The following is a 57,671-nucleotide window of genomic DNA, read 5'->3' on the forward strand; positions in this document are numbered from 1 at the left end:
CAATTTCATAGTACAAAGTTCATAAAAGTTGCTACATGATTACCAGTCAAGAAAAAATAGTTATTAACAAAAAGGGATAACTGCTTTGTTCCCATCCACTAAAGATCAATGGGTTTGCGCGGTAAGTTTATGAATTAATATTCAGCCATGTTCTCAAAATAAGCTTTTATTTCTTTTACTGTGGCTCTAGCAGTTTTCCCTACACCGTATATCGTAGCTGATGCAAAACCTGTCCAATTACCATACCCCACCAGCCAAAGTCGGGGTTCTTTTAGGGCGCGGGTATGTTCTGTTTTAATGCGGTTGTTTTCAATAATGTTAAGTGGTTTCAAATGGTCAAGATTCGGTCTGAATCCGGTGCACCAAAGTATAGCATCAAAAGCTTCTTTCTCTCCGTTAGACCAGATTATTCCTTGCTCATAAAATGATGCAAAAGGTCTTAAATCTTTATAAATATTTCTTTCGAGACCATCTTTAACAATTTCCACCTGAACAATATCACTTAATGAAGCTTCCCCATTCTGATTTAGAGTTTCGCTCTTGAAATACCTTGAGTTCGCTTGATGGAACAAATAGCGTCCATCCATTTCTTCCGGAAGAAAACGAGGAGCATCCAATGTGATCCATTTGGTACGGGCTACTTTGGAAAGCTCTGCCAGTATCTGAGCCCCGGAATTGCCTCCGCCCACTACGAGTACTTTCTTACCTTCAAATATTTTTGTATTTCTGTAATCCACGGAATGCAGTTGCATACCCGTAAAAAGACCTTGATTTGGATAGTTAGGTACATATGGAACTCTAGTAGCTCCTGTCGCACTTACCACTGTTCTGGCATAAAGATTACCCCTGTTAGTTTCTATTTTGAAAATATCATTTTCTTTTACTACCCTATGAACAAGAGTATTTCTCTTAAGCGGAAAATTATAACGTTCTTCATAGGCTATAAGGTATTTAATAAACTCATCTCTGGTAGGGTATTCATAATTACTTTTCGGCATTTGCCAACCGGATAATGAGCTATACTCTGACGGCGAGAATAATTTTAAGCTCTCCCAAGTGTTCAACCAGGTGCCTCCCGCTCGTTTTTGATCATCTATAATCAAATAATCCAAGTCACTTCTTCTTAAGAAATAAGCTATGGAGAGTCCGGCTTGCCCGCCGCCTATAATTATGGTATCAAAAATATGCACACTGAAATATTTTTTCAAATTTATTGAATTTAATTTTCTTCTTTTTAAGTGGATTTTAAGGATGGTCGCTATAGTATCCTATTCTTGTTCCCTTCTTAATGTCTATAGCGGAAACCGGATCACAAAGAATTCTAACCCTTCAACGGACCAATCATGTATACTATTTTAAAAAAAGTATCTCAAAATTTGTTTAGTTAGGATTCCTTACTATATTTGTATAACCTTGACCCCTACCTGTTAAGGTAGATGAATAAACTTTTTAACTAACTTAGTTAGGATTCCTATCTTGAAATAATCCTGACTTTAAAAACAAAACAAATGAAATCAATTCTATTATTTACAGCACTTTTGTTCTTTGGTATTAGCGGAATCAATGCCCAGGAAAGTTATAAAAATGAAGACTTTGCCATCACTAATGTTCAGGTTTTACACAAGGCAGATTATGGGGTAACTGTTTGGGAAATTCATGTACAGGGTAAAGCAGGAGCCACAACACCTAATAAGGCAGGTCAGCTTGATGGTGCACCTGTTTTAGGCTACGTCTTCCCTACGAACTTAAACCCAACCGATGTAGGTTTTAGTCAAACCGAAGGCATTCTAGCCCTTGCGCTGACCTCTCACCCAGATTTTGACGACACACCATTATGGGATGAAAACAATGATAAAGCTTACGATAATGATGGTATAATTTGGCATCCCCATTGGGTAGTTCTTCACAAGGATGACCGTGTTAAAGGAGGTCTTGCCGTGAAAGAATTTAAAAAAGCTGATGATACCGTTGTCCTTCCCCCTACCAATCCTGGAATGCCAATGTATATGGATTCTCCGGGATATCCGGTAACGGCCAAAAAAGATGTGATCAGAGTAGTGGTTCCCGATTATAGAATTAATAACCGTAAAGACTTTAATTATGACGGAGTTACTGCTTTTATGAAAGTTAACACCAGTATAGATGATCTTCCGATGTTAGGAGTATACGAAGTTTATAGCATAGCCAGCGGGGATCTATCCTTACCTTATAAAGTAAGTGAATAAGAAAGGGTGATCACCATGGTGGTATATGGCATCAATAGTTGGTTAAGTTTCACATGGAGTGAAAACATACTTCACTCCATGTGAAAAAATAAAAAACAATTAAAAAGCTAAAAACAATATGGAAATTGCAGTATGGGACACCTATGTAAAGAGAAAAGACAATCAAATTATGCACTTCGACATTCTTGTCCCAAGTGCGCTGAAAGATGAAAACACCATTATTGATTTTGGAAAACATTATCTGAAATCCAAGGCATTCCAAACTGGCCGGATCACCTCTAAAGAATGCCAGTATTGCCATCTTGAACAAGCGACAAAAGAAGTGGAAGCATCCATTAAAGGGAATGGATATGCCATAATTGAAATGGAAAATTGTGATTAATTAATTAGGATAACTAACTTTACCTGTCGAACTCAAATTCAACAGGTTTTTTTATGGATAAGAGTATATTTAATCCAAAACAACAACAAAAAGATATTTCAAGCAAGATCGTTGCAGGGCTGGAACGTGTCTCTGAGGTGTTTAAAGTCTTGTTATGGGAAAAAGCGAAATTAGTCGGTTTGAGCCCAATTCAAATCCAGATTCTGATTTTTATTGCGTTTCACAAGCAAAATTTGTGTAATGTAAGTCACCTCGCCAAAGAGTTTAACGTAACCAAGCCAACGGTAAGTGATGCTGTCAAAATATTGGATAAGAAAGGGTTTATTATTAAAGATTACTCCAATACGGACAATCGAAGTTATTCCATTTCCTTATCGGATTCAGGAAATGATTTAATAGCACAAACCTATGACTTTTCGGATCCACTAAAAACACAGGTGGATAGCTTCTCGGATGGTGAACTGCAAAGCTTATTTGCAACCTTAAGCCAATTAATTTATAAATTAAACCGCCGCGGAATCCTAGACGTTCAGCGCACTTGCTACGGATGTAAATTTCACCAAAAAAAACCGGATTCTGATTATTGCAACCTTCTTCAAACAGAATTAATGAATCGTGAAATACGCCTGGATTGTCCGGAATTCGAGAAGAAAGAGAGCGTCTAATCTAATCTACTATATATTTACCCTTATTATTATTTTCTGATTGCCACTTTTAGAAAAACAACAAAGATCTAGGAATAACCCTTTTCTCTCTCCTCTTTTTCATGTGCCTGCAAAAAAGAAATCAAACTATTTGAATAAGAAAAACGAATCATTGCATAATAAACTATCCTACTCCCCTATAGACCAAAGACGAATATCATATTGAAGGGTTCGGCCTTTGTTTATAGGGAAGTCTTTCCTTTTAGTGGTTGTCGAGTCGCCTTACTTTGGCATATCAGGTGCGTTTTTTCCTTGGCCTTTCAATGGCATTTCTAAAAAAAGTGTTCACAACGTCTACTTTTACGGTATGGTTTGAACCCTACACAAAGCTATACTCCTACTATCTTTACTTCTGGAAATCTGATTCATGTATGGGTAATGATTACGACACTCATACCTCCAAGTGCACTACGGAATTGCAATAAACCTCATCGATGGTTTCCTTCTTTAAATCATCAATGGCCTTCATCTTTAAATAACCTACCCTGCGTGGCTTTTGTCCTTTCTTGGGGGATACCACCATTTCGCTCTCTGCCATTACCAATACTTTGCTTTTCTTTTGACTGCCCCGTCCCCGTTTCAGAGGTTCCTCTTTATGTTGTTGCGGCACCTCTGTGGTGAAAAAACCATCATCCAGCTCTATAGCGCCTGCCAGTATGTACTGGTCATCACGCTTACCCATGGCCAAACGCAGCTTGTGAACCATATGCCATATTGGAGCATAGCGCTTATGACCTAACTGCCGCTGTATCTCTTTGGCCGAAAAACTTTTTTTGGTAGAAGTAAGCAGATGCATAGTGATGAACCAGTAGCGGTAGGGAAGCTTGGATTTATGCATCACAGTACCGCTCTTTAGCGTGGTGCGGGTGCCGCAATCCTTGCATTCATATTGCTCTTTGTCCTTTTTCCAGTAATGTGAGCTGCTGCCACATTTAGCGCAGCAAACCCCAACTTGATCCCGGTATTGTTTGAACTTCACTTTGCAGCTCTCTTCATCGGGGTATTGGTTTATGAAGTCTATCAGGATCATTTTAAATGTGTTTCTTCAAAAAAAATCATTATAGGAAAATATATAGGTAATTAGAGTATATGACAAAAATTGTAAAATATTGATATTAAACTTATTACATTCTGTTAATAGCACTCTCGACAAATAATCTAGCCAATACTTGGAAACACTCACGGCTCTGCGTCCATGTTTTTTAATCTGGATCGGCCTTATTTGTCTGTCGATATAATCTCCAATTAGACAACACCACACGAAGGCAATCATCACCAAGAGTACCAGCTTCTCTAGTCGGTCCAATTTGACCACATGGGTATCTTCAAAATTGAATCCACTAGATTTTATTCTTCGGAATAATTTATGTAAAGCTTTGCATAACTTGTTCAAGCAGATCAAACAGAACTTTCCGCTAAAGTATTTTTTAGGGGATAATGAAAATACTATTGAGATACAGATATGGGCAGCTGTGCTGGATAACCTGTTGATAACCCTAGTAAAAACGTACGGTTTCCGATAGGACTAAAGCCAATCAAGCAGCGGTGCTGGATAACCTGTAGATAAACCTAGTAAAAAACAAGGTAAAGCGCAAATGGGCTTTTTCCAACTTGGTCTCCTTTATAAGGAAACAACTGATGAACTATGTAGATATATATGGATTTATGGAAGACTCGGAAGGCACTTGGAGGAAAATCCTAAACGAAAATAAAATGAATTATCAAAATTCACTGTCCCAGAAATGCTGGGGGCTTACTTCTGATAATAGAATAAACCATTACTGATTATCAGTGATGTAAATACATAAATTAATCGAATTCCGATTTTTACCGAACTCCAATGATTTACACTCCCATAAGAAATGAATTGCTTTTATCTATTAAGATTTTCTGCAATTCATTTCTTATTTTTTTCTTTGAAAAAAGGGAAAACACCCTTGTAAATCATCACTTCGACAATTACATTTGTTAGATAACAACCAAAACAATATATCTTGAAACAAAAATACTCTAAATTCATTAGAAGGATTACTATTCTTCCTTTGTTTGCCTTAATTGTGTTTCTCACCAACTGCCAAAAGGATGATGCCATTACAGGGGATGATAAGATACCAAAGACTGAACAATCTCAAGACGCTTTTGAATTTAAACAAATATCTTTTACAGACCTTTACAAAGATCAGAAATTCAAAAAAGCTTATTTGGGGTTTACATCACAAAAAGGGTTGAACTTATCTAAATCCTTAGCAGATCCTATTAACCAATTTACCATAGATTCCACTTCCATTAAGCAAATTGATTATAGGGAAAACACTACTTATACAATGTTTATAAGAAGAGAAAAAGAAAATGATGGTTATTTTGAAAACCTCGTTCTAAAGGTCGACAGTCTCCAAAATACAGAAGCCTATATTATAAAATACAATCTCAATTCACCTTTAGAGTATTACCCAGAACATAAGAGTTATAATGTGGATGCAGACGTTGAAGTCACTAGAATTGACTACAACAAAGTAAAGGGAGGTGTTTTGTCTAGAAGCACCTGTGTCGGAGTTTATGAGCTCATGTGTAATGGAACCCTTGGGAATGGGTGTACAGGTGGCTGGCATACTCCGGGACCTAATTGCCAATGCATTGTAATAAAGGAAGTGGGTTTAGATTGTAGCACTGAAGGGGGGACATCTGGGGGAGATGATTTACCTTCTGGCGGCGGCGGAGGAGGAGGAAGCGGTGATCCAAACGACGGTGTTATTACAGCGCCAAATACTGAACCTTATACCTGGGAATTGAAAAACTTTACCAGTGGAGTACTAAATAGTGAAGAGCGAGCGTATTACAACTCTAACACCAACATTAAAAACAATATTAACAGGTTTTTAATAGCTAAGAATTTTGACTCTATGGCTGAATTTGACGCTAAAGCATCTTTAGGACTGGGAAAAAAGCTCTCATTAAATTATATAGCATTTAACTGGGGATTTAATAACAGTAATGGCATATTTAAATCCACCCAGCTTTTCCTTGCACAATACAATAATAGCACTGAAGCAATTGCTTTTGTCAAAAGTATGGTAGAGTTAGACTTCTATTTAGATAGCTCAACAAGTATAATAAACACACGTCAATATCCTGAAGAAATTAAACCTTGTTGTCCGGGTGATTGTTGTCCTGACCAGTCAATATATGCCAACGATCATATAATTCTGATGCAATATGGAGTAGAGATCGTTCATGATGCTATTGATGGAACTTTCAATATATTTGTAAGCGCTACTGAATTAATAGGAAGCGATAAATGGGTTGGAAGTAGGATACGAATAATAATGGGAGAAGTAGGTGGTCTTGAAATCCCTACTGATGTTACAGACCAACAACTTGCTGAAATATTTCAAGTAAGAAAAAGAAGTGGCTCTTTAGTTGTTGAGTATAGACCAGGTGTAATTAAAAGCCTAATAGATTTAGGCTTGGATACGTTAGACGTTTTAGCTATTTTATCGCCAAGTAAAGGAGGTGGAGCATTCTTGGCTGTCCGTGGTGGAGGAAAAATTGCTGTCTCTGTCTTATCCGATTATTTAAAACTCCTTTCAAAAGGGAGTTGGCAAACTGTTTCCGAATCAATGAGTGATGCAGCCAAAAGCTATCAGGAATTTATAACGGGCAGAAAATGGAATGAAAGTTTTGTGCTGAATACTATTAAATTTGACGGGTTAAAAGACGGGGTACTCTCAGATGCTAAGTCTGGACATCTCAATTTTGTAGATTTTGTCACAGGTGAATTTAAATCATGGTGGGCTACTAGTGAATCCGGAGGAAAAGAGATGATTCGACAAGCACAAAGACAATTGACAGCAGCAAATGGAGTTCCTATAGAATGGCATTTTGAACATCAGAGTGTTCGTGATGCTGCTGAAAAATTATTTGAGGGAAGAGACTTTAATATTATACTAAAACATACACCGCGATAAATGAAACATTATAAAAGACAAAAAATCATTGTGGCATGGCATTATAGAAAACTCACCTTGAAAGAATGTACAGAATCTTTTATAATCTTCATCGAGCGTCTAAAGTTATTTGATTTAAGGCTTTATAATTGGTATGAAGGGGCTAATAGTAAAACAGAGGCAATAAAAAATAAAGCTGTTTTTGAATATGGGTATATGAAAAATAGGTTTTGTAAAAATTGTAATGACGATGATTATCCAGAGTTTACATTTGATATTGGGTTTTGGAATGGGGCATTAAAAGATGAAGAGGCTATGAGTATAAGTGCATCACTCGGAGGTGAGGCTAAATTTGGCAACAATAACTGTATCTTATCACTGCCATCTCAAGGGGAAATCTTTGAATATTATCAGGTTCAAACAAATTACAATCGCTTAGTTGAATTATTTATTGATCATTGGAAGCCTGAAAAAATTATGGGAGATGATGGAAAATGGATTTATTTATAACGATACCATAAAACCCAGGTATAATACATACTTGAGTTTATGTTTTAGGTGGTTATAAAGATGTTAAATTCATGAAATACTCTGTTCCTAAAGTAGGTGTAAATCATTGTCGCAAAAGACAATCCTATTGAAAGGCATTTTGGACAAAGACAGTTCGTGATGCTGCTGAAAAACTATTCGATAAAGCACCGATAAATATTATTTAATACATTTACCTCGATAAATGGGAGGGTGTATTTTGAACTCTGTCTGAGAATTTCCCTCGTTTAGTAACTATTCACTCGTTTTCTGGAAAACAGTTGGTTATGAACAATTTTATTGGCTTTATAAACACATTTTTGGGCCTAAATTCTTCAATATTTAAAAATCAGTGATAATTGCCCGTTTGGTTGATAACCCTCCAATAACTTGGGGTCAAAAATATTGTTCATACGGTGTTTGAGCCCGATCTTGTGTAAAATTTCTATTTTGATCGATAATCAATTAATCGCAAAGTTACTAAAAGAAGTCGAGCTGCTCAGGGAAGAGAACAAACAGTTTAAGCTTCGGGTGTTGGAATTGGAGACAAAATTAGAAAAATATGAAAACCCAAAAAACAGTGGTAATAGCAGTGTCCCGCCTTCCCAAGATCCTTTTAGAAAAACCAAAAGCCTTCGCGGGAAATCCAAGCGCAAGCCTGGCGGACAAAAAGGGCACACGGGAAAAAAGTTGGAAATGAGCAGTGCTCCAGATAAGATCGTTTTTCACGATATCACCAATTGCGATTGCTGTGGCCATGCTTTGCCAAAAGAGCCCCAGGGTTTTGATGCGCGCCAGCTATTTGACCTTCCCCCCATAAAGATGTTCGTGACCGAACACCGAAGAAACAAAAAGACCTGTGTTCATTGTGGCAGGGAGAATAAGGCCAAGTTCCCAGAAGGGCTTGTGCAACCAGCACAATACGGGAACAATTTAAAAGCACTTTGTACCTATTTGCAAAATTACCAGATGCTTCCCTATGCACGAAGCAGTGAATTCATAGAAGACCTTACGGGGCATTCCATTGCCACGGGCAGTTTGTCCAACTTTCAACGACAGTGCTTTGAACTGCTCTTGCCCTACGGGGAAGAAGCAAAGCGACAATTGCTTAAAGGCGCTGTCCTGCATGCCGATGAAACGGGGGTTCGTTTGAACGGTAAAAATCAATGGGTGCATGTATTGAGCAATTCAACGGTCAGTTTTTTTGCCCACCATCCAAAGCGAGGCAAACAAGCCATGGAGGATATTGGGGTGTTGAAACAATACAAGGGCACATTAATGCACGATAGGTTTGCCAGTTATTTTAGTTACAAATATGGACACAGCCTTTGCAATGCCCATATATTACGAGATCTGGTTTATGTCGAAGAAGCCTTCGAAGCCTCTTGGGCAAAAGAAATCAGAAAGTTATTGGTTCGTGCCAAAACAAAAAAAGGAAGGGATGAAAACCTTAAAAAATCATACTATACGAAGGTATTCAATAAATACACTTCCTTGATAAGGCCGGTTATTAAAAATTATGACAAGAAGTTCAAAAAAACCGATGAACAGCGGCTCGCCTATGCCTTGGAAAAACATAAGTATCTCTTTCTTAAATTTATAAAACAGCCAGAGTTGCCTTTTGACAATAATCAGGCAGAAAGGGACTTGAGAATGATAAAGGTCAAGCAAAAAGTGTCCGGATGTTTTAGGTCGGAGACCCACGCCCATTATTTCGCCTCTATACGCGGATACATATCTACCCTAAAGAAAAACAAACAAAACGTATTGGAAAACATGAAAAATGTGTTTCTCGAAAAACCCTATATGCCTGTAACGGGTGAATAGTTACCTCGTTTATTAAAATTTTTCCTATAGCCTCTTTTTCATGTGCCTGCAAAAAAGAAATCAAACTATTTGAATAAGAAAAACGATGCATCAACAACAAGCTATTCGTTCCTCCGATAGACCAAAGTTCAATATCATATTGAAAGGTTCGGCCTTTGAACATGTGTAAGCCCTTCTACTCAGTAGTTGTTGTTGAGTTGCTTTACTTTGCCAAACAATAAGCTATTTTCTTTGGTTTTTGATCGGCATTTCTAAAAAAGTATTCATAACGCCTACTTCTACGGTATGGTTTGAACCCTATACAATGGTATACTCCTACTATCTTTACTTCTGGAAATCTGATTCCTGTATGGGTAATGATTACGACACTCATACCTCCAAGTGCACTACGGAATTGCAATAAACCTCATCGAAGGGTAATTCACTATTGATTAATTTAAAACTTTTTAGTCATGAAAAAAATAGGCACTACGCTGCTATTGATGGCAGTCATTATCTCAGTACAATCCTGTAATCCGCCGGAGGATATAACTGAACACCATGAACTTTACACTAACCGTTTAGATGCGGGAGATGAAGTAAGTATACCTCCGGATAATGAAAAAGACGCAGATGAATAAGATTTTCTTCTGATATTTAAAATTGTGAATAACCTCCGGCATTCCAATGTTGGAGGCTTTCAATTATTTAGTAGTTTACATTAAATTTTCAAGTATTGACGTTAAGCTAATATATTGCCAATACCTTGTTCTTTTTGTAATTGTTATTTCTAATTATGCCTGTACCAGTGAAATATTCGAAAAACATGACTACAACAAGGACCAGGTATCCCTATGGCTGAAACGAAATAAAATCAGTACAGGATCCAGGGCAGAAAAGAAAATTATCATAGACAGCGCTTATCATTATACCAAAGCCGTCTCGAATGATTCCTTAAAGTATGATTACCTATCTAAAGTAGCCTCAGCATACTTAAAGATAAAGGATTCGGGCAGCTTTAGAATTATCAACGCGAAAATCATAGAATACGCCTTAAAAGAAGGTGAAACAGAATTATTAGCTGAATCTCATTGGAACTATGCCATTTTCCACCTTCGAAACCAAAGGTTTGACAGTTCCTATATTCATTATAAAAAAGCGCATGAGCTCTATGAAATAGCAGGACACTCCTACTATAGCGGGAAGATGCTATACCATATGGCCATTATTCAAAGTAGAATAAAAAACTACACCTTAAGTGAAGTTTTGCTCATCGCTTCCATCAATTATTTCGAACCACTAGGCAAGTACAAACAGCTTGCGCTTTGCTATAATCTTTTAGGTATCATACAAAGCAAATTAAAAGAACCTGACAATGCGCTAAGCTACTACAAAACAGCCATGAGATATATCGATAGGCTGGATAATGAGGAACTTCTAAAATCTCAGTTGAATAATAATATAGGGGTCCTGTTTCGCGAAAAAACAGAGTACACCACTGCCCTGGCACATTTTAATCAAGCATTGCAAGTGCCTGAACTTTCTGATACATACTCAGCCCATTTGGCGCGAATAATTGACAATATTGCGTATACCAAATTATTAATGGGTGATCCCAAAGTAAAGGCAGATGACTTTAATGAGTCTTTACAAATACGTAAATCCAACCAAGATCACATAGGTATAGTGACCAGCACCTTGCACTTAGCTGAGTTTTATGCTATAAAGGAAGATACTGCACAGGCCATATTTCTTGCAGAAATAGCACTACAAATAAGCAGAAGAATTAAAAGTCATAGTGAAACCTTGAAATGTCTCACATTGCTTTCTGAACTTGACATAGCATCAAGCAATCACTATTTGAAGGCTCATAAGACACTTAGCGATAAAATTTACTTAGCGCAAAGTAAGGTGCACAATAAATTTGCGCGAATCCAATATGAAACCCAAGAGTATCGGGAGCAAGCGAGGTCTCTACAAAATAAAAATTACCATATTATTGCATTTGCAGTCCTAATCATAGTAGTCTTAACTAAAATAATTCTCTACTCCTACCAATCTTCTACGCTTAAAATTCTTAAGCTTAAAAACATACAGAAGAATATCGAAGAGAAAATACTGAAATTGGAGAACGATAACTTTAGTGGTCAACAAAAAGAGCGGTTACGCATTTCAAACATAATACATACAGAGGTTATGGGATCTTTAAGTGTACTGCGTCTAAAGTGGTTCAGGCTACATTTAAATGGATCTAATGAGCAAATCCGAGAACAATTGTCCGATATCGACCTTCTTCATAAAGTCGAAAAAACCCTTAGGGATTTATCTAAGGGATTATATTCCAATGCAAATTCTTTTGAAACTGATTTTGTTAATGATATAACAGGTAAATTCAAAAGCCGCTGCGACGATGCCAAAATTGCGTTTCAACTCCATACAGACCAGTATATCCAATGGGAAACTATAACATTACCCATTAAGATTAAACTATATTATATAATTTCAGAGAGTTTAAACAACTGTATTAAGTACGCCAACGCTCGACATTTTAAGGTTGTATTCTATGGTTTTGAGCCAGGCTTGCATTTTGTTATAAGAGATGATGGCAGCGGTTTTATAAAGTCAGAAACTAAAGCTTCATTAGGGCTTAAACTAATGCAAAGAAACATTGAAGAAATTCACGGAAAAATAGTATTCTATCCTCAACCCGGAATAGGAACAAGGATCCACGGTCGCATCCCAACGCTAACTTAATAATGATTTCATGATGGAAAAAAAAGTAATGAATGTAGTGGTAATTGATGATCACCGGATGTTTACCAAACAGTTAAAAGACATAATACAAGAGGTAGGTGAAAAAGAATCCATGCGTATTAATACGGTAGAGGTTCATTCATCCGCTCAGGCTATGGATCTATTAGAACAAACCAGTTTGGCGTTTACCATAGATTTTGTATTTCTGGATATAAAATTACCCGACATGGTTGAAAAAAATATTATTACCGGTGAAGACATTGGTTTATTGATCAAAAAAAAAATTCCCAAAAGTAAAATCGTTGTTGTTACAACCTATAGTGAACCCTATAGGATAGGCACCTTGATAAAACAACTTGACCCGGCTGCCTTTTTAATAAAAAGTGATCTGGATCCAAAGGATATCTATTTTGTTATCAGGAAAATCTTAACTGGCGTAAAGTATTACAGCCCAACAGCATTTAAGGTACTGGAATCCTATATGAGAAATGACTATAATCTCGATGAGATAGATCGCCGCATATTATACGAACTCGCCAGTGGTGCAAACCTCAGCGAAATAGCAGAAATTGTGCCACTATCTAGGTCCGCTTTGGCAAAGAGAAAATCACAATTAAGAATACGCCTTAATGTGAAGTCCGCAGAAAACCGAAAATTGATAGAAACTGCAAGAGAATTGGGGCTTATCTAAAACCCAAAGTATTTGGAAGGTTGTAAACGTAATGATCAAACTCTAGATTTGCACGTTGGGACGCCTAAATACAATTCAGTATTTATTGAGGCTTCAAAAACCTTAGGTGAACTAGGCTCACAAGACAGCAAACAAGCGCATTACTGTCAAACACCTTATTCACTCAACCATGTAAACAACTCATTGTGGGTATTTTAATTTTAGGTAGGATAAAAATATCTCTTTGGCGACTATAAATCAATAAATCCCAAATTAGCACTTAATAAAACTCTATTTTTTTCATATTTTTAGCACACCATACCAAAAACTTTATAATTCATGAATTCACGACGCGATTTCCTACAAAAACTTACTACCTCGGCTGTAGCCTTACCATTTTTACCACTATACGCTTCATCGGAACAATTCAATTTTTACGACCAATTATATGACGGACCTGTGTTACGTGTAGCCATTATGGGATTGGGAAGCTATGGCACACGCGTGGCAGAAGCCATGCAAACTTGCAAACGCGCCAAGCTCGTAGGAGTTATCAGTGGTACACCTGCTAAAATTAAAGATTGGCAATCTAAATATGATATTCCAAAGAAGAATTGTTACAATTATGAAAATTACGACAGCGTTAAAGACAACGCGGACATTGATGCCATATATGTCATCACACCCAATGCGCTACACCATCAGGCGGTACTTCGGATAGCCGCTGCCGGAAAACATGCCATATGTGAAAAGCCAATGGCTTTGAATGCACAACAGGGACAAGAAATGGTGGATGCATGTAATAAGGCAAATGTAAAATTATTGGTGGGCTATCGCATGCATTTTGAACCCAATACACTGGAAATTATCCGAATGCGAAATGAAGGAGATTTTGGAAAAATTTTATTTTTCGAGGGACTCAGTGGATTCAAAATCGGAGATCCTAATCAGTGGCGACTGAATAAAGAATTGGCAGGTGGCGGATCCTTAATGGACATTGGTGTTTACTCCATTAATGGTGCCCGTTATATGGTAGGTGAAGACCCCATCTGGGTTACCGCCCAGGAAACCAAAACGGATCCTATAAAGTTCAAAGAAGGTGTAGACGAAACTATTTTATTTCAGATGGGCTTTCCCACAGGAGCGGTTGCTTCCTGTTTGTCCACATACAGTATGAATCATCTAGACCGATTTTTCTTAAATGGAGACAAGGGATTTGCCGAACTACAACCCTCTACGGGCTATGGGCCAATAAAAGGACGCACACATAAGGGTGAATTAACAAAGCCACATGTCACCCACCAGACTCTGCAAATGGATAAAATGGCAGGGATTATCTTAGCAGGTGAACAAGCAGTGGTACCGGTTGACGGAGTGGAAGCAGTTAAAGACCTTAAAATCATAGATGCTATTTATGAAGTATGTAAGGTTGGAGGAAAGAAAGAGTTGGATTTATAAGTACCCACTTCATACATTGAAGTTGATGCCCATCTAAATTTTTAGACATAAATACACTACCTAACTCTAGCTTAATTGTTTCGATATTACCTGATTTTCAGGCCTTATAGTTACACGATTGGTAAGCGATCAATATGCTCCATTATATCCACCAGTATTAGACTTTACAGTTTTTTCTGTTATTCCGAATTTCAAAATTATGTCCAACGGCTCGGTATATAAAGGGAGGACAGAAAAAGACGCTAAGCTTTCGGTTGCTATGTTACCTTAACTTCAAATTCGTTCATTTCCACACTGAACCGGACGTTAGCATTTAGTGCTCGAAATACTTTTAAAATGGATTCAATAGTCACATTTTTTGTATTGCGTTCCAATTTGGATATTTGTGACTTTTGAACTCCGATTAACTCGCCAAGTTGCTCTTGTGTCAAATTCCTTTCTTTTCGGACAGACTTAATCATGTCGCCAAGCACTTCCATTCGCAAATCAAACTCATATTTGTCTCGTTCTGGCGTTCCAACTTTTCCGATGTCCTTGTCCTTCATTTGGTCGAGTGTCATCATTTTCATATTTTTATTTTTCGTTGCCATAATTTTAAAGTTATTGGTCAAAATATTCATCTCTAATTTTCAATGCTTTATCAATTTGTGATTTTGGAACTTTGCTCACTTTTTTAACCATCCCATGAGTTGACAAAACAAGTGTTTCGGTTTTGTCCGTTTTATCCCAAAAAGCAAAAAGTCTGTATTGAATTCCTTGATAAAGTGTTCTAAATTCCCAAATATCATCAGTCAATTTTTTGAATAGTTTTGGGTCATTTTCCAGTTTTGATTTATCCAAATTGTAATAGATCTTCCTTTTGGCTTTCGCATCTATTTTACTCATAAATTCAATAGCCTGCTCAAGAAAAACTATCTCAAATTTTGGTTTCATTCAGTTTATTTTGTCGATATACTTTAGCAAAGATAATAAAAAAGTTGAATTATATGGAAACTTTTACTAATTTATCTCACATTAATAGTATCGTTCCACAGCTATGCGTGTGAACAGGATCTTACCCAGAATTGTCTTTTTGGAAACGAAACATTTAAAGACCTTAAAATCATAGATGCTATTTATGAAGTATGTAAAACCGGGGCAAAGAAAACATTAGAACTATAATAGTGGAACTAAAGAGTCGTAACAAGTTAAAGGGTGCTTAATAACCAATCGAATTCTAAAAAAATAGATCCACTGACTGCAACTTAATAAGAATGCATTTTTCTAAACTCAAAGCAGAAGTCAATTACGTAAAAACTACCTTTATTCGGATTGAAATCCGAGATGTTTTTATTTACAATCCTTTTATTTGTTAAGATGGATGATAGGAATGTATATATAGTAAAGGCCTTGAATGAGCTATGGATAAAGCAGGTTACTAACAATACAGAATTTGCTAACAAAAATAATATTGACGAAAAGACGGTACGCAACATTAAAGGTCTTAAGACTGAAAGTGCCAGTCTGCAAACGATCATAAATATCTGCGAAACCCAAGGTATGAACCTTTCAGATTTCTTTAAACATGCGGAAAGTCTTTTTCCGCAGCTAAAGTTCAAGTAGTAATTATAACAAATCCTGTAAAGTTTTTTTAGGACGGGATAATCTGTATTTACTGGACCATATTTCAATCGAAAAGTATGGATCATGCCTAAATGCTGTGTTTTAAGCAAATATTGTGGTTAATCTGTAATGAAAGGATTCCACATTTATTACCTCTCTAAACTGTGCAGCGAAGGTGTTAATTTTGGCATAGAATGATTCTGTTATGGCTAACCTCATTTATTGTTGTACCGTTTTAAGGTACCGATTAAATTCATTTTAATCCACAAAATTGCTATATTTTATATGCTAACACAAAGTCAGATAGATATCATTATTAACACTATGAAACCATTTAATCCCATTAAAATTGGGGTGTTTGGTTCTGTGGCAAGAAATGAATCTATAGAAAGTAGTGATATTGATATATTATATTCTTTTAATTCTAAATAATCTTTATTTGACTTGGCAGGGCTCCAAATAAAACTACAGGAATTGCTTAAAAAAAATGTAGATTTGGTGGAATTTACTGCAATCCACCCGGGACTAAAGGACAGAATTTTAACTGATGCTAAGATATTTTATAGAGCAAAAGGAAAGAGACTTATTTAGATTAAGGGACATAGAGGAATGTATTGACAAGATTCTTGAATTAGTAGAAAGACTTCAAAAATTTGAAGAATTTGAGTTAAAGTGGATGGAGCAAGATGCTATGATTCGAAATTTTGAAATAATTGGGGAAGTTGCATGTATCCGAAAGGGTTTTTGACTCCCTGAAATTTTATAGATATCTCCGAAAAATCGTTTCCCGATAAGGCGCTTAGAAATAACCGGCCAATTGTCTAGGATGTTATACCTCCAAGGCATGTGGCGGTAATCTACTAATCTTATTTAAGTAGTGTTAAAAATGCGAAATTGTATTTTGAACTCGCAACAATACTGATCAAAATTATTATTTTTGAAATATAAACATTCATGATATGGGAAATAAAAAGACTTCACGTAAAATGCTTACCGAACAGTTGATGGCTAAGATATTCGCAGAAATGCAAAAAGAAGGATTACAGTCCGAAGATCAGGTTCGATCTTTTATGAATGGAATGGCTGGAAAGTCTATAGACAATATATCCTCTGGAGACCTTTCAAATGAACAAAAAGCGCAGGACCTCATTTATGAAGCCTATGACTCAACGGTAAAAAAAGGAAAACAACTAGCAGAAAAAGCGTTAGAATTAGACGCGGACAATGCAGATATTTACAATTATTTGGCTGAAAAAGAACCCAATTTTGAAAAAGCACTACAGTTATATAAACAGGGAGTAAAGGCAGGAGAGAAAAAATTAGGGAAACAAGCATTCAAAGAAGACAAAGGTCATTTCTGGGGTCTTTTAGAAACACGCCCTTATATGCGTGCTAAAGCAGGATTAGCAGAATGCTTGGCACTCTCAGGACAACATCAAGAAGCTGCTTCTATATATTGGGAGATGTTGGATTTAAACCCTAACGATAATCAGGGTATCCGATATAAATTATCTTCACTACTTTTAAAAATGGATGATTTTAAAGGGTATGAGAAGTTATACAAATTAACTCCTGACGAAAGTGCTGCCCACTGGAATTACAACAGGGTACTGTATTATTTAAAAAATGCTAATATGGCAGATGCAAAATCTCAGTTAAAGCAAGCAATAAAATCCAACGAACACGTTATTGGGTATTTAACAGGCAAAAAACGATTACCTAAAAATCATCCTGAATACATTGGCCTTGGAGATTCTAGCGAGGCAACTGCCTATGTAATGGCAAATAAGGACTTGTGGGAAGAAACTAAGGGAAGTTTAGAGTTTTTAAAAGCCTATTAAAATTTAAATAAAAACATTCTTACAGAGATGCAAATCACTGTTCCATAATTACAAAAAAAGAAAGCAAAGGAATAGTGAATAACAAAACTCCGGGTCTATATTGAATAGTTGGTATTCAACATAGACCCGAAATTCATTAATAGCAGTTTCAATTGATTAACTCAAGCTTACTCTGTTTTAATTGTTATCAACTTAGAGTACCCTGCCAATCAATATTCATTTAATGATAGCTTCCTTTGTGGATAGCCTAAAGGATGGAGAAACCGGACAGAATTTGTAAACTACACTCCCCTATTTCCCTCTAAGTGCACTTTGACTACAAAACTTACATCAAGTAACCGGCTGCGCATTAAACATCCTATAGTCAACTGAAATCAACAAATTGCCTACCACCATTACAAAGCATTTATAGGGTATGAAGCGCAATCAATCAGATAATCCAGTTTAGTTAATCCAGTTTAGATATTTCATTTAGTGCTTTCAGTCAATAAATTGATGCACAATGGTTTGATATTTAGCTTTATTTTTAAAGTTGAATTAATCTGTAGAATTATTGAAACGTATAAACTCTAAGATTCACATATAATTCAGCTACTTTGAGCAGAAAAGTATTCAACTTGTTGCACTCTGGAGAAACAGGCACCCCCCATCATTAAAACCACCAGGGTGTCATGGAATAACTCATCTCGAAAGATGGGACGATATTCCAAAAATAACGACATTGTTTAATTCCTTTGCGTAGCAGGTTATATAATAAAAATTATGAAATTAAAATTCATTTTAGCACAATGCTTAGTGTGCATCACGATGTTGTCGTGTGCTGATCGCAAGACCACTAAATCTTCCAAGTATGATAGTACAGATCAAGACAAAATATCGTCCGAAAAAACATATAGCAATCCCCTTTCTGTGGAATTTGGAGATCCTTTTATTCTAAATGATGACAATGGCAACTACTATATGTATGGTACGGGTGGTGGTGCAAAAGATGGTTTTGCCACCTATATGTCGACTGATCTTATAAATTGGGAATTTATGGGACAGGTATACACAGGAAACACAAATGATTCTTGGAGCATAAGTGCTTTTTGGGCTCCTGAGGTTTACAAATTCGGCAGCAAATATTATATGTTTTTCAGCGCTCAGTGGAAACATAATCCCAACAATGAACTTGAGAATTTTAAAATAGGTGTTGCAGTAGCAGATAGTCCTACCGGACCCTTTGAGGACCTTAAAGACGAACCTCTTTTTGACCCGGGTTATCCCATTATAGATGCCAATGTATTTCAGGATGATAGTGGGGAGTTTTATTTATACTATTCCAGGGTATGTTATAAACACCCTGTAGAATCAGAAATCTCAAAATGGGCGAGGGAAAAAGGTTGGTTTGATGAAATTGAAGAAAGTTGGGTGTATGGCATAAAACTAAAGTCGGATTTTTCAGGGGTAATAGGCGATCCCGTATTATTGCTCCGTCCTCCATTAACATTGGAGGATAAAAATGCAGAATGGGAAAGCCGATCGGTGACCTCAAAGGAGGTAAACCGAAGGTGGACTGAAGGATCCTTCACTTTTATACACCAGAACACATACTATATGATGTACTCCGCTAATTATTTTGGAGGTGAAAATTATGCAGTAGGCTATGCCACAGCCTCTTCCCCATTGGGACCCTACACCAAAGCAGACAACAACCCTGTTTTGGAGAAAAACACCGGTAGTGGCGGCGAAGTAACGGGTACCGGACATAACAGCTTGGTATTTTCCTCTCAAGACAACAAAATATACTGCGTGTATCACGGCAGAACCAAGGCTACTGGAGATCAACGTGTAGTTTTCATTGATGAAATGAAAATTCTGGGCAATGGAAAATTAGTAGTCCACGGACCTTCAACAACGCCAAAACCAATGCCGCTAGCCAACTCGCCGGAATAGTTTTTACAAATTCTAGAACTCATCAAAAATGAAACAATTAAGCTTTCAAGTACTACTATTGATTTTTACAATTCAGCTTTTTGGTCAAGAGCTCAGTATGGATCAGATTTACTTGGCCGATCCTACTATCTTTGAGGATCAAGGCACTTATTATCTGTATGGAACAAAGGGTGACCCCCGCATTGAGGGTGAAGGCTTTTTGGTATATCGTTCGACCGATCTAAAAAACTGGGAAGGCCCCATTGGTGCAACTGATGGGTTTGCTTTAAAAAAAGGAGATGCTTTTGGAACTAAAGGATTCTGGGCACCACAGGTTTTTAAATACCATTCAAAATACTATATGGCTTATACGGCTAATGAGCATATTGCCATTGCAACCAGTGATAACCCCTTAGGCCCTTTCACCAATAACGGAAATGTATTAGAGTCGGATGTTAAACAAATAGATCCCTATGTGCTGTTTGATGGTGATAAGATTTATTTGTATCATGTCAGACTTCAAGACGGCAATCGAATTTTCGTGGCAGAGCTGTCTGATAACTTACGGGCTATTAAAACAGAAACACTTACCGAATGCATTAATGCCGAAACCGGCTGGGAAGACACTCAAAAAGTAGCATGGCCAGTAGCAGAGGGTCCTACGGTATTTAAAAAGAATGGAAAGTATGTTATGCTCTATTCTGCTAATGATTTTAGAAATCCGGATTACGCAGTGGGCTATGCCATCAGTGAGTCGCCCAAAGGCCCATGGAAGAAGATAAAAGACAGTCCTTTTATTTCAAGAACTGTTACTGGTGAAAACGGAAGTGGTCATGGAGATCTACTCTATAATCATAACGGTAAGGCATACTATGTATTTCATACTCATTTTTCAAATACAAAGGTCGCACCACGAAAAACCGCCATTATTTCTATACAAATTAAGAATTATAAAATACAAGCTGTTAAAAACAGTTTTCAGTGGCTTAAGTTGTGAATTCAATAGTGTGGCTCTCTATAGTATTGGAATTTTACATATAAATTGAGAATGCGAGGCTCATCTCTCCCGTATTTTGGAAATCTGCTGATGCATTAAGAAATTTATAACATCTTATTGGTATTCATTTTTACTACCTTTGCATAGATGAAAAAAAGACTATACATAAGACCGATTGTCACTATGCTTTCCATTGCAGGACTGGCGTTGTTGCTTTTAGTTTCCCCATGTAAGGTCCGAAATTTTATGCAGTCCAAATTGGGTGTATCTCAGACCCAAGCATTGAATAAAAGTCAATCGACAATTTCGCAGTTCGGTTGCTTTTCAGTTGAAATTTCCCAATCTGATGAAACAGTCATTAAACCATCTATCACAGTAACAAAGCTGCTATTTAATGCGGTTTGTCCTGATGATTTCACAGGTCATTTCTACCAATATCCCGTAATTTCACCTCCATCGAAATACCTTTTAATTTCTGATGTTCCTTTATACATTTTATACCGGAATCTAAAGATTTATTCGTAATTGATTTTCTGATAGAATAATTAGAGTCAGTTGCAGCATTGCTCCAAAGTATTATATGTTAGTCCATGGTGGTTTTAACCGTAAAGATCCATCTAGAGACTAGTGTCTATCTTTCGGTTTAGCCAAATGATCATCCAATAGATCGACTGCCGTAATTCTATTTTATCAGTAATTCCTAGCATCATTAGATTCAAGTGGCGAAAGCCTGTATTTACGGGCACCGCTCTTGTCAATATAAATTCCAATTTTAAATTAAAAAAATGAAACATTTTATTCTATTTATATCTACGCTCCTATTATCTTTCGGAGTTGTCCAAGCACAGGATTTTGATCCACAAAAGAACAATTATCTTTTGCTTACCAAAAACATCAACCAACTCAAGCCTGTACTATTAACCGCAGAAGAATTGGCTAAGGAAGATGGTAATTCCTATGGTGAATTTTATGTGGTAATATGCGGCAAAACGGTAAAAGATATTCCTGATAATAATAGCTTTAAAAAACTTCTCAAAAAAGCCAAAGAGCAGCATGTGAAAGTTTTTGTTTGTGGCATTTCGTTGGATAAATTCCAAGTAGACCCTAGTGAGCTTCCTGACCAATTAATTAGGACTGAGAATGGAATTCTTTTTGGATTTCAATTCAGCAAAAAAGGATTCATTTCATTAACCATTTAATATTCATTTATGCAACATATAAGTGTAAAAAATGACGCTGGCCTTTTGGCTCTGGCAACAAGGCTTGTTATAGGCTGGACATATTTTTCAGCCTTTTGGAGAAGAACTATATTAGCGGACAAACTGGATCCTGAATTAGCAGGTTATATCGGAGAAAAATTTAACCACTTTTTACCCAATGCCTTGGGTATAAAACCTATCATTCTATACTTGGTAGAAAATCCTGATATTCTCTGGATCAGCATGGTACTCTTTACAATCATTGAAGGGATAGTAGGTCTACTGATCATCTTTGGATTGTTTACCCGACTTATGAGCATTGGTGTATTTGGTCTGGCCATGGGAATCTTACTTGGTTCCGGTTGGATTGGGACTACCTGTTTAGACGAATGGCAAATCGGAGTATTGGGTATCGCAACTGGCTTTGTATTATTCCTTACCGGTAGTGGGCGATATTCTTTAGATCGTTATATGATGAAAAACAACTATGCCATCACCAAAAAGAAATCTTTTGCGTGGCTTGGCTCGGGTGTACTTCCCATTAAAGAAAATATTTTCCCAAAAGTCGTTTTAATCGGTTCGCTATGCATACTAGGGATGACCCTGATGACCAATCAGGTGTTTCATGGCGGCCTGTGGGGTACACTCCACAATAAGTCAGTAAAACCTAAACTGGAGATTACCGAAGGTGTAATCGCTAACAACACCCTTTCCTTTGATGTCTTCAGAACAGAAGGTGCTGATGTATATGGCTCTTGGGTTATTGGTATAGAACTTTATGACCAGCAAAACAATGCCATTCTAACGTACTCACAAGAAGACCTGGCCTTTTTACCCAAAGAAAGTATTTCCAATTATTATATCGCCAAAATTAAATCTGCTAAACACAGTTTGATTGTTCCTTTGGGAGCAAAGGCTAAAATAAACCTACAACATGATAACTTGAAAAACTTGAAAAAAGGGACTTACACTATAAAGATCACTGACATCAGTGGTGTTTATTGGGAACATCATATTGAAATATAACGTCCTCTGCTGTTAATTTTATCAAATAAACAGTTGACAGCTTTTGTAGTAACTTAGTAGTTGCCATATATCGGCAACTACTTGTACTACCCTTAAAGAAAGGATCCTTTATGCTGCACCGCTAAATTGGTGTTTGAGAAGGTTTAATCCGATACAAGTAAATCTTAAGAATGAACTATTTACTTATCAGGTTCTCAATTTGCTCGATAAATTTAGGTGCTGCATAATTTGCAAAGCCTGTATGGTGGTACCTAATTCTTCCATCCTTATCAAGCACAACGGTCGTAGGCAGTGCCCCAGAATACACCTGTGTCGGGATATTGCCTCTGGAGGTATACATGGGTACAGAAAACCCCTCCTCCACAAGATAAGCTTTCCCGGTGGCTAAGTCACTATCCTCATTAAGGGTCAAAAAGAAAACATCCGGGTTATCTTTGAATTTTGTGTAAAGTGTTTCAATGGAGGGAAATTCAGCGCGGCAAGGAGGACACCATGAAGCCCAAAAGTTAATAAAGACAACCTTTCCCCTTAAGGATGATGTATGTTTCAAATTTCCTTTTTCGTCAACAAATTCAAAATCTATTTGAGCCTTACTCCCCTTATCCACTTCGTTTACATCCATGCTCGCATTAAATAATCCCGTTACCATTAGTTGTTGAAGTACGTAGGATTTTGCATCAGGAATTATCAGTACAAGGATTAGAAGCAGCATAATGATATTGAATCCGTTTTTTTTCAAAAACCCGATAAATCCGTTTACCTGAGTTTTCTTTTCAACTACCTCTTGATCGTTCAACATAATTTTTCTTTTTTTTAAACTCATTATTTTGCGACCAGTTCATTCAAACCTTTGATGATTTGTGGGTGTGTATAATCACGACCGCCCTCCAAGCGGGCTACCATTTCTCCATTTTTATCAAGTATAACAGTTGTTGGTATGGCACCCCCTAGAAAGGAAGATGGTATAATACTAGCTGGAACAAACACGGGTAAATCATAGTCGTTTTCTTCCATGAAGGCCGTGGATTTCTCTATTTTATTATCCACATCAACCAACAAAAATTCTATATTGTCACTGTCTTTGAAAGAGTGTTTCAGTTCGTTAATTGAGGGCATTTCATGTATACAAGGTGGGCACCACGTAGCCCAAAAATTAATAAAAACTACTTTACCTTTCAACGAGCTTAAAGTAACGATGTTTCCGCCTTTGTCTTTAAATGAAAGGTCTGAATCTTCAGGCGCTGGAATTTCAACTTTCGTCGCCTCTTGGGCACGGGTATCTTGTTTGCTCTTTTTACCTTCGATATTCCCGCAGGAAGCCAACAAAATGGCTATAAAAATGAAAAATCCGAGACTGACTGCCACATTTCTGGCTTGCATTTTCATATACATTAATTTTTAGTGATTCTTAATTCTGTTTATTTTTATTGTGGTATCGGTCAATGGCTGACTGAAGAAAGTTGTAATAACTTTCAGGGTTATAGTCTGCTCCTTTGGGTTTTAGCAATAGCTCTTCGCTGTATGGGTCTAACATCACATAGTATGGCTGCGAATTGGAATTGTATTTACTGGCTTGAAAATCACTCCATTTATTGCCTATTGTACGTATACTTTTTCCGCTGTAAGATGATGTGAATTGTTCTGCTTGCGGTAGTTCTGTTTTGTCGTCCACATAAAGCTGAATGATAACAAGCTCTTCACTTAACAACCTATACACCTGTTTATCTGACCATACAGATGCTTCCATTTTACGACAATTAACACAAGCGTGACCTGTAAAATCTAGCATTACAGGTTGATCCGCTTTTCTTGCATATTCCATCCCTTCTTCATAATCAAAAAAAGTATTCAAGTTTAATGGAGCATGGAATATATCGGCATATTTTTGAGCTTTACCTTCTGTAGTATGACCTGCCTGCGTTGTCCCAAATGAGGAGGTATACAAGTCAAAATCTTGAGTTGTCTGTGGAGGTAAAAATGCTGAAATAGATTTCAACGGAGCTCCCCATAAGCCGGGAACCATATAAAGCGTAAAGGAAAACACCAGCATTGAAAATACCATTCTTGGTAGGCTCATTTTGTCTATTGGGACATCATTGGAAAAACGAATTTTCCCTAATAAATAAAGTCCTAAAAATCCAAAAATAACTATCCAAAGGACTAAAAACACTTCTCTATCAAACCAATTCCAGTGGTAAGCGAGATCTACGTTACTCAAAAATTTCAGCGCTAAAGCCAATTCTAAGAATCCGAGTGTAACCTTTACACTGTTCAGCCAGCCTCCTGAGGAGGGCAGGCTTTTCAAAAGACTAGGAAACATAGCAAAGATGGTGAATGGTATAGCCAAAGCTAATGCAAAGCCCAGCATCCCGATAGCAGGACCTAAAAGTTCACCCATTGTAGCTGCCTGCACCAATAATGTTCCAATAATTGGACCCGTACACGAAAATGATACAACGGCTAATGTTGCTGCCATAAAGAAAAGCCCTAATAGACCTCCGCGATCTGAATTTCGATCTAATTTGTTGGCAAGCGAGGATGGCAACTGAAGTTCAAATGCTCCCAAAAATGAAAAAGCAAAAATCACCAAAAGAACGAAAAATAAAAAATTAAAGATTCCGTTGGTGGAAAGGCTATTCAATGCATCTGCTCCGAAAACAACAGTAATCAGAATACCTAATAAAACATAAATGACAATGATGGACAAACCGTACAACATTGCATGTGCCGTTGCTTTACCCTTTGCTTTTCCACTCTTTGTAAAGTAACTCACCGTTAGTGGCAACATTGGGAAAATACAAGGCATAATCAGAGCCGCAAAACCTCCGATAAAACCCGCAATGAATATCGTCCATAAAGAACTTTTATTGTTTTGTGCTTCATGATCTGTGACTGCGTTAGTCACTTTTTTGGTCGTCTGCCCTTCACCAAGTATCACGTTATCTACAGGTTGTTGTTTTATCTCTGTAAATTCTACATCATCGAATGAAATGAGGCTATCTTGGGCACTTGCTGGAAAATACGTCAATGCGCTCAGCAATAGCATCACAACTAATTTCATTTTAAATTTCATCATTAGTTCATTTTATTGGGATATTAAAAGCTACTTCTTCTGGTGGCAGACATTGTGTGTCATCACATGCCATGTAACTCAGTGTTCCTTTAACAGCAGTTGAATTTTCCAATAATTTTACCTTTTGTTGGAAAACCACCGTTTCTGAATAGTAACCGATCTCCATATCAAATGTGGGGTCATGTTTGACCACCGGATGTGGTGCATTGGTATTTCCGTTTAATTGATATGATTCCGATAAATTGAACGAAAAGGTCGTGGGCACCGGACCGTTTTCAGGAACTTTTTGTGCATAGATATTCCAACCGTGGTCAATAGTAGCCTTTAAAAATAACACAGCTTCCTTGTCGTTGATTTTCTTTGAAGCATAAGACCATTTTACTGGATTTAATATTTGTCCGTATGACGCAGCACTTATACAAAGAAGCACTACCAATATTAGATTTTTTTTCATTTCAATATCTTTTGCGAATTAATTATAATTTTTCATTTAACAGTTTCTCCATCAACTCGATAATCTCCGGGGAGTTATAATCCGCTATACCGACATGCCGGGCTACGATATTGTTTTGTTTATCGACAATAATTGTCGTTGGAATGGAACCACTGAACAGTTCCCGAGGCAATCTACTGTCCATAACATGCACGGGAAGGTCATAATTATTACTTTCCATCCAGGCTTTGGACTTTTCAATTTTATTGTCCATATCGACCATCAGGAATATCAAATCATCATTATCCTTAAAGGTGTTTCGAAGCCCGTTAATTGAAGGCATCTCATGAATGCACGGGGGGCACCATGTGGCCCAAAGATTGATGAAAACGACCTTCCCTCTTAGGGATTTAAGTGAAATGATATTACCAGTTTCGTCCTTGAATTTTAATTCCGGAAATTGTTGTGAGGGTGTCTCTAAAATCTTTTTACTATTGGGGATTTCATAAACCGGCAAAGTTCTTTGTTGCTCTGAAGCATTTGCCCAACCTGTGACGATTAATAATAAGACTACTGTTATTTTATTAATATGCTTTTTCATAGTTCTCTTAATTAATTTTAACTGTTTTAATTTCTTCTGATGGTTTAATAATGATTTTGTCATTTGGAGATAGATTTCCGAAGACTTCTGTCAAGCTATCTAATCGATTTCCTTCATTTACAGCAATCCGTTTTACCTGGTTGTTATTAAATGTTAAAACATATTTTCCTGACTGGGTTTTCAAGACGCTTTGGCTCTTGACCCAGTTGGAAGGGTTTTCACGTTTTAATTTCAATTTAACTTGTGCATAATCTCCACCCTGCAATTGGCCTGAAGAATTACTTACATCAAACTCCAATGCAAGTGAGCGATCATGCGGATCGAGTATACCAGAGGTGCGGGAAAGCTTGGCATCAAAAATTTTACCCGGCTGTGAACTAATAGTGAAAGTAGCCGGCATCTCTGGGTAAACAGAAGACGCGTGTTTTTCGGGCAGAGATAAGGTCAACCGCAGTTTATCATCCTGCGCAACCCTAAATAACGGCAAATAATTTGCTTTTCCTGCCAATGCCCCTACGGATACATTTCTTTGAGTAATTATTCCGTTAAACGGTGCTGTGATATAAAGATACTCTTGCAACTGTGAGGTATGCCCTGTACCTGCCTTTGAAGCATCATAAGCGGATTTGGCACTTTCCATAGCGCTTTTAGCTCTATCAAGTTCAATCTCCGCAACTGCCCCTGTAGTCTCTGAAGCCACAACGAGGCGATCATAGGCCTGTTTTGCATAGAGATAATCGCTATATACTTTTTGCTCTGTGGATCTGTCAGAAAGATACTGTTGCTGCATCTCAGGGGCTTCCAGAACAGCCAAGAGCTGTCCTTTTTTTACGCGGTCGCCACGTTCAACACGAATTTGTTTGACGAATCCCGTTACCTTGGCATAAATCGCTACTTGCTCGTAGGGTTTTAATTCCGCAGGAACGGATATTTGGTACTGAGGATTCAAGACCGCTATTGGAGCGGTAGGATAAGTTTCGGAAATTGACGTTCTATACTGTAACTCCTTCTTTTGCCCGTCTTGTTGCGAACAAGAGGAAAATAGAAATCCCAATAGTGAGGCGGACACCAATATTGTTATTAATCTTCTATATATTGAAATACTGTGAAACATTGAAATGTGCATTTTTAAAGTTTATAATACGGTTTGTTGTTTGGACTGTTCCAAATAATACCTGCTTTGGCTATCATCAGGATCTAATGAAGGGCTTATAATAGAAGTCCTAGACATCAATGAGGAAAAAAAGTGAGGAACTAACAAAAGAATAGTTATCGTAGAGGCAATCAAACCTCCAATAACTGCCCTACCTAGTGGCGCAATCTGTTCTGCTCCATCTCCTAATCCCATTGCCATCGGCAACATTCCAGCGAACATTGCTGCGGCAGTCATAAGAACAGGTCTTAATCTTGATGAAGCAGCAAGCCTCGCGGCATTAGCGGGTTTTAGCGCCAGTTTTTTGCGATAATATTCTGCCTGATTAACTAGCAATACCGCATTGGAAACCGAGACGCCAAGCGACATAATGATTCCCATATATGATTGCAGATTTAGTGTACTGCCCGTCAAAAACAGGACAGTGAGACTTCCTGCAATCACGGCAGGCAATACGGAAAGAATAATCAACGGAACTTTAAACGATTGGTAGTAGGCCGCCAGCATCAGAAATATGGCGATAATAGCCACACCTAAACCTGCCAATAGGCTACTTAGGGTATCTTCTAAAAGTTGCAATGTTCCTTCAGTCCAAACAAGGGTACCCCGTGGGGGCTCTCCAGCATCTTTGATAGCCGTATCAACCGCACGTGAAGCCGTACCTAGATCTTCGCCGTAAACATTGGCGACAATGGTGACGTATCGGTTTGGCCCTTTGCGGTTTACCTGTGCCGGCGTGGTTACACTACTTATGGTGGCCACATCTTCCAGAACAGGACGAAGACTTCCGGATTTCAAAGGAAGGGATCGTAGTTTTTCTTCCGACATAATTCCTTCAGGAAGCTGTACTTGAGTCTGAAATACCCGTCCGGAGTTTGGATCAACCCATAAATTTTTATTCGTATAACGAGTTGATGAGGTAGCCGAAACCAAACTGCGTGTAATATCCTTCATGGTCAAACCAAACTGTCCGGCAAGATCCCGATCTACATCAATTGCTAAACTGGGGTAAGACGTGGATTCTGCAATACGAACATCACGCAAGTATGAAACATTTTTCAAATTTGTTTCAATTTTTTCAGCATGTTTAACTGCAGTACCTAACTTATTGGCACTCACTTTTACCTCAATAGGGGTCATCGCGCCTTGCCCCATAATTTTTTCTGTTAGCTCCATGGGTTCGAAGTTGAACGTAGCCTCAGGGTGTGTTTGTGAAATCTTCGTACGTATTTTATCTTTAAAATCCTCCATCGACCCATCGTAAATATCTTGATTTACAGACACCTGCAAGACGGCTTCATGAGAAGCACTGCTGAAAAGAAATATCGGATTGATAGGTGAATTTGAGGGATGCATTCCCACAAAAGCGGATGTAATATTCAATCCGTTTTCAGGTAATTCAGCTTTAATAGTCCCAATAATTCCCTTGACCAGACGCTCTGTTTTTTCAATCCTGCTACCCTCTGGAGCCAGGAGACGAATCTGAAAATCGCCGTTATTTGAAACAGGCATTACATCCGTACCCACCACAGTCAATAGTATGCCGGCTACAGTCCCCGCTACCAAGACATAAATAGCAAAAATCGAGAGTGCTTTAGTAGACCACTTGCGCATTCTATAAGAATAATTGACACGGAATTTTTCAAAGAATGCTCGCTTTCGTTTTGTCTTAGTTATCTTAACGTGCTTATTTTTCATCATCCAATTCGCCAGTATAGGCACAAAGGTTTGAGAAGCCAAAAAGGATGCAATCATTGCAAAGGCAACAGCCATGGATAAAGGCATAAACATATCTCTTGGAATACCGGTCATAATAAAGGCAGGAGTCAATACCGCAAGAATACAAAGCATTATGAGAAATTTTGGAATAGAGATCTCGAGTAAAGCGTCTAAAATAGCTCTCTGCTTGGGTTTGCCTAGTTCCATATGTTGGTGTATGTTCTCTATGGTTACAGTAGCTTCATCCACTAGGATTCCGATAGATAAGGCTAGACCGCTCAAGGTCATCATATTGATAGTCTGTCCAAATAAATGCAGTACGGTAACGGCTGCAAGAATAGAAATTGGAATAGTGAATACTACAATAAGAGCGCCTCGTGTATCTCCCAAGAACATCAGTATCACCAATCCGGTAAATAGTGCTCCTAATAGACCTTCGTGGATTAGATTTGAAAGTGAACGCTGGATATAGGTAGATTGATCAAATTCATAACTCACTTGTACATCCTCCGGCAATTGATTTTTAAGCATTGGAATAGATGCTTTAAGGTTTTTCACCGCTTCCAAAGTGGAAGCATCTGCCTTCTTAATAATTGGCAGATAAACTGAACGCTTTCCATTAATTAAGGCGTAGCCTACAGTTTGATCAGCTGCGTCCTCAACGCTGGCAACATCTTTCACATATATAGTACGGTTGTCTATTGTTTTAACCGGTGTATTTAAAAACTCTTCAGGCCCTTTTAAAATGGAGTTAATGGGTGCCATCAAGTTTTCTTCTCCTATACGGATATTTCCAGCCGGAGACGGTAGACTGTTGTTGGTAATGGCGACTGTGATATCCTCAGGTGTAAGCCCATTAGAATGCATGGCAACCGGGTCTACATTTACTACTATGGTTCTACTATTCCCTCCAAATGGAGCCGGGGCAGTAATACCCGGAATAGTTGTAAACATAGGTCTGATTTTAGAAATGGCAAGAGTCTGCAGTTCATTAACCGATCGCTGATCACTTTCAAAGACTAGCTGTCCCACGGGAAGTGAACTACCATCAAAACGCACCACCATCGGCGGAACCGCACCAGGAGGCAAAAAACCCATTGCTCTTGAAACAGAGGTGGATACTTCTCCTGCCGCCTGCGCCATATCAGTCCCCGGATAAAAAGTTAATTTCATTAAGGTTAGGCCTTGTACACTTTTAAAGTCAATGTTCTTCACACCACTTACAAACAGTAGCACTTTTTGAAATTCATTAGCCATAAATCCATCCATATACTCAGGGGATAGCCCTCCGTAAGGCATGGCTATGTACATCGCAGGGAGTTCCACTTCTGGAAATATATCAACGTTTATATTTTTTACCGTGTTATAGGAAAAGAAAGCTATGGTCAATACAACAACCATTATGGCAATAGGCTTCCTTAACGCAAATCTTATAATATTCATAAACGATTAGTTAAAGGTTGTTAAATAAGTACTCGAAATCAGCGGTAAGCTCGGCTTGGTAAGTAAGTAATACCCAATAGTCTCTAGAGACTTCTATATGCGCATTTTCTGCTTGTTCAAGCATACTGCGAATCTGTAGCAACTCGCTCAGGGTGATTAACCCACTTTTGTATCTTGCGAGGTACATTCGGTATGCGTCTTCTGATTGCTTAACAGCTAGCAAGGCTTTTTGAAGTTGTTGGTACTGTTGTATAATTTTTGCCTGGGAAGCCGATAAATCTGCCTGCATTCCTTGTTGGTATTGCGAATGAAGTAGTTCCGCACTTTCTGCTTCTTTAAGTAACTGTTCTCCTTTTATTCGATTGGTTACCAAGTTTGTTAAGTTCCAAGTAATGCCAATACCGGCTAGAAAATTATTGGTTGAATTCTTAAACCCTTCTTCCCACGCTCCACTTACTGTACCATTGGGGTTGATACCAGTTGCTCTAAAAGCATAACCGCCTAAAAGACTTATCGATGGCAATGAGGCTCTTTTTTCTGCCTTACCACTTAACTTAAAATACTCAGATTGCATTTCCAAAGCATCCAAGATTGGGTGAGCAGTATTTATGATACGCATCTGGTTTAATCCATTTTCCACAGGATTACTGAATTGTTTGGCGGATGCGGCATATACAATGGTATCCTCGTTGTATAGCTCCAACAACTTGATAATAGAAGCGTTTTTAAGTCCCTCCCATTTATCGTGTTCGCCCAAAGCTTGAATATGCGAGGAGGAGGCTAGAAGACTGTCTGCTGCAGGCCTTAATCCCGATGCCGACAATCTAGAAGTAATTTTCAGAATTTCATTCAAGCGTTGTACGTTCTTCTCGGATAATTTTAACTTGGCATCGTTGTACAATAGAAAAATATAGCGCTGGGATAATGTCTTTTTAAGCTTGAGCAAGTAAGCACCCTTTTCACTTACTGATTTATGATACAAAGTAGTTGCAGCCTTCTTGTGATTGCGGTTCTTCCCGAAAGAAAACAACTCCCATTCAACAACGGCTGAACCAAAACTATTGGCAGTAGTAGAACTGCCTTGCAGTGGTATAGCCGAACCACTGACATTGAATAAACCTGGCTGGGGAAAAAAAGCTCCTGCACTTCCTTCAAAGGTTCCGTATGTGTTCTGTGCCTGTGCACTTAACTGAGGAAGTGTACCGCTCTTAATTACTCTCTCATTGAGCTTAGCTGCCTCCACAGCAGAGATTTCGGCTCCTATTCCAGGATAATTTCGTTCCACTTTAGACCATATTTTGCCTAAAGTATACTCCTTATGTTGCTGCGCATTTATTGGATACACTACAACAATGGTTAACCACAATAATGAGGTCACCTTAATATGTTTAATCATATTACGTTACATATTTTGGAAAGATCACATGGATCGACCGTAGATTGTTTTTAAAATGGATATAACAGAAATTTAGCCTAGCTGACCAGGGGGTCGATAGGCGAAAGAAAATTTTTTAGCAGGAGTAATGGATAATCAGTTTCTGGTATTCCAAGAAGATGGGAATAGAACTTTGGATTTTTCTACTGCCGTTATAAAGTGGATGTATACTTTCACTTTCTAGTGAAGGAAAGTCAAACAAAAATAAAAATGCAGTTTTAAAGCTAATTAGTGGTAGTAAATCGTCCGAATGAGAAGAGATGTTTTGAACAACTTGTGAATCTGAAATGTCAAAAGACGGACATTTTTCAACTGAATTTGTAAATAAATTACGACTGTTTTGTGGTACTCCCTGCTCTGTGTTCGCAGAAATACCTGTCAATTCTTTAATACTGGATTTGATGGCACAGGACGAAAGCAATACAAAAAGTATTGCTGTCAATACAAGAAAGTATTGCTTGAAACTCGTTGAAATATTTAGAATTGTCCTTTTCATCAATTATCAAAATTAGTTTTTATTGATTAAGGGAGCAAGTGACAACCTGTAATTTAAGTTATTTTAACATATCTCTGCTACCTATGTGATATTTCATCCCTGGAAGAAAAAATTGAATTTCTCTTTTAGTTTTAAGTAACAAAAACCGTATTAACAGTTTTTGTTACTCAATTGTTATGCACTAATATAGCCTTCGGCTGTAGTTATCCTGGCATAGAAGAATGTTAATGCTGCTAAAAATGCGGTGTGTACATCAGCGGCTTTGACCAGCTTACCATCCAACTCCTGATCCTTAGAGGCACAGGCATCGCTAATCACCGTACAATCAAATCCAAAATCCTTGGCAGCTCTTGTTGTTGCATCCACACACATATGTGACATCATCCCGGTGATGACTACTTCTGATACGTCGTTTTCTTTCAAGTATTCCATTAAATCAGTATCCCTGAAGCTATTTGGATAATTCTTTTTAACTACTTTCTCTCCTTCTAGCGGTTTTACATTGTTGTGGATTTCAACACCAGGTGTTCCCGGGTGGAAAAACGGAATATTACCCTCAACAGCAAAATGCTGAATGTGTGCTATTGGTAAATTGTTCTCTCTAAAGTGATTAATCATCTTTTGTGCTTTTAAACTTGCTTCGTTTGCTCCCACAAGTTCCCATGCGCCATTTTCAAAGTAGTCATTCTGAATGTCAATTACTATTAATGCTTTTTTACCCATTTTCATCTATTTTTATTCGTTAACATTGTATTATACAAAGCTCCCTTGTTTTAGAATGGATAAACCTACCAAAGCAGGAGTTAAAACTACCATTATGATAAATAAAATTGATTACCAAGGGAGGTTTCAGGAATGCAAATTGTATCCGTTATCGGTAAGAAATTCACTGGTAGTCATTCCTGTTTGATTTTTGAAAAAACGCATCAGATGGTTCGGTTCTGAAAAATTGAGCTGATAAGCAATTTCGCTTACAGTCAGCTTTGAGTGGATCAGATAGTTCTTTATCTCCAGCAACAACCGTTGTTTTAATAGATGTGTAGCCGTTACGTTAAATTGTTCTTTGACGGCGGTATTTAAAGAAACCCTGCTAATACCAAGCATCTCGGCATAATCAGCGATACGTTGTTTTTTCTTTATATTAATTTCGATCAATTGCTTGAATTTGAAAGCGTAGTGATTATTCTCCTTTTCCAAGTCTAAATCATTTCTAAGGGCATACTCCCTATTAAGTTTTTGGAGGATGTAATAAAGTAGGGACCGTATAATGTGGACACTGCCGGCTTTTGTATGTACAAGTTCATCCTTTATTTCGGTAAGTAATGCACAGTATTTTTCAATAAAAGGTCTGTCAACGTTCATCTGCACAGGAAAATGAAGTTGGTAAAAATAAAGAAGTTTGTAAGTAAAAAGCTTATCGGCGAAAAACTCATTAAGAAAATCTTCCTGAAACAGGAGGACTGTAAAATCCTGGTCACTTTCCTTATCAAAATGCCACTGTCTTTTTTGATATGGAGATATAAAGACCACACTGTTATCCTTCAAATCAATCTGCTGATGGTTTAATATAAGCCGACCACTACCCTTTTTAAAAAACACTACTTCAAAGAAATCTGTATTGAACGGGATGTTCTTAAGATAGGTTCCGTCAGCACTCTCTAAATGAACAACATTCAAAAGAAAATCAACACCACAATCTGTTTTGTGAAATCTATATGTTTCGACCTCGTTCTCCATCACGTCTTTAATTTAAAAAATCAGTTATGCATTGCCTTATCCTTTCTCAAACCAGATATCGCAATTTACAAACTTTAGCAAACAAGCTTATCACATTATGGATGTTTGTTTATCAAAGAAAATTATATGAATAATAATTGATTCAAAATGTAACACAATTGGTTCGCCATATTAAAATGATAGCTGTTTTTTGTTAATATTCTACGTACTGTATTCTTTCAAATAGAATTCTATATTTTCATAAAACTTCTGATTCAGAGCGTTCACACTACACTCTTTAAGTTTATGCAGGAAAAATCCCTTTCGAAAAAAGGGGTTTTTCTTTCTCATTATCAGGTTATTGCCCCTTATTTTAATGATATTATAAGCTTAATTTTAACCATTACCCTTAAAAACCTAAATAACCTATTCCGCTGCGTTTTAAAAAGTAAAGCGACCTGCTCTCTTTTGGATTGCAACACATACCCCGTCAATTAGTATTAGATACTTAAAACGTAATGTAAAGTTTGAATTTAATGGCTCCTTAAGAGTCAGAAACTATACTAATTTAATATATATAAGATCATGGCAAAACAAGTTTTACCTGAGCAACTTATGAACTCTGTTCTTGGAAAGTTGTACGATGTACTGACCAATGGGGACGATGTCGTACCTAAATCAGATGATAATTATTTGGCTTGGCTTTCCGTAGGAATGCCCTATCCAAAAGAAGAACTGGAATTTTTATCCACAGGATTTACAGGAATTTACCGGGAACCGGAAGTCGAAGAAGGAAAAGAACCAAAAGAAAAGACTCCGGAAGAGATTAATGCCCTGTTAGCACAAGATGCTACCCGAAAATACATGCAGGCCGAAAACCTTGCCCGTCTATGTGATATGGTACCTGATACCAGTGGCGTAAAGGGTGCCGTCACCATGAACGTGTGGAATCCGGAAAACACCCTGAGTCAGGCATATATGCATATACTGAAATTCAGTCAAGTTGCTAATTTTGAGCCCGATGAAAAGACCAAGGCCAAGATTGTAAGGCTAAGGGGGCTTTTACAAGAAAAGAAAATAAAGAAGAACCTGATTACAGAAGAGGAAGAAGAAGTTTTGGAAGAAACCGCCTTGGTTAAAAAATACAACGAAAAACTTCAGAATTTTCTAAATGTAGCTTTGGAGTATAATACGCATCGCGTCAATGCCCTGGCTGGAAAAGATCCGGCAGCCGTACACTTCTTTACGATGAATGCATCCATATTGAGGAGTAAAGTAATGGCTGCTAAAAACGATTGGATAACCAATGGATTCAAGGAAGAGTATGATCAGATTGCCGCATACATTGCACAGGTTGAAGGAAGAAGTATGCTTACATTAAAACAGCAATACATTGATGACTTTGAGAAATCCAGACTTACCGGACCTTCTTCAGGATCTGATTTTTACTATACCTCGCTCCTACCGGGCGGTTTTGCTGAAACCGATAACGGATGGACTGAGTTTACATTTAATAGTGGTGACTATGCTTCCAATTACAAATTTGATAAGAAAAAAGGTGGCGGAGGCGGTGGACTTTCTTTAGGCTTCTTCAATATTGGAGGAAAAGGAAGTTACGAAAAAACTAAATCCAAGCGTAAAATTGATACTTCGCGTTTTCAGCTACGTTTTAAGATATGTCAGGTACCTATCGTCCGTCCTGGAGTTAACATTAATTTTTTAACTAGCAAATACTGGAGATTTGATAAAAGCAATCCTGAATTTAAGGACAACATGGTTTCGGATGGTGGAAACCCACCACAAGGAATGATCCCGGCGTATACTACCACGGCTATTTTTGTAAAGGATCTGAACTTATTTTTCGGAGAATCACATTCTGAATTGGCTACTGAAATGGAAAAAGCCAGTGGTGGGGGCTTTGTTTCATGGGGACCTTTTCATGCCGGTGGAGGCTATTCGAGCCATAGCCAAGAGCGTAATTTCGAGTCAAATTATGATTCTCAGGGGATTCGTATAAAAGGGATGCAACTAATAGGTTTTAAATGCCACATTCTTCCAAAATCCCCGGATGCAAAACCAGATGTTAAAGAATGGGTGTAATCATATAGCTAAATCTTATGTCAGAATTATCAACCATATTCGAGAAGATCAAAAAGGTCTTTTTAACCAATTTAAGTCAGGATGAGGAAAAGGAGGATTACCACCTTATTTTTTCTCCTTTTTCCACTGGCTTTACCTATGATGACTTCCTTTTTTTAGATTCCAACATGGCAACAGAAGATGCTAAGAAGTATGTGGATGAACTGTATGAGTTTTCCCAAATCGCCAATACCATTCCAAGGGAAAATAATTTTTGGGCTTTATCGGGACAACAGAAGGACTATTTATTTAACCCCTATAAAAGTATTCTTCAAAGCCTACGGCTTTTGGATCCAGATACCATTAAAATTGAAATGTTTTACAAGCATCCAATTTTTTTAAAGGCTCTGGAAGTTTTAGGTACCGAAGATATAAATGGATACAAGTCTTTTTTTGAATTACGCACTAAAATTGCAAATGAAATTGAAAACTTAGGTGATTCCCTTAACGATGCTAACAAAGCGGCTATTGAATTGGAAATTCAATTAAAAAAAGACAATTTGAAATCAGTAGAAAAACAGTGGAAGGAGACGGGTAATAAAGAAGAGATTGATGAGAAGATTCTAACAATTGTTAAGGACGAGTTTAAACGATTTTTGTTACGCTTCAATGAGGTCAAAGGAATATTGGATACTGCCAAAAGAGAACATGCAGGAAGCGGAGATAGTTTTTATTTAACCAGTTGTCTTCCCAATAATTTATACGATGGTGAAAAAATCGAATGGACTAAAATTGAAATGAATAAGTCTGATTTGGAGGAGATAAAAAAGGATATACAGCCGGAAGAATACAGCGAAATTATTGGAAGTTCAGGACTCTCGGACCTGGAATTTGAAAAAATTACTTTTGAGGTTCTTTTTGCAGGGGTCACTAGACCTTGGTTTGATAATAGAATTCTGAATTCTCCTTTTTGGACGATCCATATTTTAAACAAAGAAGAAATTGAAATCCCTAGGGTTACAAGCAAGCTGATATTTGTACGCCAAGTGGAGATGAAAGTGTCGGATAATGAGAAGAACAAAAAAGTATTACTTCAACATAAGACACTACAAAATTTAGGTCCCTTTATTGTAAATATGGCTCAACTGAAAACCGGCCAAAAGGTTCAGCTGAACTCTGTAAACAAAGGGCTTAAATTAAACAGAAAAACATTACTGAATGTTTCTGCACAGCTTCATCGGAAGAAGGAGTTGAATAAGAACCAGTCAATTCAAAAAGTAATTGCAAAAAAACAAAGTCAATTTTTGAGACTTTCACCACAATTAAGACAAATGCAAAGCATTAAAATGACCACCGTAAAAAAACCACCGGTCATAAAAAAATCACTGTTGGCCAAGCCTATGCTATTCCTCAAGTTGAATACAATGCTTTTAAATCAGGTCTCGTGCAGGTTCAACTTTAAAGATGCCAATACCCAAAAAGACGTAGCGGTGGCCATTGAAGAAATAAAGATTCTCAAACAAGGGAAGCCAATTTCAATTAAGATGACCAAATCCAACAATGGACTGGCAACTAATTTACCTGCCAATACAATGTATGAAATAAGGATCCAAACCAAGGGATATGAGCAACTGCAATTTTCATTTAAAACGACAACGAAAAAAAGTAATAAGAATCTATCAAACTACACATTTAAACTGAATCCTGAAGTCGTAGAGGAAGTTGACATAGAATCTTTTCAATTGATTGGTGTTGTGGCAAGAGTTATAAAACCATTTCCACAACCGATCCAAACTGCTGATTATATATAACATGAATTAACTTTAAAAAGATTACAATGACAGCAAAAAAGAAGGGGAATTATAATCTTAAAAATAATAAGGAAAACGGATTTCATTCGAAATCCAATAAACACACTAAAGAAGGACGGGCTTATGAGAATGATTACGATACAGACGATTATTCCAAAGATGACCACTCCTCTTATGTAGATGACTACAAAACCGGAAAATCTTATAAAGAAGGACGGTCTTACGAGGATGACATTGATACGACTGATATTGGAAAGCGTAACGAAGATGGTGTCGGTATGGTTGAATTCAGGGACAATCCTGAAAAGGATTATTCCTATGATACCAAAAAAAATGTCCCACCCTTGGATACTTCTAACAATGTTGGAAAGCTTGATTATTTTGAGGCAAGTAGAGGCTCAGCTAAAGGAGGCGGTGATAATGTAGAGGAGTATGAAAATGAATCCCCTGCAAAACCTGAAACTACAGGTAGCAGTAATCCTTTTACCAGGTTTATAGAGCGGTTCGGAGATATACTATTTAGAAATAGTGCTGATATCAATCGCTTTTTTGCTGATCATAGTGATCAGGATAATTTTATGGCTTGGTTTAAAGATGAAGTCGGGGGAAGATCTCATTGGAGAGAACGAAACATTCCCCATAGGAATTTTGACAAGCATTTAAATAACTTTAATGAAGTATGGGACAATATTCCATTGTTGTATACCGGAAATGTAGGATCCTTTGAGATCAATATATTTCAGTTTTTTGCCCTGGCGAGTATCATTATTAATGAAACTGGCGGCACTTTTCGACCCATACGAGAACGGGGTAGTTTGGCCTATATGTTTGGCACTAATGGAGGGCGTAAACGTTCGTATAATAATTATCCCCAAAATAGACCCAACAACAGAACTGCATTCCAATTATTTAACGATCGGGACTTTTTAGAGACCCATAGTGATCTTGATCATTATGAAGATGTCGCAAATACAACTAATAGGGCATGGAACGGAGACACCTATCCGGCTGGATTTCCTACTGATCCTGCCCAAGGAGGGATAATCGCCGAGGCTGACTTTTATAAATTCAGTGGTCGTGGATTGGTGCAAACCACATGGAGACGTAATTACGAGGCCTATATTGAACTTGTTCAACAATACGGAGGTAATGATCAGGTTCTCAATGCATATAAAGAACGTTGGAACAGGGCTTTTGAGTCTCTCAATATAGGCATCATCGCCACACAGACCAGTAATAGAGATTGGGATAGCTTGTTTTTAGGTACTCATATGGAATTTGCCGCCATGGCAGTCTATGCTTTTCAACATAGAAGAAATGATTTTTTAACCATTCCTGTAGATGCTAGCATACTTCAACGAGAGACTAATCGTTCCGGATCACTATACTATGTGGGATATCGTGTCGGGGGTAGGGAATCATATGGACGCAAAGTAAAAAACAGAGTGATACAAATGATGAATACCCTATTATAAAAAAGAACAAGATAATTTAAAACAAAAGACTATGTCAAATGCAATCGTAAAAGCAGCAGTTAACGGTAGAGCCCAATTTCAAGGAAAGGGCTATCTGTTCGATGGAAATAAATACACCCGCTACAACTGGGATGAAGACAAACCAGATCCTGGTTATCCCAAAGATCTATCCCTATGGAAATTAACCGGAGCATTTGCCGATGGAATTGATGCGGCTATTAATGGATTAGCGTCTTTTGAAGGAAATGCTTATTTGTTTAAGGGTGATCAATACGTTAAATATAATTGGAAATCGGATAAACCGCTGGCAGGATATCCAAAGCCATTGTCTCTATGGAATTTGCCAGGAGATTTTAATAATGGAATTGATGCCGCATGTAATGGAAGGGGGCTTTTTGAGGGTTATGGGTATTTATTCAAAAAAGATCAATATGTGAAGTATAATTGGGAAAAGGACGAACCCGTTCCTGGATATCCGAGGGCGCTTTCAACCTGGAATCTTCCACCTGAGTTTAGTACTGGAGTGGACGCGGCTATTAACGGTGTAGGACGGTTCGAGGGCTATTTGTATTTTTTCAAGGGAGATCAGTATATGCGATACAATTGGGCAGATAACACGGCTGAAGGCCCCTGGTCCATAGCAAAAAACTGGCACATTTCTCAAATAGGCCCTAAAGACGATAGTGATGCTTTATATACTAAGTTCGGCTTAGACGGCGAAATCAGTAAGGATGCGTTTAGAATTGCCTATTTAGGATATCGTAAGATTGACAATGGTTGCCCCAGCAATGCTACCAAAACGGTAGGTAATGGAGAGAAAGAAACTATAGTATATGATAAGAGTAATAATTACTTGATTATTATAGATTTCTCTATTCCTTCCAATAAAAGGCGGTTGGTGGTATTGAATATGAAAACACAAAAGAAAAGGAACTTCCTATATGTTTCTCATGGAGTTAACACAGAAGGAAAGCGCCATCACGCTGAGCATTTTTCAAATACTTTGGGTTCCAATAAGTCTAGTTTGGGTTTCTTTGTAACAGGATTTGCATTTCATAAAGACAAGAAAAAGAAAGACGGAAGTGTAGAAAAACGGGTATGGTTAAAATTACATGGTCTAGAAAAAGATATCAATGATAAAGCTCAAAGACGTGGAATCATGATGCATACCGCCAGTTACGTCAAAGAAAACTCTGGAGTAGTAGGGAGAAGCCATGGTTGTCCTGCCATTGACCCTTTCGAGAATGAAACTATCAACAATAAACTTAAAAACAAATTATTTGAGGAAATTAAAAATGGCAGTCTGCTATTTGCCTATACAACTAAAGCAAATGCGACTGATGATAATGGTAAGAATTATTACGATTCTTCAAGTTTATTAAAATGCCTGGAAAGGCAATTTTAAAAAATAATTAAAATGAAAAAATCACGTTTTCTATACGTACTTTATATGGCGAGTTTGATGGTGTTGATTTCATGTAATAATAAAAAGGAAAAAGATACTAGTAGTGATGTTACTGAAGAGGTCGACACTGATCAAAAAACGGACGAATCTCCACAAAGTGAAGGTATTAACAAGGAGTATATAGATCTAAAAATCACTGATGTAAAGCTCATTAAGTTAAATAATCCCGGAAATTCATGGATTGCCCATACTTTGAAGGTAACCAAAGGAAATTACGAGCTTAACTATCAATAAGTAAAGGTAATACCCAACTAAATACCACGCAACACGACGCTGTCAAATTCCTATCATAGCTTAAAAAGCAAACGATGCTCATATGAGTTTTGATCCCAATTTAAGCTGGAATGTTACACATATGTAATTAAGTAAGGCTTAAAAACTCGCTCTAAACCCAAGGGTAAATCTATTTCCTTCTTTGGAGTTAAAATAGGATAGGTCTAAGTTTACCAGTTCACTGGCCACTACAAACACACCCCCTCCAACGGAGTTATGCCATTGCTTGGAATCTTCGTCTTTAACCCATACTCTACCTAGGTCTACTCCACCGTAAACACCCAAATTTACAGGTAGGATCGGTGTTTTAAAAGCGTTGAAGGTGTGTCTAATATCACCATTAAACACCAAGCTCTTGTTTCCAGTAAATCGGTTAATACGATAGCCTCTCAGACCGCTATTTCCTCCTAAGTAAGGAGCCTGGTAAAACTCAAAATCATCTCCAAAGTTAAGTTGACTTTGTACATTGGTCTTTAATACCCACCGGTGATTTTGACTTAAAGGATTATAAAAGGTTATCTGTGGGTTTAAATAAGCAAAGGATGTATTGCTCCCTGATAAGTTAAGGGTATAACCAAGAGTAGTTTTAAAATACATTCCACGACTAGGGTTTACCGGAATATCGTAGCTTTCATACTCAAAACCTATTTCTGCTGTAGCAAAATAGTGCCAATCGAAAAATGAAGCATCGGGATTAAAAGTGGTGATATATCTATTCTGCGTATCCTCTACCTGAGCTCCCTCAAAAATTGCTTTAGCAGAGAGTACACCTCCATATTCAGATCGTTTTACCAGTCCTAGATACCCCCTTAGGTTACTCCAATTCGTGCGATAATAATCTTTCCCCAAATCATCTTCTAAATTCGTGGTTTGGTTTCCGAAGCCAAAGAAGTTCCTGGCATAAGTCGGACTGTTATATTTTAAACCATACGCTAAATTTAGCTTATGGAAAATCCCGGAACTTTCCCCGTCATATTTCAATTCAATACCGGAAGTAGCAAAATGGAAATTAACTCCTAGACTATGTTTTGAACTAAATGGATTTCTCTCGAATCCATAATTGGTAATAGCATAATTCACCCCTGCGATAAAGCCTGCATCGGCATTATAACCTAAACTCGGCAACAGTGTATAGGTGCTGTAATTACTCTTTCCAAAGGTGAAAATATTATTATCGTATTTATCGGTGAAGCGTTTGGTTCCCCCATTGTTAAGCTCAACAATATTATCTTTAGATTTAAAATCGTAAAAGCGTACTTTTTTACCGTATCGTATTTTATAGGTGTCCCTGTTTTGCCCGCCTATTAATCGTACCAGTATCGGTTGTTTCCCTTGTCCTTTAACCTCAAAAACATCCTTGTCATCCAGCCCGTATATCCACAGTTCTTTGGTAACATCCTTATGATAGGTTTTATCTACAATCAGATCAGCCTTTTCACCTTTTTTTATCCTGCGGATTACAACCCTGGTTTCTTTTGGACCGGATCGTATCACTTCTATATAATCATCCTTATCAGTTGCGTGTAATATCGCAACCTTGTCCACCAATTTATAATAATCCTTAGCTGTAGTTACTAATCCATCGAGTCGCTGCATTAACAAAGGCTTTACTTTTTTCATTGTTTCTTCTCGTACCTCGGCAGGAACAGTCATAAAAGCCTGGTCGATAACCTGTTCAGTCAGGTGATATTGAATAAACTTAGCTTCCCTTACCCAATCCTCTTGATCGCTATTTCGGATTAAGGCCCTATCCATAGGCAATGGTTCCGTATTAATCCAACGCAGATGATCAATTTCCGGCCCATAAGGTTGCAACATCTTTGCAGGAGCCATTAAGGCTCGAACTACAGCTAAAAAACTACCGTCGAAATCTGCAAAGGCCTGATCCCTATCTCTTGGAATTGATCGGTATACGGTTTGCTCTTCTCCCTTGAATTCTGCCCAGCGCCACTGATCTCCATGGCGATCCCAATCTCCAATAAGCATATCAAACAATCGCGCTCTGATATAAGCGTTTTCATCCAGAACATTCTCTTCATCCTTTCGAAGTTTTTTGAACAAGTCATCGGTACTTTCAATATCTTCAGCATTCCCGAAACTAGCAACATTCTGGTGCTCCTTCGCAGGTCTCTCTTCAATCAAATACAATTCATCTCCGTATTCCGCATTGTATTTCCCCAGACGCTGTTGTTTAGGAATGTAAAATAGTTCAGGGTTAGTATGATAAAGCTCTACCGCCTTGGAAAGTTCTGATACAGGGTATGCAGCATAAGGATATGAGGCTGTATAGTAGTCCATCAATAATGATTCCGGCAAGGTCTCTGAAAGATCGTCGATAGAAAGCTTGTGATCCTTCAATACCACTTTTTGTAGAAATTGAACAGCACTTTTTTTAACAGCTCTCATATTGTACTCCCTACCTTGAGGATCTTCAAGCCGCAAGGTCCTGGTCTGATGCCCTCCACCTTTACGCACCGGAGTCAGTCCCCCATAGAGCGTGTCCAAAAGCGCTACTCTAGCCTTAATCTGTGTCCCGTAAAGTTCCCTGTAATGCTCTCCCCAAAACTTTTGATATCCTTTAGATTTGATAGTCTCATCAGTTGGATAAATAGACGACATCACATGCTGTGGGTACTCCTTTGGAAAATCATCGACATATTGATCTTCCTGAGTAGGGTAAACTTCTTTTTGAAATTCTAAATTAGGTTGCCCATTTCTTGCAGTATAAAAACGTGCCCATACCGAACCGTCTTTAAATACATCCAAGGTGGCATAACCTTGTTTTCCAGATACAAAAAGAGCATCTCCGGTGAGTTTAGTCGGGGATTCTTTTGATCCGGAACCCGCAATCAGTTGTTTGTAGTTGTCATTTTCTATATACTGCATGGAATGATCATGCCCGGAGGTAAAAATCACATTCGCCGGAGCCACCATGGCAATAGCCTCTAAACGATCCCTAAGGACCTTGTAACGTTGGTTTTGTATATCTTGCACCGACACACCTCCTGTTTTTCTAACCTGTGTGATCAGACTACCAATTACTGGAAGCGGTACTTTGTTTTGAAAAGGAAAAAGATGCTTGTCTGCTGAGAAATACCCTCCATGGGTACCATAGGTATTTAAGGGATGATGTATCGCTACAATAACAGTCTTACCCTCATTCTTTTTAAGCATCCCCTCGAATTCTTCATAAAATTTCTTTCGAGTTTTTATTTCACAATCGTCATTAACGGTAGGATGTTTGTCCCAATCTTCCAAAAACCACTCTGAATCGATTATAATCAAATGAACACTTTCGGAAATATCAACATCTTCCAATCCACATGCATCGCTTGGTAAAAACACTTTTTTTTGCTGTATCACGGATTCGATAAATTCTTCTTGTCGCTCCAGCCCCGGAATGCCACCACTATACCAATCATGGTTTCCGGGAATGAACATCACCTGAGCCTTGGCATCCTTAACCGCACTAAGCTGAGTGTTAAGCTGAAATTCCGCATCCGCTCTTCCCGGCTCCCCTACTTCCGGCAGGCCATTGGGGTAAATATTATCTCCCAAGAAAAGAACAACATCATTTTTGGTACTTTTGGAGACTGCGTTTTGAAAAATTGTCAGGGCGTCAGACGGCTTTCCATTTTTGGATAAACCGGCGTCACCTATTAAAAAAAATCTATGATCCAACTGTTTATCCAGTGGATAGTTAGGTGAATTTGAACCTACCTTAACTTTGGAAGTATAAGTAGCACATGAACCTACTACTAGTCCAAGTAAAATTAACCGCCATTGGATCCAAGATTTTTTCATCAATTTGTATTTAGAATATGTTTAATTTTGTAATATTATATGAAATTTCTACTTACGCATTACCAAAAGCTATGATCATAGATAAAGTATCAGAATACGCCAAAAATTTACTAACTACTAAATTAGACAAAAACTATCTATATCATAACCTCATTCACACAGAAAGAGTAGTCAATGCCGCAAAAACAATTTGTGAAGCCTTAGAGGTAAGTCCCTCTGAACAAGAAATAATTACTATTGCAGCTTGGTTACATGATTTAGGGTATACCAAAGGTAATGAGGTTCATGAAGAAACGAGCTGTGAAATCACTAAAAATTTCTTGACCCAACAAAACTACGACCCAGAAAAGATTGACCTTGTCATACAGGTCATCATGGCAACTAAAATGGACCATAAGCCTAATAACCTTATGGAAGAAATCATTAAAGACGCCGATAGTTATCATTTTTCCGATGAGAATTTCTCTAAAATATCAGAACTACTACAACAAGAACTTCAGCTACTCGGAATTGCTGAATACACCACAGAACAATGGAGGGAAAAAAACATCGAAGTACTAAATAACAAGCATCAGTACTATACTAGTTTTGCCCGTGAAAACTGGGGACTCGGGAAGTTGAACAATATTAATGAACTGATTCGAAAAACTCAAAAAGCTAAAAACAAACAGGAAAATCCGGATAGAGGTGTTCAAACCTTATTTAGAGTTTCATTACGAAATCATATTCAACTCAGTGCCATAGCAGACACTAAAGCCAATATTCTTTTATCTATCAATGCCATTATCATCTCATTAGCACTTTCAAATCTTATTCCTAAACTAGACAGCCCATCCAATCAACACCTCATTATACCCACCTTAGTTTTGGTAGTCTTTAGTGTTGTATCCGTAATATTTGCAGTACTCTCCACAAAGCCAAACCTATCCTCCGGCAGGTTTACCAGAGAGGATTTAGATAACAGAAATGTTAACCTCCTCTTCTTTGGAAATTTTCATAAAATGAAATATGAAGAATATGAAGACGCAGTTATGGAGATGATCCAAGAACGAGATTATATTTACGAATCCATGACAAAGGATCTTCATTCCTTAGGAACAGTCCTGGCAAAAAAGTATAGACTCCTTAGAATAACCTATTATGTATTTCTATTCGGGCTGATCATTTCAGTGCTAACCTTCGGGTTATCATTCGGACTGATCTAAGCCATAGACTTCATAAGGTCATCATAGGTCAATTTACTCTTTTCATTAGCCTCATTGGAATAAAGGATTTCCGCTGAAATAGCCTTTAATCCACTGACACCCTGCAGTTCTTCTAACTCATGGATCTCGATCTTGTCATTCAACATTCCCTTGGCTTGCAGAAGGCGAATATACCGTAGGTATTCAAGCTCTTCTTTCTCCTGGGAGTAAATGATTGCAATTTTTCCTGGTTGTGTAATACGTCTATTGGTTCCTTTAATCAGAGATTTATCAATACGTTTTTTAATAACCTCATAGCGGGCATTATACGTACCATCCACATCAAAGTGTTTCTCATCCATTCGGAATTTTATTGATAAAGGAGAACTGTGCACTAAAACCATAGAGGTGACTTCAAAATCCACTTCTAATTCCGGCTTAAGCTCGTAAAATGCATTTTCCATGGCACAAATTGTTTCCAATTGCCACAGTTTCAAATTCTGAAGGTACAAGTCTCTATAACCAGCTCCGGGAGTAATGGATTCACCTATATACATGGTATGCTCCACACCATCAGTTTTATAGCGCTCAAAATAATGAGGAAACATCAATTGCGCTTCTTTTTGGTGCTGGTCTATTACACGCGTCAAGCGCTTGTTTACAGCAGTTACCGCATCGTCATAATTTTGTCTGTGGTCGTAGACCATTTGTAAATTCGTGTCCAAATGATCCCTATAACCGCTTACTAAAACATCTAACGAAGGATCCATCAATGCTATTTGATCCAAGGAAGGGTGTACTTCTTCCTTGATAAAATCAATGATTCGTTGTTCAGTTCCTGTCTTAAATGATTTCTTCACCTCTTCCAAAAAGCTGAATACTCTAAATTGGTATTCTTCATAGATCGGTATGCGGTGAATACTCATTAGGGTACTGAATATCTCTCCTAAAAGTTCAAGCTGTTTTGCCAAATCTCTCTGGGTAGCTTTATTTCTTGAAGTGGAAGAATTTTGTATATCTACCTGTCCGTAAAGAGGCTGCACTTCTTTAAAGGTAATATCCTTAAAGGCCATGTTGTTGCCAATTGCACGCTCGTCAATAAAGCGTTTCACTTCCTTGACAAATTTCCACTTCACGCTCTCATGTATCGAAGTATATTCATTTTGAATAATAGCTTCAATTTCATTTTCTAATTCATTATTTGAGCGTACCACCGCTGCGGTGATATAGGGTAAAATATCATCTAATTTTTTAGCGTTGATACTGTTGAGTTCATAGCTCTTTTTGGAAACTAATTCCAAAACACCAACCAATTTTTCTCCAGTATTTATCGGTATTAAGATCGCACTTTTAAGTCCTTGATCGTTAAGAACTTTATAAGGCATATCCCCACACTGCATTGCTGTTTTCTTCTCAACATCCGAAATGGCAAGATACCTTTTATCCTTAAGCAGCACCTCCCTGCTTTGCTGACAAAGGAGCGTTTTACAATCCATCTCTTTAAGATCACATAACAGGAAACTAGGCAGACCGGAAGTCAAGCGTTCAAAAGTGAAGTTCCGATTATCATAGATTGAGAAACCTACTTCCAGATCACGAATATTAAAAAAGGATCTAAATATATTTTGTAACCTCTGAATAAGGTGCAAATCTCCACTACTGCGTTCCAGTAGGGTCGTTTTTAGGTTGGAGATCGAATGATCCAGAGTAGTATCAAAGAGACTTGAAATGACAAAACCTTTTGCAATCCAGCTATTGGGCGGGAATTTTTCCTTCCACAATTCCAAATTATCAAAACCATCCAGCAATTCCTCTATATCTTCTTGGGTTAAATCCTTTGCTTTATCTGTGGGTATAAAGTCCATAAAATCCGCATTGTACATAATACGGTAATGTCTCATTATTCCATGTTTATCAGGAATATCAAAGTACAATGTCCGTTTAAAATTGATATCAATTTTATAGTACATCGTAAGTATAATGGCACATTGGAGTACGTACATTTGACCATCAGGAAGATCCCTCATATGCAAAAAGAAATCCTTACCTGCGTCCTCTATAATCTTATCGAATCGTTGTGTGGTCTGGAAGTTAGCATATTCAAAAGGAATCCCGGCGATTTTAATTTCATTTTCCGAAAGTATCGAAGAGAAAGAATCCTGAAGCATAGCGTCAATAACCTCTTGAAACTCACCTACCCTGCTTCTATCCACTATACCATCGCGTAGCTCACTATGGCTACCGGCTAACTCCAAAATTTCTTTGGCTTTTTTTGCCTGAAGCTTATTTTTGCTTTGTGCTAAGGACTCATACTTATCCAACAGCTTATGAAAGCTAATTAAAACCTCGAATGGAGCCTCTTTTGTCATGCTTTTTTTAATTTGTACTTTAGTCTAGAATATACAAAAAACTTACAACAAAGATCCGAAAAATTTAACAAACGTCCGCGGTGAAACCATAGAAACTCGACTAATTTACTAGAATACTACATTACTTCCGCTCAAGCATTCACCAAACAGCCCCATGGGTGAATTTAAATACCCAAATGAAGGATCTTAATCACAAGGAAAATCACTTAGAACTAGTTGGATCATTTGATTTTAACGTTTGGATTTTAAGGCATACTTTGCACCAAGCTCCTTTGCATAAACAACGAGTTGTTCGAGAATTCTGTTAGGATCGTTTTTTCTCCAGTGTACATATAAATCTACGGTTTCTTCTAATGGAATAAATCGAAGATTCTCATTTTCTGCCTTTGAAAATGACATAGGCAGAATGGAAACTCCGAGATTTTGTGAAACAAGATTTAAGATAATTCCCCCAAAGTCGGTTTCAATTTGTATCTCAGGTTCTATTGCAGCACTACTAAACATTTGACGTAGTAGCGAAGCAAAATAGGTGTTGTGATGTAAACCGGAAGTAATAAACTTTTCATCTTTAAGATCCCTTAGATTCTCAAAGGTTTCTTGAGTTAACCAATGCTGTTTTGGCACAACCAAACACACCGGTTCAGTGTACAGCTTTTCACAAAGCAATGAAGGATGCAAAGTAGAGTCTCTGCTAAAGGATATATCTATTTTGTAATCCAGCAGCAAACGCTCCTGATCCTTATCTACCGGTTCCATTAATTCTATTTTCACCTCAGGAAGATCTCTGGAAAACAATTCTAATACCTCTGGTAGAAAATTATGAATTATGGATCCCGGATATGAAATACTAATTGCCCCGGTAGTTCCCAAATCTATTTTTTTAGCTTGTTGAACTGTTCTGTCAAACTCATCAATCAGCACCGTCCATTTCTCTTGTAAATACCGCCCGGCATCTGTTAGTTTCACATTTCTTTTGTCCCTCTCAAATAACTTACAACCCAACTCCTCCTCCAATGATAGAATTTGTCGACTTAATGTCGATTGCGATAAATACATCTTTTCAGAGGTTTTCCAAAAGTGTAATTCCTGAGCAAGAGCTAAAAAATATCTAAGCTGTTGAATTGTCATGATTAATTCACTTTATGCATTAGTTAAGCAAAAATAAGTATTTTTCTTTTGTAGCTCTTCTACTTTATTTGCACTGTGATTCTGTCATTCATTTAAAAAAGAAAATCATGGGGATCGAAAACTTTTACACCTTTATTATCAGTACACTATTTTTTATTATTACTCCCGGGATGGACACCATATTTGTTTTAAACAAATCAATCGGAGAAGGAAGAAAATCCGGAATATACGCTACTTTAGGTGTGAATTCAGGAATTATCATCCATACGCTACTTGGTGCCTTAGGATTATCTGTTCTCATTTCCAATGTTCCTTCTGCACTTATTGCCATAAAATATTGTGGCGCGACTTACTTGGTTTATGTAGGTACAATGGCTCTTATAAATAGAAAGTCAAAAGTCAATATTGATTCATCCTCCCATCGAAACGGCAGGAAAACGAACAGTTATTGGTCCGGACTTGTTACCAATACTTTAAATCCGAAAGTTGCATTACTATTTTTAGCCTTTTTCCCCCAATTCATTGTTCCGGAGCAGATAAATAACCCAATACCATTTATGACATTGGGCTTAAGTTATGCCATTATGGGAACCATATGGTATATAACGCTCTCTCTTTTGGCCAGTGGATTTTCGGAAAGATTAAAAACAAACCCGAAAACGATGTTTCACCTCAATACCGTCAGCGGAATTGTTTTCATCTTAATGGGTTTACTGGTGGCCTATTGATATTAATTATCCTACACCTTATGAGAATATCTGTAGGGCTTAATAGCGCTTTATCATGTCACAGTTGGGTTGTAGTGCTTTAAATGAAACGGCTGTTCCTCCTCCTGGCGCCAGTTGCAATGCTAAGGTGTCTTTAGCCGTGATTTGAACGCTGCAAAGAATATCCTTAAAGAAGGATTAAAAATATATGGTGAGGAACTTGCCATTACAAAGGTGGAGACCCTTAAGACTATTTGGTAGCTAGTTCGTTGAAGCCCGAAGCCCAACCCATCGCCTTCGGCGTGGGTGGGTAGTTCACTGGTCAGCTTATATTAAGCCATTAGAGTACTTTTTAGCTTTCAGAGATTCAATGTGTTTTTTCGGGTCAAAGTCGTGTGCAATTCCGTTTCGAATGGCGTCTCTTATTACAATTACTTTACTTTCTTCCCCTTCTAAAAGTCTTAAATCAGCACGCATAATTTCGTTAACATTTTTAAATCGATCTTCTTTCATTCGGGTTTGAACGAATTGGTCACAATAATTCCCAAGTGATATTGGTGTGTTCTTGTTCATTTTGATATTATTTTATTCAATCAGAGCTTTCCACATAAAATATTAGGGCATAGAAGTATCCGCCTAATTAAAATTCTCTATAATTCTTTGCCTATCTTCACTTTCTTTATCGTTCTTATGGTAGATTTCAATAAAGATTATTTTACCTTCTTGTTCAAAATGAGCATAAATCAAACGCAATCCCGAATTTACCCCGCTCCCTTTCAATGCTCTACACGCTATTTTTTTTACTTTAATTACACAAGTTTCCAAGCCTAATTTATCAATACGAAAACTGAACGGAGGTCTTTCGGTAGGTGAAAATTCCAACACCTTTTTTACCACATCCAAATCATTCTTGAGGGTTCTATACTTTTTCAAGAGCTTTTTTAAATCTCTTTTAAATTCTGTTAATTCTTCAAAAGTCATTCTTGTTCAATTTCATCTCCATAGTTTCTTACCGAAAAAGGGGCATCCCTATAAAAAGCTAATTCATAATCTATTACTTCTCCCTCTTTTGAAGCTAACCAAGGTAAATCTTTATGAGAATAATTACTTATTGCAGCCGCAGACCAATCACTCATTTGTTCAATAACTCTATCCAGAATTTCCGTTTCACTTGCTTTTAACTCTTCTAGATCTGCTTTTTCCAATGGTAAATAACGAGTTTGAGGATAACCGTGATATTCAGTTTTGACCCGTTTCAATGCTCCTCCCTCAATCATTTGATTGATAATTGTATTTAATTTTTGAGGCACAGGACCATATGGTAACTTTTTATATTTTGCACCAGTTAAATGTTCTTCATATAACTCATAATAATTAAAATCAGAAAAATACAGTAGCTTATAAAGAACGGTTTCTCCAACATTTGGTTTTCCTGCACATTTTTCTAAAATGTATAATAACACATTTTTAAACTTATCAACTTTTAAATTAGGCACAGCAATACGCTCTTCAACAACAGTAGTGTTTTTTTTATTCTCCTCATTAATTTCTGGATGAATCTCAAAATTTTCAGACATAAAATCATCTAGTGAAAATTCCAATTCTATTGACAATTGTTGCAATTCAAGTATATTAACGCTCCTATTGCCTAATTCAATTTGAGCCAAAGATGGACGAGAAACATTAACACTCTTCGCTAAATCCTTTTGGGATAATCCTTTAATTTTACGGAGTTCGGCTATCCTCTGACCAATTTGCTTTTGTGATAATCTTGTTTTCATACCTATTTTTCCCTTCGTTTGCGCCACAAAGATAAAGCTTGTTTTATTACAAAACAAAAGAATGTTTGATTTTAAATCAAATGAACTGAAACTTCCACAGGACAGACACCAGCACCTTTTAAAATGGTTAGATTTTGAGTGCCTTAAATTTATTTAGGACAGGATTGACCTCTTATAGTTAATTTCTCGCACTTCATCCTAATTCGACATTGCAACTTTGGATATTTAGTAATTTAAGGGTTGTTTCGCTTATAATTATTGCGAATATGCAGCTGACTTTTTGGTTACTATCTGTTATGCACAAGAAGACACTGTCATGGCCTTATGAAGAACACTAACATTGACTTTTTTGCGCGTTTATCGGGTAAACTTTCCATGCATTTTATACTGCAAAGCAAGTTGGAGTTTGAAGAATCAATAACGCACCTTGTCCCCACTCTAGAATTAAACCTACTCAACCAACCAACCAACAAAAAATAAAAATGAAAACTAAACATTTGGATTCTAAAGCTTTAGAAGCATTTGAAAATCAATTAAAAGGAGAACTAGTCACTCCTGACAGTGATCGTTACGATATGTTCAGAAGAGTGTATAATGGAATGATTGACAAAAAACCTGCCTTGATCGTTAGGTGTCAGAACATTGCCGATGTCTTATATAGCCTGGAATTTGGTAAAATACACAACATCCCAATTGCAATTCGAGCAGGAGGCCATAATGCAGCAGGCCTGGGGGTTGCTGACCATAGCATTGTGATAGACCTTAGTCTGATGAATGGCATCCAGGTGGATTTAAAATTTAATACTGTACGAGTAGAGGCGGGCTGTTTATTGGGTGATATTGACCATGCTCTAGATCCCTTTGGTAAGGCTTTTCCAACAGGAATTTTTTCGACAACCGGAATATCCGGCCTTACGTTGGGCGGTGGTTTTGGTCATCTCTCGAGAGCCTATGGGCTGACAATAGATAGTTTATTAGAAGCTGACATCGTTTTAGCTGATGGTAGACTAATTACAGTGGATGAACATAACTTTCCAGATCTATTTTGGGCAATACAAGGCGGTGGCGGCAATTTTGGAATTGTTACCTCGTATTTATTTGAGCTCCATCCTGCCGGAAAAATACAGGGAGGCCCAATGCTATGGCATATGGAAGAGGCCAAGCATATAATGCCTTTTTATAGAGACTTTATATTAAAGGCGCCCAAAGAAATTTATTGCTATTTCGCGTTTCTCACAATACCTCCGGTTGCTATCTTTCCTGAACATTTACACCTTAAAAAAATGTGTGGCCTAGTTTGGTGTAATCTCGGGAGTACCATTAAGTCTAACGCAGCGTTGGAACGATTCAGAAGCTTTAAAACTCCTGCGCTTGACTATGTAGACATCATGCCATACGTGCAATTACAATCACTCTTCGACGCGCTCTATCCTTCCGGATTACAATGGTATTGGAAAGCCGCTTTTTTAAAGGACCTCAGCCAGGAGGCAATAAGTCAAAACATCATACATGCAAATCGACTTCCAACACCCCATTCTACAGTACACTTTTACCCCGTAAATGGTGCGTGCCATGATAAAAAAAACAGTGATAGTGCTTGGGGGAATCGCGATGCCAATTGGTCACAAGTTATCGTTGGTGTTGATCCTGACCCCACAAACAACCCTAAAATAACGCATTGGGCAAGATCTTATTGGGAGGCCATACACCCCTATTCTCTGGGAGGAGGGTATATAAACTTTATGATGGATGAAGGCCAAGACCAAATAAAGGCCAGTTATCGTGACAATTACACTAGGCTTCAGAAAATAAAACAGAAATATGACCCTAAAAATCTATTTCGAATCAATCAAAACATTAAGCCATAATGAGGCTTATAAGTTTTTCTATTACCATCAAATGCGGTATTTAGAGTACCGCATTTGATGGTTTTATGCTTTTAATTAAAACTTGTATAGCACTGAATTCTTGCTATTAGTCAACAATTAATTGAGTTTTACATCAGCAACAATAGTTTCAATTTCTTTTAATTCCTTGGCGGTGAACTTCAAATTGTCCAAAGCCTCAATATTATCCTTTAATTGAGATACCTTACTTACGCCAATAAGTACAGAGGTTACTCTTTGATCTTTTAAAAGCCACGCTATGGCCATTTGTGCCAGACTCTGACCCCTTTTCTCCGCTATAGCATTTAACGCTCCAATCTTAGCGATAAGTTCAGGAGTTATCCTGTCAGCCTTTAGGTAGCTGCCTTCTGTGGCTGCTCTTGAATCTTTTGGAATACCATCCAAATACTTGGAGGTGAGAATACCTTGTTCTAAAGGCGAGAACACAATACTTCCGATACCTACTTGATCCAAGGTATCAAGAAGCTTATCTTCAACCCATCTATCGAGCATATTATACCTTGGTTGGTGAATTAAAAATGGTGTTCCTTGAGCTTTGAGGATAGCTGCCGCTTTTTTAGTATCTGCAGCATTGTATTGTGAAATACCTACATATAATGCTTTTCCGGATCGCACAATCTGATCAAGAGCTCCCATAGTTTCTTCTAATGGGGTATCTGGATCAGGACGATGGTGGTAAAAGATGTCTACATAGTTCAGTTTCATTCGTTTTAAGGATTGATCCAAACTTGAGATTAGGTATTTCCTGGATCCGAAATTCCCATAAGGCCCGGGCCACATATCCCAACCTGCTTTGGTAGATATGATAAGCTCATCTCTATAGGATTTAAAATCTCTTTTGAAAATTTTACCAAAATTCTTTTCAGCACTTCCGTAAGGAGGTCCGTAATTGTTTGCCAAATCAAAATGGGTAATCCCATGATCGAAGGCAGAACGCAAAATTTGCGCTGCATTTTTGAAGTCATCGTTATTTCCGAAATTGTGCCATAATCCAAGTGATAAAAGCGGTAAGTCTATCCCACTTTTACCACATCGACGGTATCGCATTTTTTCATATCGGTTTTCTTCTGCAAAGTATTTTTTCATGTCCTTTTAGTTAGTATCTACAGACCAAATTACGTTATTTGGATGTCATTATAAAGCAACGCTTCAAAAATCTATTAATTTTTAATACCCAATCCATAACGTCCTAAACGTTTAAAAAAGAGTAAAGGATTGTTGTTCCTCAAATTTCACCTTTGAGATGCAACACAAAAAACCAAAGGTTGTTGCATTTACTAATTGGACTTAAGGAATACAAAAGCACAGTAGTTAAAAATTGTTAACTCCTCACTGTGCAATAAACAAATAGTACATAACACACATTTTAGGAACATTTTGTTCGCCTTAATTTTACCTGCTTCCAAAAGGATATTAAAAGAACTATCGTATTTTAGCACCCTAAAGTTTTAAGAAGCTATGAACCCTTCAGCCCAAGGTTGGATTGACAAATTCGCATACGTTGTAAAGGATAAGGATTTCCCTTATCCCTCTGAACAAGTACTTTATCGTGAATTACGAAGTTTTGGGTTCATCTACGGTGCGAACATAAATGTCGCAGCTGTCCTGGACATTGATAATGAACTTACAGAGGACGAAATGGCTAAAGTCAACTTATTGACTGCTCTTTATTCTACCTATCAATTCCACAGCACAAAGGATCAACCTATAAATTTTGATGTCTTTTTGGAGCAAGTTCTTGAGTTTTATTCGCTACTAGAGGTTGAAAAGGCTTCCTTCTTGGCCAGTCTGTTCCAAGATAACAAACCAAGTGCTAAGCTTGAAAAAATTATCCATCAAAGGGTTCATGTCATGGAGAACCTTTTGACAAAGAACTTCAGTAAGTTATTGACCAACTCTTTACTTTTTGTGGATGTTCTTATGTTTGTTTATTTCCTGGAAGGAGGAACAAATCTTCAACTACAGGCAAAGAAACTTGAGCGTATCTTGATGAATCTTGCCTTCCATGCTGTAGACGCTAAACAGATTAAAACTGAAAATGACAACCAACTTTTAAAACTCTTTAGTGCCTCCTTACTCTACCACGACATGGAAGATCAAGCCATTATAAATACGTATAGAGATGATTTAAAAGGGAGTTTTTCCAGTTCCGAACGCCAGTATTTTATTGACATTGTATCTCTGGCAGCTTGGGAAGATCACCAAATAGAATACACAGAATCGGCTTTTATCAAGCAGATTGCGGCAGATTTAGAATTAGATGATGACATCGTTAAAGATGCTATTAACCACGTAGCTGTATTTTTTGAAGAACACAAGAACAGCGTAAGCTTATTCAAGACCGCAAATCCTATCCTACAATTTTTTGAAAACTCTCACCAGCTGGTTAGGCGTTTGATAAAAAGGAACAGTAAACGATTGTTGAAAGAACTTAGTGAAAGTAAGGAACTCATCTATTTACTGAGTAAATCTACAACTACTGATCTTACTGATGAGGAACGAAAAAAAATAAAAAACCAACTATTGGATATTTTTAAATCGATTCCTTCGCTGGCCATTTTCGCACTAC

At 37.5% G+C, this 57,671-nt stretch carries 49 protein-coding genes and 1 pseudogene (1 of these 50 running past the window's edge); 28 read left to right on the forward strand and 22 right to left on the reverse strand.

Features of this window, described 5'->3' with window-relative positions; translation table 11 throughout:
* Nucleotides 1–134: 134 nt before the first annotated feature.
* Complete coding sequence (locus ACN0TV_RS15130) at nt 135–1,208, reverse strand: ArsO family NAD(P)H-dependent flavin-containing monooxygenase (protein WP_417363889.1); 1,074 nt, start codon at nt 1,206–1,208, stop codon at nt 135–137.
* 300 nt (nt 1,209–1,508) lie between these two features.
* On the opposite strand from ACN0TV_RS15130, the gene ACN0TV_RS15135 reads away from it, so the two are divergent.
* The 3 genes from ACN0TV_RS15135 (at nt 1,509) to ACN0TV_RS15145 (ending at nt 3,272) form a co-directional block, all read left to right on the forward strand.
* Nucleotides 1,509–2,225, forward strand: coding sequence for a hypothetical protein (locus ACN0TV_RS15135; protein WP_417363891.1), 717 nt, complete (start codon nt 1,509–1,511; stop codon nt 2,223–2,225).
* Between the two features lie 118 nt (nt 2,226–2,343).
* On the forward strand, nt 2,344–2,607 hold the full coding sequence (locus ACN0TV_RS15140; protein WP_417363893.1) for a DUF2024 family protein: 264 nt from the start codon (nt 2,344–2,346) through the stop codon (nt 2,605–2,607).
* Nucleotides 2,608–2,660: 53 nt separating this feature from the next.
* Nucleotides 2,661–3,272 (forward strand): MarR family winged helix-turn-helix transcriptional regulator, encoded by a 612-nt coding sequence (locus ACN0TV_RS15145; protein ID WP_417363895.1) that lies wholly within the window; start codon nt 2,661–2,663, stop codon nt 3,270–3,272.
* Nucleotides 3,273–3,717: 445 nt separating this feature from the next.
* Here the strand turns inward: ACN0TV_RS15145 and ACN0TV_RS15150 are convergent.
* Nucleotides 3,718–4,341 (reverse strand): annotated as a pseudogene (locus ACN0TV_RS15150) (IS1595 family transposase); the annotation flags it as partial.
* 964 nt (nt 4,342–5,305) lie between these two features.
* Here ACN0TV_RS15150 and ACN0TV_RS15155 point away from each other — a divergent pair.
* The 7 genes from ACN0TV_RS15155 to ACN0TV_RS15185 all read left to right on the forward strand — a co-directional run bounded on the left by ACN0TV_RS15155 (nt 5,306) and on the right by ACN0TV_RS15185 (nt 14,471).
* Nucleotides 5,306–7,276, forward strand: a complete 1,971-nt coding sequence (locus ACN0TV_RS15155; protein ID WP_417363897.1) for a Tox-REase-5 domain-containing protein — start codon at nt 5,306–5,308, stop codon at nt 7,274–7,276.
* On the forward strand, nt 7,277–7,765 hold the full coding sequence (locus tag ACN0TV_RS15160) for an Imm52 family immunity protein (RefSeq protein ID WP_417363899.1): 489 nt from the start codon (nt 7,277–7,279) through the stop codon (nt 7,763–7,765).
* A 468-nt stretch (nt 7,766–8,233) separates the two neighbouring features.
* Nucleotides 8,234–9,610 carry an IS66 family transposase gene (tnpC, locus tag ACN0TV_RS15165; protein ID WP_417363901.1) on the forward strand — a complete coding sequence of 459 codons (1,377 nt, stop codon included), beginning with the start codon at nt 8,234–8,236 and terminating at the stop codon, nt 9,608–9,610.
* Between the two features lie 452 nt (nt 9,611–10,062).
* Nucleotides 10,063–10,230, forward strand: coding sequence for a hypothetical protein (locus ACN0TV_RS15170; protein WP_417363903.1), 168 nt, complete (start codon nt 10,063–10,065; stop codon nt 10,228–10,230).
* 46 nt (nt 10,231–10,276) lie between these two features.
* Nucleotides 10,277–12,343 (forward strand): ATP-binding protein, encoded by a 2,067-nt coding sequence (locus ACN0TV_RS15175; protein ID WP_417363905.1) that lies wholly within the window; start codon nt 10,277–10,279, stop codon nt 12,341–12,343.
* A 10-nt stretch (nt 12,344–12,353) separates the two neighbouring features.
* The gene (locus ACN0TV_RS15180) at nt 12,354–13,034 is read left to right on the forward strand and encodes a response regulator (RefSeq protein ID WP_417363907.1); all 681 of its coding nucleotides are present in this window, start codon (nt 12,354–12,356) and stop codon (nt 13,032–13,034) included.
* A 318-nt stretch (nt 13,035–13,352) separates the two neighbouring features.
* Nucleotides 13,353–14,471 carry a Gfo/Idh/MocA family protein gene (locus tag ACN0TV_RS15185; RefSeq protein WP_417363909.1) on the forward strand — a complete coding sequence of 373 codons (1,119 nt, stop codon included), beginning with the start codon at nt 13,353–13,355 and terminating at the stop codon, nt 14,469–14,471.
* 257 nt (nt 14,472–14,728) lie between these two features.
* Here ACN0TV_RS15185 and ACN0TV_RS15190 read toward each other — a convergent pair whose 3' ends face one another.
* Nucleotides 14,729–15,061 carry a helix-turn-helix domain-containing protein gene (locus ACN0TV_RS15190; RefSeq protein WP_417363992.1) on the reverse strand — a complete coding sequence of 111 codons (333 nt, stop codon included), beginning with the start codon at nt 15,059–15,061 and terminating at the stop codon, nt 14,729–14,731.
* 10 nt (nt 15,062–15,071) lie between these two features.
* Nucleotides 15,072–15,404 carry a type II toxin-antitoxin system RelE/ParE family toxin gene (locus ACN0TV_RS15195; RefSeq protein ID WP_417363911.1) on the reverse strand — a complete coding sequence of 111 codons (333 nt, stop codon included), beginning with the start codon at nt 15,402–15,404 and terminating at the stop codon, nt 15,072–15,074.
* A gap of 423 nt (nt 15,405–15,827) precedes the next feature.
* Here ACN0TV_RS15195 and ACN0TV_RS15200 point away from each other — a divergent pair, with 423 nt between their 5' ends.
* From ACN0TV_RS15200 to ACN0TV_RS15240, 9 genes are all read left to right on the forward strand, one after another.
* Nucleotides 15,828–16,073: a helix-turn-helix domain-containing protein gene (locus ACN0TV_RS15200; protein WP_417363913.1), complete on the forward strand. Its 246-nt coding sequence runs from the start codon at nt 15,828–15,830 to the stop codon at nt 16,071–16,073.
* A gap of 324 nt (nt 16,074–16,397) precedes the next feature.
* Nucleotides 16,398–16,505: a nucleotidyltransferase domain-containing protein gene (locus tag ACN0TV_RS15205; protein WP_417363915.1), complete on the forward strand. Its 108-nt coding sequence runs from the start codon at nt 16,398–16,400 to the stop codon at nt 16,503–16,505.
* A 115-nt stretch (nt 16,506–16,620) separates the two neighbouring features.
* Nucleotides 16,621–16,821, forward strand: coding sequence for a HepT-like ribonuclease domain-containing protein (locus ACN0TV_RS15210; protein ID WP_008991146.1), 201 nt, complete (start codon nt 16,621–16,623; stop codon nt 16,819–16,821).
* A gap of 211 nt (nt 16,822–17,032) precedes the next feature.
* A complete protein-coding gene (locus ACN0TV_RS15215; protein ID WP_417363917.1) occupies nt 17,033–17,914 on the forward strand; it encodes a tetratricopeptide repeat protein in 882 nt (293 codons plus the stop codon).
* A 762-nt stretch (nt 17,915–18,676) separates the two neighbouring features.
* Nucleotides 18,677–19,849, forward strand: coding sequence for a glycoside hydrolase family 43 protein (locus tag ACN0TV_RS15220; RefSeq protein WP_417363919.1), 1,173 nt, complete (start codon nt 18,677–18,679; stop codon nt 19,847–19,849).
* A 28-nt stretch (nt 19,850–19,877) separates the two neighbouring features.
* A complete protein-coding gene (locus ACN0TV_RS15225) occupies nt 19,878–20,825 on the forward strand; it encodes a glycoside hydrolase family 43 protein (RefSeq protein WP_417363921.1) in 948 nt (315 codons plus the stop codon).
* Between the two features lie 147 nt (nt 20,826–20,972).
* Nucleotides 20,973–21,350, forward strand: a complete 378-nt coding sequence (locus ACN0TV_RS15230) for a hypothetical protein (protein WP_156800214.1) — start codon at nt 20,973–20,975, stop codon at nt 21,348–21,350.
* A 260-nt stretch (nt 21,351–21,610) separates the two neighbouring features.
* Nucleotides 21,611–22,024 carry a DsrE family protein gene (locus ACN0TV_RS15235; RefSeq protein ID WP_008991141.1) on the forward strand — a complete coding sequence of 138 codons (414 nt, stop codon included), beginning with the start codon at nt 21,611–21,613 and terminating at the stop codon, nt 22,022–22,024.
* A gap of 9 nt (nt 22,025–22,033) precedes the next feature.
* Nucleotides 22,034–23,050 carry a TQO small subunit DoxD gene (locus ACN0TV_RS15240; protein ID WP_417363924.1) on the forward strand — a complete coding sequence of 339 codons (1,017 nt, stop codon included), beginning with the start codon at nt 22,034–22,036 and terminating at the stop codon, nt 23,048–23,050.
* Nucleotides 23,051–23,225: 175 nt separating this feature from the next.
* On the opposite strand, the gene ACN0TV_RS15245 is transcribed toward ACN0TV_RS15240, so the two are convergent.
* The 11 genes from ACN0TV_RS15245 to ACN0TV_RS15295 form a co-directional block, all read right to left on the reverse strand.
* Entirely contained in the window at nt 23,226–23,873 is a 648-nt protein-coding gene (locus tag ACN0TV_RS15245) for a TlpA family protein disulfide reductase (protein ID WP_008991139.1), read from the reverse strand.
* Complete coding sequence (locus ACN0TV_RS15250; protein WP_417363926.1) at nt 23,873–24,436, reverse strand: TlpA family protein disulfide reductase; 564 nt, start codon at nt 24,434–24,436, stop codon at nt 23,873–23,875. Before ACN0TV_RS15250 ends, ACN0TV_RS15245 begins: the two co-directional genes overlap by 1 nt.
* 22 nt (nt 24,437–24,458) lie before the next feature.
* Complete coding sequence (locus tag ACN0TV_RS15255) at nt 24,459–26,126, reverse strand: protein-disulfide reductase DsbD family protein (RefSeq protein ID WP_417363928.1); 1,668 nt, start codon at nt 26,124–26,126, stop codon at nt 24,459–24,461.
* A gap of 4 nt (nt 26,127–26,130) precedes the next feature.
* The gene (locus ACN0TV_RS15260; protein ID WP_417363930.1) at nt 26,131–26,577 is read right to left on the reverse strand and encodes a protein-disulfide reductase DsbD domain-containing protein; all 447 of its coding nucleotides are present in this window, start codon (nt 26,575–26,577) and stop codon (nt 26,131–26,133) included.
* 22 nt (nt 26,578–26,599) lie between these two features.
* Complete coding sequence (locus tag ACN0TV_RS15265; RefSeq protein WP_040459948.1) at nt 26,600–27,157, reverse strand: TlpA family protein disulfide reductase; 558 nt, start codon at nt 27,155–27,157, stop codon at nt 26,600–26,602.
* Nucleotides 27,158–27,164: 7 nt separating this feature from the next.
* Entirely contained in the window at nt 27,165–28,226 is a 1,062-nt protein-coding gene (locus tag ACN0TV_RS15270; RefSeq protein WP_417363932.1) for an efflux RND transporter periplasmic adaptor subunit, read from the reverse strand.
* A gap of 66 nt (nt 28,227–28,292) precedes the next feature.
* Nucleotides 28,293–31,472, reverse strand: a complete 3,180-nt coding sequence (locus ACN0TV_RS15275) for an efflux RND transporter permease subunit (RefSeq protein WP_417363934.1) — start codon at nt 31,470–31,472, stop codon at nt 28,293–28,295.
* 10 nt (nt 31,473–31,482) lie between these two features.
* A complete protein-coding gene (locus ACN0TV_RS15280) occupies nt 31,483–32,868 on the reverse strand; it encodes a TolC family protein (protein WP_417363936.1) in 1,386 nt (461 codons plus the stop codon).
* Nucleotides 32,869–32,983: 115 nt separating this feature from the next.
* Nucleotides 32,984–33,403, reverse strand: coding sequence for a hypothetical protein (locus tag ACN0TV_RS15285; RefSeq protein ID WP_417363938.1), 420 nt, complete (start codon nt 33,401–33,403; stop codon nt 32,984–32,986).
* A gap of 174 nt (nt 33,404–33,577) precedes the next feature.
* Complete coding sequence (locus ACN0TV_RS15290) at nt 33,578–34,126, reverse strand: cysteine hydrolase family protein (RefSeq protein WP_417363939.1); 549 nt, start codon at nt 34,124–34,126, stop codon at nt 33,578–33,580.
* Between the two features lie 126 nt (nt 34,127–34,252).
* Nucleotides 34,253–35,140 carry a helix-turn-helix domain-containing protein gene (locus tag ACN0TV_RS15295; RefSeq protein WP_417363941.1) on the reverse strand — a complete coding sequence of 296 codons (888 nt, stop codon included), beginning with the start codon at nt 35,138–35,140 and terminating at the stop codon, nt 34,253–34,255.
* 564 nt (nt 35,141–35,704) lie between these two features.
* On the opposite strand from ACN0TV_RS15295, the gene ACN0TV_RS15300 reads away from it, so the two are divergent.
* The 5 genes from ACN0TV_RS15300 to ACN0TV_RS15320 are packed head-to-tail and all read left to right on the forward strand — an operon-like array spanning nt 35,705 to nt 42,183.
* The gene (locus ACN0TV_RS15300) at nt 35,705–37,219 is read left to right on the forward strand and encodes a hypothetical protein (RefSeq protein ID WP_417363943.1); all 1,515 of its coding nucleotides are present in this window, start codon (nt 35,705–35,707) and stop codon (nt 37,217–37,219) included.
* Between the two features lie 17 nt (nt 37,220–37,236).
* Nucleotides 37,237–39,009, forward strand: a complete 1,773-nt coding sequence (locus tag ACN0TV_RS15305) for a hypothetical protein (protein WP_417363945.1) — start codon at nt 37,237–37,239, stop codon at nt 39,007–39,009.
* A gap of 26 nt (nt 39,010–39,035) precedes the next feature.
* The gene (locus tag ACN0TV_RS15310; protein ID WP_417363947.1) at nt 39,036–40,484 is read left to right on the forward strand and encodes a hypothetical protein; all 1,449 of its coding nucleotides are present in this window, start codon (nt 39,036–39,038) and stop codon (nt 40,482–40,484) included.
* 31 nt (nt 40,485–40,515) lie between these two features.
* Nucleotides 40,516–41,889, forward strand: coding sequence for a murein L,D-transpeptidase catalytic domain-containing protein (locus ACN0TV_RS15315; protein ID WP_417363949.1), 1,374 nt, complete (start codon nt 40,516–40,518; stop codon nt 41,887–41,889).
* Nucleotides 41,890–41,901: 12 nt separating this feature from the next.
* On the forward strand, nt 41,902–42,183 hold the full coding sequence (locus ACN0TV_RS15320; protein ID WP_417363951.1) for a hypothetical protein: 282 nt from the start codon (nt 41,902–41,904) through the stop codon (nt 42,181–42,183).
* A gap of 138 nt (nt 42,184–42,321) precedes the next feature.
* Here ACN0TV_RS15320 and ACN0TV_RS15325 read toward each other — a convergent pair whose 3' ends face one another.
* The gene (locus ACN0TV_RS15325; RefSeq protein ID WP_417363953.1) at nt 42,322–46,026 is read right to left on the reverse strand and encodes a metallophosphoesterase; all 3,705 of its coding nucleotides are present in this window, start codon (nt 46,024–46,026) and stop codon (nt 42,322–42,324) included.
* 71 nt (nt 46,027–46,097) lie between these two features.
* Between ACN0TV_RS15325 and ACN0TV_RS15330 the strand changes: the two genes are divergently transcribed.
* Entirely contained in the window at nt 46,098–47,231 is a 1,134-nt protein-coding gene (locus ACN0TV_RS15330; RefSeq protein ID WP_417363955.1) for a Pycsar system effector family protein, read from the forward strand.
* Here the strand turns inward: ACN0TV_RS15330 and ACN0TV_RS15335 are convergent.
* Together ACN0TV_RS15335 and ACN0TV_RS15340 are read right to left on the reverse strand one after the other, a co-directional pair.
* Complete coding sequence (locus tag ACN0TV_RS15335; RefSeq protein ID WP_417363957.1) at nt 47,228–49,579, reverse strand: GAF domain-containing protein; 2,352 nt, start codon at nt 49,577–49,579, stop codon at nt 47,228–47,230. The two genes, ACN0TV_RS15330 and ACN0TV_RS15335, sit on opposite strands and share 4 nt — an antisense overlap.
* A 231-nt stretch (nt 49,580–49,810) precedes the next feature.
* Nucleotides 49,811–50,707 (reverse strand): LysR family transcriptional regulator, encoded by an 897-nt coding sequence (locus ACN0TV_RS15340; RefSeq protein WP_417363958.1) that lies wholly within the window; start codon nt 50,705–50,707, stop codon nt 49,811–49,813.
* 107 nt (nt 50,708–50,814) lie between these two features.
* On the opposite strand from ACN0TV_RS15340, the gene ACN0TV_RS15345 reads away from it, so the two are divergent.
* A complete protein-coding gene (locus ACN0TV_RS15345; RefSeq protein WP_417363960.1) occupies nt 50,815–51,435 on the forward strand; it encodes a LysE family translocator in 621 nt (206 codons plus the stop codon).
* Between the two features lie 306 nt (nt 51,436–51,741).
* Here ACN0TV_RS15345 and ACN0TV_RS15350 read toward each other — a convergent pair whose 3' ends face one another.
* From ACN0TV_RS15350 to ACN0TV_RS15360, 3 genes are all read right to left on the reverse strand, one after another.
* Entirely contained in the window at nt 51,742–51,987 is a 246-nt protein-coding gene (locus tag ACN0TV_RS15350) for a type II toxin-antitoxin system ParD family antitoxin (protein WP_417363961.1), read from the reverse strand.
* Nucleotides 51,988–52,050: 63 nt separating this feature from the next.
* Nucleotides 52,051–52,395 carry a hypothetical protein gene (locus ACN0TV_RS15355; protein ID WP_417363963.1) on the reverse strand — a complete coding sequence of 115 codons (345 nt, stop codon included), beginning with the start codon at nt 52,393–52,395 and terminating at the stop codon, nt 52,051–52,053.
* Nucleotides 52,392–53,222, reverse strand: coding sequence for a type II toxin-antitoxin system antitoxin SocA domain-containing protein (locus ACN0TV_RS15360; RefSeq protein WP_417363965.1), 831 nt, complete (start codon nt 53,220–53,222; stop codon nt 52,392–52,394). Before ACN0TV_RS15360 ends, ACN0TV_RS15355 begins: the two co-directional genes overlap by 4 nt.
* Nucleotides 53,223–53,677: 455 nt before the next feature.
* Between ACN0TV_RS15360 and ACN0TV_RS15365 the strand changes: the two genes are divergently transcribed.
* Nucleotides 53,678–55,063 (forward strand): FAD-binding oxidoreductase, encoded by a 1,386-nt coding sequence (locus tag ACN0TV_RS15365; protein ID WP_417363967.1) that lies wholly within the window; start codon nt 53,678–53,680, stop codon nt 55,061–55,063.
* A 117-nt stretch (nt 55,064–55,180) separates the two neighbouring features.
* Here ACN0TV_RS15365 and mgrA read toward each other — a convergent pair whose 3' ends face one another.
* The gene (gene mgrA, locus ACN0TV_RS15370) at nt 55,181–56,188 is read right to left on the reverse strand and encodes an L-glyceraldehyde 3-phosphate reductase (protein ID WP_417363969.1); all 1,008 of its coding nucleotides are present in this window, start codon (nt 56,186–56,188) and stop codon (nt 55,181–55,183) included.
* A 372-nt stretch (nt 56,189–56,560) separates the two neighbouring features.
* On the opposite strand from mgrA, the gene ACN0TV_RS15375 reads away from it, so the two are divergent.
* Nucleotides 56,561–57,671, forward strand: the 5' portion of a protein-coding gene (locus ACN0TV_RS15375) for an LETM1-related biofilm-associated protein (protein WP_417363971.1). Its footprint extends 92 nt past the window's final position; only the first 1,111 of its 1,203 coding nucleotides appear in the window; the start codon lies at nt 56,561–56,563; the stop codon falls past the right edge of the window.

The organism is Galbibacter sp. (genome assembly GCF_048266365.1).
Taxonomy (GTDB): Bacteria; Bacteroidota; Bacteroidia; order Flavobacteriales; family Flavobacteriaceae; genus Galbibacter.

Coding starts and splice junctions, on each gene's coding strand:
- ACN0TV_RS15355 (WP_417363963.1), bottom strand. CDS start 52,395: ATGACTTTTGAAGAATTAACAGAATTTAAAAGAGATTTAAAAAAGCTC.
- ACN0TV_RS15205 (WP_417363915.1), top strand. CDS start 16,398: ATGAAACCATTTAATCCCATTAAAATTGGGGTGTTTGGTTCTGTGGCA.
- ACN0TV_RS15250 (WP_417363926.1), bottom strand. CDS start 24,436: ATGAAAATGCAAGCCAGAAATGTGGCAGTCAGTCTCGGATTTTTCATT.
- ACN0TV_RS15310 (WP_417363947.1), top strand. CDS start 39,036: ATGACAGCAAAAAAGAAGGGGAATTATAATCTTAAAAATAATAAGGAA.
- ACN0TV_RS15240 (WP_417363924.1), top strand. CDS start 22,034: ATGCAACATATAAGTGTAAAAAATGACGCTGGCCTTTTGGCTCTGGCA.
- ACN0TV_RS15195 (WP_417363911.1), bottom strand. CDS start 15,404: ATGAAACCAAAATTTGAGATAGTTTTTCTTGAGCAGGCTATTGAATTT.
- ACN0TV_RS15340 (WP_417363958.1), bottom strand. CDS start 50,707: ATGACAATTCAACAGCTTAGATATTTTTTAGCTCTTGCTCAGGAATTA.
- ACN0TV_RS15175 (WP_417363905.1), top strand. CDS start 10,277: ATGTTGGAGGCTTTCAATTATTTAGTAGTTTACATTAAATTTTCAAGT.
- ACN0TV_RS15210 (WP_008991146.1), top strand. CDS start 16,621: ATGCTAAGATATTTTATAGAGCAAAAGGAAAGAGACTTATTTAGATTA.
- ACN0TV_RS15160 (WP_417363899.1), top strand. CDS start 7,277: ATGAAACATTATAAAAGACAAAAAATCATTGTGGCATGGCATTATAGA.
- ACN0TV_RS15170 (WP_417363903.1), top strand. CDS start 10,063: ATGAAAAAAATAGGCACTACGCTGCTATTGATGGCAGTCATTATCTCA.
- ACN0TV_RS15225 (WP_417363921.1), top strand. CDS start 19,878: ATGAAACAATTAAGCTTTCAAGTACTACTATTGATTTTTACAATTCAG.
- ACN0TV_RS15320 (WP_417363951.1), top strand. CDS start 41,902: ATGAAAAAATCACGTTTTCTATACGTACTTTATATGGCGAGTTTGATG.
- ACN0TV_RS15185 (WP_417363909.1), top strand. CDS start 13,353: ATGAATTCACGACGCGATTTCCTACAAAAACTTACTACCTCGGCTGTA.
- ACN0TV_RS15365 (WP_417363967.1), top strand. CDS start 53,678: ATGAAAACTAAACATTTGGATTCTAAAGCTTTAGAAGCATTTGAAAAT.
- ACN0TV_RS15280 (WP_417363936.1), bottom strand. CDS start 32,868: ATGATTAAACATATTAAGGTGACCTCATTATTGTGGTTAACCATTGTT.
- ACN0TV_RS15145 (WP_417363895.1), top strand. CDS start 2,661: ATGGATAAGAGTATATTTAATCCAAAACAACAACAAAAAGATATTTCA.
- ACN0TV_RS15200 (WP_417363913.1), top strand. CDS start 15,828: ATGGATGATAGGAATGTATATATAGTAAAGGCCTTGAATGAGCTATGG.
- ACN0TV_RS15295 (WP_417363941.1), bottom strand. CDS start 35,140: ATGGAGAACGAGGTCGAAACATATAGATTTCACAAAACAGATTGTGGT.
- ACN0TV_RS15260 (WP_417363930.1), bottom strand. CDS start 26,577: ATGAAAAAAAATCTAATATTGGTAGTGCTTCTTTGTATAAGTGCTGCG.
- ACN0TV_RS15315 (WP_417363949.1), top strand. CDS start 40,516: ATGTCAAATGCAATCGTAAAAGCAGCAGTTAACGGTAGAGCCCAATTT.
- ACN0TV_RS15265 (WP_040459948.1), bottom strand. CDS start 27,157: ATGAAAAAGCATATTAATAAAATAACAGTAGTCTTATTATTAATCGTC.
- ACN0TV_RS15345 (WP_417363960.1), top strand. CDS start 50,815: ATGGGGATCGAAAACTTTTACACCTTTATTATCAGTACACTATTTTTT.
- ACN0TV_RS15290 (WP_417363939.1), bottom strand. CDS start 34,126: ATGGGTAAAAAAGCATTAATAGTAATTGACATTCAGAATGACTACTTT.
- mgrA (WP_417363969.1), bottom strand. CDS start 56,188: ATGAAAAAATACTTTGCAGAAGAAAACCGATATGAAAAAATGCGATAC.
- ACN0TV_RS15190 (WP_417363992.1), bottom strand. CDS start 15,061: ATGGCAACGAAAAATAAAAATATGAAAATGATGACACTCGACCAAATG.
- ACN0TV_RS15285 (WP_417363938.1), bottom strand. CDS start 33,403: ATGAAAAGGACAATTCTAAATATTTCAACGAGTTTCAAGCAATACTTT.
- ACN0TV_RS15140 (WP_417363893.1), top strand. CDS start 2,344: ATGGAAATTGCAGTATGGGACACCTATGTAAAGAGAAAAGACAATCAA.
- ACN0TV_RS15245 (WP_008991139.1), bottom strand. CDS start 23,873: ATGAGTTTAAAAAAAAGAAAAATTATGTTGAACGATCAAGAGGTAGTT.
- ACN0TV_RS15215 (WP_417363917.1), top strand. CDS start 17,033: ATGGGAAATAAAAAGACTTCACGTAAAATGCTTACCGAACAGTTGATG.
- ACN0TV_RS15325 (WP_417363953.1), bottom strand. CDS start 46,026: ATGAAAAAATCTTGGATCCAATGGCGGTTAATTTTACTTGGACTAGTA.
- ACN0TV_RS15230 (WP_156800214.1), top strand. CDS start 20,973: ATGAAAAAAAGACTATACATAAGACCGATTGTCACTATGCTTTCCATT.
- ACN0TV_RS15335 (WP_417363957.1), bottom strand. CDS start 49,579: ATGACAAAAGAGGCTCCATTCGAGGTTTTAATTAGCTTTCATAAGCTG.
- ACN0TV_RS15305 (WP_417363945.1), top strand. CDS start 37,237: ATGTCAGAATTATCAACCATATTCGAGAAGATCAAAAAGGTCTTTTTA.
- ACN0TV_RS15135 (WP_417363891.1), top strand. CDS start 1,509: ATGAAATCAATTCTATTATTTACAGCACTTTTGTTCTTTGGTATTAGC.
- ACN0TV_RS15180 (WP_417363907.1), top strand. CDS start 12,354: ATGATGGAAAAAAAAGTAATGAATGTAGTGGTAATTGATGATCACCGG.
- ACN0TV_RS15220 (WP_417363919.1), top strand. CDS start 18,677: ATGAAATTAAAATTCATTTTAGCACAATGCTTAGTGTGCATCACGATG.
- ACN0TV_RS15350 (WP_417363961.1), bottom strand. CDS start 51,987: ATGAACAAGAACACACCAATATCACTTGGGAATTATTGTGACCAATTC.
- ACN0TV_RS15275 (WP_417363934.1), bottom strand. CDS start 31,472: ATGAATATTATAAGATTTGCGTTAAGGAAGCCTATTGCCATAATGGTT.
- ACN0TV_RS15300 (WP_417363943.1), top strand. CDS start 35,705: ATGGCAAAACAAGTTTTACCTGAGCAACTTATGAACTCTGTTCTTGGA.
- ACN0TV_RS15255 (WP_417363928.1), bottom strand. CDS start 26,126: ATGATGAAATTTAAAATGAAATTAGTTGTGATGCTATTGCTGAGCGCA.
- ACN0TV_RS15235 (WP_008991141.1), top strand. CDS start 21,611: ATGAAACATTTTATTCTATTTATATCTACGCTCCTATTATCTTTCGGA.
- ACN0TV_RS15330 (WP_417363955.1), top strand. CDS start 46,098: ATGATCATAGATAAAGTATCAGAATACGCCAAAAATTTACTAACTACT.